Here is a 56,308-nt window from a genome sequence, read left to right as displayed (position 1 = left end):
TCGGTAAGAACTCATTCGAAGATCTTCAAACTATTAAACGTGTTGTTCAACATGCTAAAACAGCTATCGCCGGCGGAATTAAACTGGAAACATTGCCAGAAGTGATTAAGGCTCAACCGGATTTGGTTATTGTCGGCGGGGGAATCGCTGGGCAGGAAGATAAAAAAGCTGTTGCAGCCAAAATGCAAGATATGATTCAACAAGGTTGATCCGATGAAGACTACTGAATTTTTACAGGAAATCATGAAGGAGCTCAATCATTCAGTAGGTTTAATCGCTGATGAGGAAGCTGAAACATTAGTAGACAAAATTCTTGAATCCAAAAAGATCTTTGTGGCTGGAGCCGGCAGATCAGGATTTATGGCAAAATCCTTTGTGATGCGAATGATGCATATGGGGATCGACGCTTATGTTTTAGGTGAAACGGTGACGCCAAACTTTGAAGAACATGATATTTTAATGATCGGCTCAGGTTCAGGTGAAACGAAGGGGTTGATTACCATTGCTGAAAAGGCAAAAAGTATTGGCGGAACAATTGCCGCTGTTACATTAGTACCGGAATCAACGATTGGAAAGCTTGCTCATTTCACCATTCAATTACCCGGGGCAGTCAAAGACCGAACCAACAGCGATTATCAAACCATTCAACCGATGGGCTCACTATTTGAGCAAACCCTTTTGCTTTTTTATGATGCGGTTATCTTAAGGTTGATGGAGAAAAAGGGATTAGATACAAATAAAATGTATGGAAAACATGCCAATCTAGAATAATTGCAGGGGTCTGTCCTTTGTACACCATCGGCCATTTCGTTCACAACACGCGCCTTCCCGGAAGGAATGAGGTCGGATGAATCCATACTGCTTAGAAGCAGTATGGAAAACGTAGAAAAAAGCTGCCCAAAAGGTCAATTTCTTATGATCTTTTGGGACAGCTCTTTTTTTATTGAAAGGCCGAAAACGCGTTCCAGTTCTTTTTCGCCTTTAGGGGTGACGGTGACAGCTCTTGTTTTCAGACGGCGCCTGATCCAATCCATGCGGAAAAATAAGTCCAGCAATGCGGCCCCTAAAGCTCCCGCAATATGGTGCCGTCTTTCGCTCCAATCGAGGCACTTGTGGCAAAAGGAGCGGCGCTTTTTTCGGACTTGGGAAATGTCGATACCCAGTTCTTTGAAGCATGCGGCGCCTTTTTCAGTCACAGCAAAAGCGCTCTCCTCTTCTTGCAAAAATCCCATTTCCACAAGCCGTTCGGCAAGTATGACACCGAGTGTCCCGGCCAGATGATCATAGCATGTCCGCGCTTTTCGGAGCGCTTGATCTTCGGCTGACTGCCTGAGGGAGCGAATCCCGCCGGGCGGTGCAATGTTCAGAAGACTTTCCAGCGCTTGGGCAATGTTTGCGTTTTTCAGGCGGTAATAACGATGCCGGCCTTGTTTTTGGCAGAACAGCATATCGGCATCCGCCAGCTTGGAAAGGTGAAAGCTTGCAGTCTGCGGCTTAATACCAGCAAAGCCGGCAAGCTCACTGGCCGTATAGAAGCGGTCATCGAGCAGTGCGGTTAACATGGCTGCCCGCGAAGAATCGCTGACAAGCTTTGCGGTCTCGGCCATTTTCGTCGGATGAGCGTTCATCACGTTTCCTCCTCCTAAAATGTAATCGATACTTCGATGATAATCGAATGAATGATGAATTACAATGAAAGTATGATAGGAGGAGAGAGAGATGAACCAAACAATCAAAGAGATCGAGCCAAGTATTTTATATTACGGGACGCCTGTCATTTTGCTCAGCACGCTGAATGAAGACGGTTCAACAAATATCAGTCCGCTTTCATCTTCCTGGGCGCTCGGGGACTGCATTGTGCTCGGAGCCGGCACCTCAGGAAAGGCCTTTGAAAACATCCAGAGGGAAAGACAGTGTGTCATCAATGTACCTGATCCATCATTATGGAGAAACGTAGAGCAACTCGCTCCTTTAACCGGCAAGCATCCCGTCCCAAAAGACAAAGAACGGCTCGGCTTCACTTTTCACAAACGAAAATTTGCGGCAAGCGGCTTTATGCCGGCTCCTTCCCTGTCGGTCAAGCCTGATAGAATCGCTGAATGTCCGCTTCAAATCGAAGCCGAGGCCGCGAGCATCCGGATTCCTGAACATTCTCCATTCTTCGCAGTCATCGAAACAAAAGTGCTGAAAGTCCATGCACATGAGCGCATTATCAAAGAGGGAAATCACATTGATCCGCAGAAGTGGAGCCCTTTGATTTATAACTTCAGACATTACTTTAGACTCGGCGATGAGCTTGGTAAGACGTTTCGAGCCTGAGCTGCGTATCGCCAGACGGCTATCTCAATTCTTTCACAATGTTCTGCGGCCGTCTTCCTTCAAGGCCGTCAATCATGTTTTTTGCGGCACATTTCAGCATGTTGATATGAGTGATGCGGGTGGATGAGCCGATATGGGGAAGGAGTGTGACATTGGGAAGACTGATGAGCGGATTGTCCCCGGCAATCGGCTCTTTTTCAAATACATCAAGCCCCGCCCCTTTAATCCATCCTTCCTCCAACGCTTTGATTAACGCTTTTTCATCAACGGTTTGGCCGCGGGAGATGTTAATAAAGATGGCCGACTTTTTCATCCGCTTTAATTCGCGTTCTCCAATGAGGTGATATGTTTCCTCTGTAAGCGGTGTGATCAGAACGATGAAATCTGAACGCTCCAGAAGCTGATGAAAATCCGTATACACGGCGCCCGTTTTCTTTTCGGTCTCCGGTTTGCGGCTGCGATTGTAGTAAAGGACCTCCATGTCAAAGCCAAAGGCGGCCCGTTTGGCGACCTGCTCGCCAATGCGTCCCATCCCGATGATACCGAGTGTTTGATGATGAACATCGCTTCCAAACAATGTTTCATCATCCTCGGACTTGGTCCATTTGCCTTGACGGACATAGCGGTCAAGCTCAGCGATTCGGCGAGCTGAAGCCAGAATCAGCCCAAAGGCGAGATCGGCGACGGTATCGTCAAGAATGTATGGTGTATGCGTCCCAATGACAGAATTCTCTTTCATCGCTTCAATATCAAAATTGTCATAGCCGACGGAATTGTTGCTGACGATCTTTAATTTCGGTGCACAGGATAATAATTCACGATCAATTTTTGTTCCGGACGTCAAGAGACCTTCCGCTTCCCCGATTTTTTCAAGCAGCGTGCCCCTGGGAATACGCTCCCGCGACGGCCAAATTTCATATGTACAAGCTTTGCTGAGAAGCTCCTCAATCTCTTTCGGTATCGGTTTTGTCACGTATACAAACGGCTTCATCTGCATTCTCCCTTTCGAAAAATAAGATCTACTGCCATTATAGAGGAAAAACGGATTTTGCAAAAACACAGGACTATCAGATCATTTGTTTAAGAAACACATATTCATAAATTATTGTTTCAATTTTTTAATTTATTTTAATACATGAATATGACTATAAATCCAAAAGTTTACTTTCCTAATTTGTTTCCAGTTTTGTTTTTATAGGTGAAGAAAAGCGTAGATTTTATTATTTTAGAAAGATATAAAATTTGATTTTTAAAAATTTTCAGTACATTTTTAGTGAATTTTTGGAATCAAATCCAAAGGCAGGATCCATGTGCTATAATGCGTCTGTAACAATATCAAGGTCATATGACTATGAAAAGGAGTGAGAGAAGAATGGCTAATTTATCTTCCATTTTGAAACACAACCAGTCTTTTGTAGAGGAAGAGGGGTACAAGTTTTACGAAACGACAAAATTTCCTGAGAAAAAGCTTGTGATTTTGACATGCATGGATACACGTTTATTGGAGCTGCTCCATCATGCTATGGGGTTGAAAAATGGAGACGCAAAAATTATCAAGAATGCGGGAGCCGTTGTTTCTCATCCTTTTGGAAGCGTGATGCGCAGCATTCTTGTTGCCGTTTATGAACTGAAGGCCGAAGAAGTCTGCGTCATCGGCCATCATGAATGCGGCATGGCCAGTCTAAACGCTTCATCTATTCTCGAAAAGGCTAAACAGCGGGGAGTGGGAGAGGACTGCCTGGAACTATTAGAAAACGCCGGGGTCGATTTGCGGTCGTGGATGACGGGCTTTGCCAGTGTAGAAGACAGTGTCTCACATAGCGTCAACATGGTGCGGAATCATCCACTGATGCCGCCGGATGTTCCCGTTCATGGGTTGGTGATCGATCCAAGGACCGGCCGTTTGGAAGTTGTAGAAGATGGATATGTTCAGGAAGATGCACCACTCTCAGGTATAGGTAGAACGTGATGGGGAGGATTGGATGAATGCTACGTTTTTCAGGCAGATTTGAAGGATATAACCTGAAACGGTTTCAAAAAGATATTGTTGCAGGGACGGTTGTAGGCGTCGTTGCGATTCCGCTCGGCATGGCTTTTGCGATTGCCTCAGGCGTGAAGCCGGAGCACGGCCTTTACACCGTGATCGTCGCCGGGATTTTAATCTCTCTTCTTGGGGGATCGAAATACCAGATAGGCGGGCCAACAGGCGCGTTTGTGCCGATTTTGTTCGGAATCGTGCTGCAATATGGATTTGAGAATCTGTTAATCGCCGGTTTTATGGCTGGAGCGATATTGGTCATGTTGGGGCTGCTGAAGCTCGGAAAGGTGATCAAATTTATTCCCCGCCCCGTCATTATCGGGTTCACAGCCGGGATAGCGGTGATTATTTTTACCGGGGAAATCGCAAAGTTTTTAGGCTTAAAAGATGTCGAGAAGCATGAAAGCTTCTATATGAATATGAGGGAAATCGTCATTAATCTCGATACCATCGGTTTTTACAGCGTTTTGACAGCTGTTGTATCCCTCTTCTTTGTGCTTTTTACACCGAAGATTTTGCCGAAAGTGCCAGGTGCGCTGGCCGGCCTTTTCATATCGACGGTGATGGCGACCATGCTGTTTCCGGAACAAGTGGTCACCATCGGCTCCGCATACGGAGAGATCCCGCGCAGTTTACCGAGCTTTCAGTTTCCGGAACTGTCATTGGAAAAGATCATCTATTTGCTTCCGCCGGCGCTTGCGATTGCAATGCTTGGAGGAATTGAGTCACTGCTTTCCGCAATGGTGGCCGACAATATGAAAGGGACAAGACATGACAGCAACAAAGAGCTTGTCGGGCAGGGGGTTGCGAATATGGCGGCGCCGCTGTTTGGAGGCATTCCAGCGACAGGCGCGATTGCCCGCACGGCGACAAATATTAGGACCGGAGCTGCTTCACCGGTTTCGGGAGTCGTCCATGGCGTGTTTGTTCTCCTTGTTCTCCTCTTGTTTGCGCCATATGCTTCACTGATCCCGCTTGCAAGCATGGCGCCAATTTTAATGGTTGTCGCCTGGAACATGAGCGAGCGGAAAGAGTTCGTTAATATTTTGAAAATTAAAAATTCCGATTCCGTCGTTCTTGTCGTCACCTTTCTTTTAACGGTATGGCAGGACCTTGTATTTGGCGTGGCCGCCGGGATCCTTCTGGCGATTATCATGTTTATCGCGCGGATGAGCCAGTCGTTCCGCATTAAGAGGGATGCGTCAGAATCGATTATTCAAGCGGCTGCCACAGCGGAGGAAAAGAAGTTTCACCGCTCAGTCAGCATCTACACGGTCGAAGGCCCGCTCTTTTTTGGCTCATCAAACTCGTTGGTCGATTCGATTTTGGACAAGAATCCCCCGCCAAAACTGTTAATTTTGATGATGAATAAAGTAGATTATATGGATTCGTCAGCAGAAGGCTGCCTGATGACGATTGTCGATCGCGTTCATCAGCAAAACGGAAGGGTCATGATTGTCGGCCTTCAGCAGCAGCCGCGTGAGCTTCTGCATAAAACAGGCCTGTTTCATAAAATCGGTAAAAAGCATTTTGTCGACCGGCCTGAACAAATCTTTGATGTGACATAATCGTTGAAACCGCCTGTTTCGATAACAGGCGATTTTTTATTGATCGTTTGCTTTGACAAAAGCGCCTTTTTTCATTACAGCAACAGCCGTCTCTTTCATCGAACGCACATTCTCCGAAAGAGCGGAAGCGGGGACTTTACAGCCGTGAGCGACGACTTTTGGGTCGATCCAGCGTACTTTTAATGTTTGATGAACGGTGAAATCGTCCTTGCTGCCTTGTTTGACATGCGCTTGGGCCATACCGAGCTTTTCCATCCTGTCTCTGAAGCGGGCCTCCTGCCTAAGCGTCGCGAGCAGTTCCTTGTCGGTCTTAAAAAAATCGTCACGACTGATCAGTTTTGTCTCCAGCGCCTGCTGCAACAGCCGGCTGAGCGTGTGCAAGGCATATACATTGAGGGGATCCATGAAAAAGCCGGTCACTTCCCGATAATAAAGGCTTGTGAACCATTCGGCATGCTCGACTGAAGTACAGCAGATTTCATTTTCAAATACGGTCATCCCCGTTCGTATAAATTCGGCAATCTCCTCTTTGGCGGCAAAGCCGTAAGCATAAGAATCGCGAAGCGTGTAATCGATCCGGTCTGCACATAACACCGGAGCGGGCTGTTCGAGCAATGTCCATTTTTTGACGTCACCTAAAATCTCTTCCCAGCTGAATCCGTATGTATGGAGAATGTCCGGTATATCAGAATGCCTGACCCATTTGTCAAACACACGCTCATGATAATCTTCATTTTCCATCTGAAATACATCATCAACGACATGGGAAAATGCCGTATGGGAAACATCGTGAAGCAAGCCGGCGATTTGTTCCTCAAGGCTGCCTCCGAGCTTCCGAATCAATAGCATCACACCGGTGCTGTGTTCAAAGCGGCTGATGTTCCATGAAGGATTGACGAGAAAGCATGCTCCGCCCTGATGGATGCCTTTAAGCCGCCGAAGTGCGTTTGAATCGATTAAATCGATGAGCACAGGTTCCAGATCAGCTTTTCCGTAAAGGCGGTCATCAATCTTCATCCTGCCGGAATCTTTCCGTCAGTTTTTTTTGATGGGCTTCCATCATCTCTTCCAATGTGATGTCGTAAATGCCGGCGAGCATGATCAAGTTTCCCATGACATCGCCCATCTCTTCGACAAGCTCCTGTTTTAATTGAAGCGCCGGCTTTTTCGCCTCGTCCGGCCGGTCTCTGCCGATTTCATAGGTCCTGACAGCCCTTGCCAGCTCACCTGTTTCCTCCATCAGAAAACCCATGCGGATGAAAGGGCCGTATTCGCTCCATCCCCTTTTTTGATAAAATGCTTTCGTCCATTGTTCCGCATCTGTTAACACTAATAAACACTCCCATTCAAAAAATTCTATTATATTATCGCACATGAAATGAACAATATATAGTACAATGTTAATTGTTTTAATCAGTATATTGAGTTGGAGTGAATGGGATGAAAACGGTATGCGTATATTCAGGGTCAAATATGGGAGCGAATCCGGAATACAGAAGTAAAGCGGCCGAGCTCGGCGCTTACATAGCCCAAAAAGGGATCCGGCTTGTCTACGGAGGATCAAGAATGGGATTAATGGGTGTGATTGCGGATACCGTACTGGAAAATGGCGGGGAAGTGATCGGTGTCATGCCGAAGGGACTTTTTAAAGGGGAAGTTGTCCATCAGCAATTGACAGAGCTGATTGAAGTAGAGGGCATGCATCAGCGCAAAGCAAAAATGAGTGAATTGGCCGATGGCTTCATCGCGATGCCCGGCGGATTCGGTACATTTGAAGAGCTGTTTGAAGTGCTGTGCTGGGCGCAGATCGGCATCCACCAAAAACCGATTGGACTCTACAATGTGAACAATTACTATGAACCGCTGATGCAAATGCTGAAGTACAGCATCCAAGAAGGCTTTTCAAACGAATCACACCTTCAGCTGATCCATGCTTCCGAAAGTCCGGATGAATTGATCGGGAAGATGAATGATTATCATTATCCGGTGTTAGAGAAAAAGTGGAAGGATTTTTAAAGATTCATTACATAAGGAAATGAGGGGGAAGCCGGCAAAATGCTTATAAGAAAAGAGCTGCCATCGGCAGCTCTTTGACTTATTTTTGCGAGTCGACATTGCGTGTCAGCACTTTATCAATCAAGCCGTATTCTTTTGCTTCTTCGGCCGTTTTGAAGTTGTCGCGGTCTGTATCGCGCTCGATCACTTCAAGCGGCTGTCCTGTGCGCTCAGCAAGGATTTTGTTCAGCTTGTCGCGCAATGAAAGAATGCGCTTCGCGGCAATTTCAATTTCAGTCGCCTGACCTTGGGCGCCTCCAAGCGGCTGGTGAATCATCACTTCACTATTTGGAAGGGCATAGCGTTTCCCTTTCTCACCGGCAGCAAGAAGGAACGCACCCATGGATGCCGCCATTCCCGTACAAATCGTAGAAACCTGCGGCTTGATAAACTGCATGGTGTCATAAATCGCCATACCGGCTGTGATTGAGCCGCCAGGGCTGTTAATGTAGATGCTGATATCTTTTTCAGGATCTTCAGCTTCAAGGAATAAAAGCTGTGATACAATGGAGTTCGCAACATTGTCATCGATTGCCGATCCCAGCATAATGATGCGGTCTTTCAACAGGCGTGAGTAAATGTCATACGCTCTTTCCCCGCGATTCGTCTGTTCAATGACTGTAGGTATTAAATTCATAATGCTCCTCCTTCACCTTAAAAGGTAAGTATGTAGTTTTATCATACATTTTTGGTCAATAAAGGTCAAACAAAAAGCAGTCTTCATCAAAAGACATACTGGGCTTTATTTTTCCCACTTTCAATTAAATTCAAACAATACGGCAAAAATCCTTCATCAAATCGGGATAAAGGCAAACAAATTTAAAGATACTGGCATTGACTTATTTAAGATAAGCCCTTATAATATGTATTGCTGACATTAAAAAATATGCGCTCGTAGCTCAGCTGGATAGAGCGGTGGTTTCCGGTACCACGTCTGCCGGGGGTTCGAATCCCTCCGAGCGCGTCATATACGTTTTAGCCCCGTCAGATCAACATTTTCCGACGGTCCGTTAAAGCGAAAAGTGTACGAAAAGGGTCCGAATGGACACGAACCGGAGCGAAATGTGACCGGCCAAAATCGGTTGGTTCGTATCATCTAAAACTCTGATTCAGCAAACGCAACCTCGCGGATAAATAAATCCGGGAGGTTTTTTTGTTGTGGCCGTTTTAAAACGTAGGAAAGGTGTCAGGAATCGGCGTGAGACAGGACGGAATAGTGAAGAGCTTTCGATCGACAAAGACCGTACATGAAGCGTTAGGTATTGCCTACTCGCTGTACGAAACGGAGAACTATCGGGAGCGAACGATTAATGATTACCGGAATTATTTTGCCGAGTTTATGGAAGTGACCGGCATCATGCCGACGGATAACATAACGGATGTGACCGAAGATCATCTACGTTCTTACATCTCAACGATGTTAAAGAAACGCAATCTATCGCCAGTAACCGTAAATATCCGTTTAGGCGGAATTAAATCAATCTTCAGTCGCTTAACTGAACGTGGGCTAATAAACGAGAGTCCCGCGCAAAGAGTGACGAAGCTGCGCGTCGATTAAACATCGGTAAAAATGCTCACAGACAGCCAGGTTCGACGCTTTTTCAAAATGATCGATAAAACTACGTTCTCAGGCTTCCGTGATTTTGTGGCGTTTTTGCTTTCGCTAAAGTGCGGACTCCGGTCGAATGAGCTTGAAGGGCTTGAGCCGGAAGATCTCGATTTCGACAACCTTGTTATTATGTTGCCGGGCGCCATTAATAAGAACCGAAAAAATAGAATGGTGCCGATGACGGAGTAAGTCGCGGAAGAATTGAAGCAGTTACTTACGGAAATGACGGAGTATTTTGGGACTTTTACGCATGTATTCGTTAATCAGTACGGAGAAAAACTCGCTAAAAATTCTTTGAGGAAAAGGGCTGACAAATACGGGGAAATGGCGGATCTAAAGAAAGAATGCCGGCCAAGTATTCACAGCTTGCGACACACTTTCGCGATCAACTATCTAAGAAATGGCGGCGATATTCGTTCCTTACAAAAAATAATGGGGCATAAGGATCTCGCCTCTACAGAAATTTATCTCGACTGTGTTGACGAAATCGTGATCGAGCAGTATAGAAAAGCGAACAAAAACGATAAGTTGAAGGTTTAAAAATAAAAACACACAAAAAAAAGACGACTACCCGTCGGAAAAAATCCGATAGATAGCACGTCCTCACCTACGTCTATCTTATCGAAAAAAGCGTTCAAGTCAACGCTTATTTGAGTGCACCTAATTTCCAACATGGGTCGGTACGAAACCGAATGTACACGAAAGAATCCGCTAAAATGGCGTCATTCCGTTCTGTGGACGAGCTTAACGACGCCATCCGCACGCATATCTACCGCAATAAATCCGACCTAATGCCTGCCGTTATCGAAGTTCTCAAGGTGTTGTCGCGTCATGCCTGCAAAACGCCAGGCGTCGCGTATTTGAAGCTGCTCAAAATCGTTTCCCAACTCGAAGGTGACGACGATGACTACGTATTTGCCAGCCGCAAAGGCGGAAAAACGATCACCCGCGTTCAGGCTTATCGCATCCTAAACGACACCGCCAAACGAGCCGGCATTTACGACAAGATCGGCGGCATTGGTACGCATACGCTCCGCAAGACATTCGGATACCGCCTGTACGAGAACGGCGTTGATGTCTCGCGCATTATGTCGATACTTAACCACTCAAGCGAGCGCGATACGTTAAAATATATCGGGATTACTGCGGATGAAATAGAGGCGGCATATGAGTCGATCGAGGTATAGCGGCAGGGGCGGCCGCATCCATCAGCAAGACATGCCGGACGGAGGCGACCGTCCGAAACTCAGAGGGTGCGCCACTACACTGCGCAACATATAACATAGCCTGCGAATAGACGGAACGCTTTGTGTATCGGCGTTGCATGACGCATCTATGTCCGATCGACTCACCGTAAAATGAAACGATGTTGCATCGACTACGGCCGACATACACCGATACAGCACGTACAATATGCACGATCTTATACATACCTATCGGTACTAGACGCAATCCTGATCGTTGATTTAATACGGTTTAAAACGTGCATAAAGTAAGTTCGATTCATTGCGATAACGAACGTCCGGTGAATAATGTCATATCAACGTTTCATTCGTTTGATGAATGTAACAAAATTCGTTTCTGTTACATTCGATATACAAAACGATGAATGAAGTATTCAGTCGGATTTTTTTTGGAGACGGCCGATCCCCAGGCAACCCGGACAAAACCGCCTCATCTGCCGTTCGGAACTATGCGCAAAATTTTTAACTCGGAGGGGCGTGACGGTTTAGGACGTCAATATCAACGATTGAATATGAATATAGCGGCCCCTTCGATTCTGCATTTCAAAAGCCCGCTAAATCAGCGTTTCTTAGCGTCTAAATCGTCACGGAGAACGGTTGTGGTTCTGTGCCGCACTAAAAAGACGCCGGGTAGGCGCCCTTTAGATTCATTTTTTATAAACTACTTCACATTCCATAAAAGGATATTCTTCATTAAATTCTTTAAAAATGTTAACCAAGGTTTGTGAATCTGTTGGTAGTTTTTCTTCGATATTGCCCCAACCTTCAAATATTATGGTTTTAGGAAGTTCGACAAGTCCTGTAATAGCATCCCAGAACGCATCCCAATTCATTCCGTAAAAGTCCGGGAACTCAAGTTTTTCTTTTAATGCGTTATGGAGTTCGTTGGAATCTTGAATATTGCTTACATCCAAAGTGATCTTCTCTTTTCTTTCTTCGTGTAATGAATCCATTGACTATCATCCTTTACTTAAAAGTCCCAATATAATGAACTGTTTTATAGTGATCCGTGGTAATATACATTTTATCGTCATTGGAATATAGTAGTCTTGTTCCAGCCTGTTTACTTCTGGACATAGTGTTACTTAAACCAACATCAGCCTCATACCAAACTCTCCCCGGAGCTTTTGGCAACACATTTGCAGTATTTTTAAAGATATCCCCGCCGATTTGTCCGCCTGATACATAATTATTCAGTGCTTTTCCTGGCCGCCAACCGTTTTTCGCGGCTATATTCTTACCAACATAATTTGGAGGCAATTTTCCTGTCTTTTTCAAGCTATCTACTAGTGGATTAGCTAACTCGGTTGCTTTTAAGACCTCTAAAAATTTTGAATGGAGAGCAATGTTGGTTGCACCAGATTTAATCTGATGTTTAGAAATATCCTTGGCTGTATTCGCACTTTTCCCAACCTTAGATACTTCATCAACTTTCAAGGGGTTTTCGGTTAAAGCCTGCCTGATTTCACTCGCTTTTCCAAGTTTGCCTATCTTTCCTGGTCCCCACGGCATTTCAAATTTTTTAACTTCAACATCTGATTTTTTAATTATATATTTTTTGAACTTAATTTCTTTTAGTGCATCTGGATTATTTACCGATTTATTGTGTATTTTGTACTTTTTTATTAATTTTTTTAGTCGGTTAGGCGCGGCGGCAAGTGTATCGACATCTGAATCTTTCTGATTTCCCAATTTCTCTAGCATGATTTCCATTGGAGACGGCTCGGCTTTTTCTAGCTCTCCCTTCAGACCGTCGACCGGACCCTTGATGTTTGTATCCTCATCCGGCTTTAAAATCGAGCCTTTTTGATAGCCGGTGATTTCAATTTTAGGCCCTGTGTACATTTTTTCAAGCCATGTAATATATTTTTGCATCGTTTCAAGGTCATTTTCAGCGGTTTTGAGGGCGTTTGTCTGCTCCCTGTCAAAGGTGTGCAGCTTTTCAATCGTCTGATTGATGTCTTTCGTTGCTTTTCGGTTCTGTTCGTGAAAATCGTTATCGTTCAAATCCGGCAGATCGACAATATGGTTGACTTTCGCCATCGTGGCATTTGCTTTGGATACCAAGTGTTTAGTTGTTCGGTCAGCTGCATTTAATCCTTGTTCCAATTCGTGTTCGAGGAAAGCTTGCGAAATAAATCCGTTATGATTCGGTTCAAGCGATTCCAGGTCATTTTTCATTTTTTTCAAAGCTGACTGATATTCTTCAATAAAAGATTCATAGAACCGGAGGAAAGGGGTGTGGCATTCCTCATAAAAAGAACGAATCGCGTCTCCGCCTTTTCCTTTTAAAGCATCTTCAAGGGACGTGATTCCATCCACACCTTTTTTGACTTTGGCCATTTCTTCTGATTGCTTTTTTAATTGTTCCAGCGTTTGGTCAATTGCATGATGCAACGCCTGAACGTCAAGGGTCTTCATGACATTCTCCTCTAATACTAATGGTTACAATCAGTATAGAGTTTACCGCTTTACGGAAAGGGATTGGTTAATAAATCCTTTATACTCGTGAAAATGAATCATATTGATCAGGTCAAAAACCCTATTGAGAAACTTATAACCCTTACATTTCTTTTATTGGGATAAAATAGTTGTCGATATATCATTTTTTCTGTAAAATAAGTTTATATGCAGAAAAAGGAAATATAATATTTTGAATATTTAAAACTGATGGAAAGGATGACCGGGGGTTGGAGAAAATAGCCTATGAAAAAATCGGACAGGCAATTAATGAATGGTATAAGATAATCAAACAAAATAATGTACCGAAAGCTACTGAAATGCGGGAAGAGATACAGAAGAATTTACCTCAAATGGAGAAGAACCAGGATGTTTTGCTTTATTTTAATTTGATTGATTCTCGTTTTAAATTAATGACTGAGAGCTTCAATGAATCAGGCAGTCTGTTAAAAGATATAGAAAAACAGGCTTTGGAAGAAGAAACGGATAATATGATCCAATACTATTTTTATTTCTTTTCTGGGATGTATGAGTTTTACAAAAAGAATTTCACAAAGGCAATCAATTTTTACAGAATCGCGGAAAGTAAGCTAATTAAAATTGATGATGAAATAGAGAAAGCGGAGTTCCATTACCGATTGGCTGTTGCCTATTATGAAATAAGGCAAAACTTCTTCTCGTTAAACCATGCGGAAAAAGCGCTCGAATCTTTCACTGCACATGATACATATGAAGAAAAAAGAATCAATTGTCAAATGGTTATTGCGGCAAATTACGTTGATTTATACAGGTTTGAGGAAGCAGAAAAGCAATATAACCTGGCAATAAAGACGGCAGCTACTTTCGGTTATAAGTTTTCAGAAAGTTTAGGATGTTTCAATTTGGGAATTTGTCATGAACGCAGAGAAATGTTGTCGGAAGCTAAAATTTATTTTAGAAAAGCGATTGAAATACCTGAGCATCGAGAATCGGTCATCTGTATTCGTTCCATGTACATGCTAAGTAGGATTCTATATAAAATGGATTTTCTGGAAGATGCGCGTATGTGGTACAAAAAAAGCCTATCGCGAGCAATTGAGGAAAATGATAACGTATATCAAGCGAAACTCAAGATCATATACTGTTTGTATGATCAGCATGATTTGCAGGACTTAGAGAAAGCTATGGAGCAGCTTCAGGACAAAAATTTGTGGTCAGATGTTGCAGATTTGGCTATAAATGTGGCTTACTATTTCAAAAAGCAGGGAGACGCTGAAGTTTCGTCGAAATACTTTGAGAAAGCTTGTCATGCTAAAGATCAAATCCTTAAATTAACGGAGGCGTTGTCATGAAAAAAGCGAAATTTCTTTGTGGAACTTTAATTTTGGGTAGTCTGCTTGTCTTTAGTTTTGCAAATGAGCCAGCGGGGAAAGCAGAGTTTGGAACTTCAGGAACAATGAAAATCGCTGAAAATGCAGTATTTATATAAGATTTATCAGAGATCAGCCCTTCAAAAAAGAAGGGCGTTTTTATTTGAGATTAACTCCGATTTCTTGTTCGTTGTGGAACGATTACGGATCTGCGGACGTTAAAAAAGCGATGAACTATGCGAAGTCAGTCGGCTTTGAATGGGGCGGAGATTGGTCCGGATTCGTTGATAAGCCGCACTTACAATTCAACTATCGCGGGTATGGAAACGGATACTTTTGGCGGCAAGGCGACATCTTCTAAAGCAGCACTGGCTTCTAAGACGAAAAACTATCTTGAAAGATTTAACTGCGGTGCGGTCGAAGGTATTTTCGGAGCTAAAACAGGAAAAGCGGTTCGGTCGTTCCAGAAGGCGGTGGGGCTTGGCGTAGATAGTCTGAACTGTCCTAAAACGAAGGCTACGCTTGAGTCGTACAAGAAACCTTTGAAGGGAAAATATCCGTTTTCTGACGGAATCATCAAAGTAACGAGTCCGCTGACAAAAGGAAAGAAAGTAACGCAGGTTCAAACCGCATTGGCTGCGTGTTACTTCTATCCGGAAAAAGGCGCAAAGAACAACGGAATCGACGGCTATTACGGAAAGAAAACAGCGAACGCAGTCGCTCGGTTCGTGCTTCTTGGGCTTACACTCGTAAACCAGACGCTTACGATGACGGGGCCAAAACGATGTGCAGCAATTTATTTCGCTTGTGCGTTTACCGGAGTGGCTTCGCTGTGGGTGTATTGGAAAAATAACGACGTTACGAAGAAAGCGATGACTAAGGGCGAATAGAATAGATAGCGGAACAATTTCGGAGAGGACGTTTGAGACGTTTTCTCCGATCATTTTCGTTAAATTTTCCATGAGCAAAAACATGTCATACTTTTGCCACCTAAGGGTGATTAAAAAATTTACGATGGGAAAGCCTAAAAAAGGCAACGTATGGTGCAGAAAAACTTGTTTTCGTTGTGCCAATATTTTATAATCGTAATATACATTGACTATTCGCTGAATGTATATTACGATTACCATCTCAAAAAGGGTGATCGAACATGAGCGAAAGTGGGGATGATAAAATGGGCGTAGCAAAACCAATCAAGCCTATGCGTATTGAATTCGAAAATGAAAAGCAAGCTGAAGCGTTTGAAAAGTGGGCTTACTCTAAAGAAACGTCTATGAGCGAAAGTGCTATCCGTGTTCGGGAGGCGCTAGCAGCTTATAGAAAAATGAAAAAACGATCTAGGTGATTGAAGAGTGGCTCATCTGGTTGAACTGTTTGACGAGGTTCTTTCCCCGGAGCATCGATCAAAAGTAGATAATTTCAAATGCGAATCGGAGAAAGATGTAGAAATCTTTTTAAAAAAGGATTCTTGGGAGTTACAGGAATATAACATGACCCTTACCCGACTGTTCTTCAATAAAGATGGAGACCTCGTTGGGTATTTTACTTTGTTCAATGAATCTGTACCGAAAGTGGGTAGAGATAAATTAAAAAAAGAGAATTGGAGATTGCCTAATTCAGAAAAAAGTTATCCTGCTGTTAGATTACATTATCTCGGTGTAGATGAGAGGTACCAAAGGCAAGGAATAGGATATACGATATTAATATCGGCCATCGATGTTTGTACAAAAATTTCTAAACTATCTGGTTGCGCATTCGTCTCTGTACAGGCTTTGAACAGTGCAGTGGAGTTTTATGAAAAATACCATTTCAAACGGGTTGCAACGGAAAAGAATTATGTTAATATGTTACTTAAATTAGAAGACGCTGAAGAATAATTTACATAACTCAATCAGACGAAGACTGCCGAAACCGATCGACGGTCTTTTTATAATTTGCGAAACGTGAAGGAACGACTAAATAAAGGAAATTTTGGCGGGCGCCTGCGTTTAAGAGATATTCATAATGACTTTAAGCTAATGAAGGCTTGAAAAGGGGTCTAGATTAGTTCAAAAAGCCCTGTCCGAATCAGGTTAGGGCTTTTGTGTTCTTGATATCTCATTTAAATTCCGAGGATCTGTTTTTTCTTCGCAATAAATTCCTCCTCAGTGATTATTCCTTGATCACGAAGGTCAGCAAATTGTTTTAATTCTTCTGCGCTGGATGGTTTTGAGACGAAGTTATTGGTCGAAGGCTCTTCATTTAGATATTTTTCTATTAACTCTTTCGCTTCAACAAAGCCCTTATACTGTTGTTTATTTTTACACATAATTGTATTCTCATCTTTTACGGCGTCAAAAATACTTTTTCCCTTTTGTTCGGAACTTCCGGAGAATGAAAATTGTATGTAGCCGGCAGTAAGTACAGGCTTTTTAAGTTGAATTCCCGAGATACTATTCAGACGGATCTCTTTTTCTCCCTTACCACTTCCTAAAAACCTACTGTACTTGAGTATAACTTTCGTCGGTGTCACAACTACACTCCCATTACTCCCTTTGAATTCCCTCTGCTCCAACCTTTCTCCTCCTTATCCTTACTTTTCTTTTAGTGCAAATAACTCATTCATATCTGTAATATTAAACTCTTTGATAATTTTTTCAAGTCTTTTCATTAAAAAAACAGGTGCCCAAGGACACCCGTTTCCCTAATCGCGAACCGAACGAAAGTGTTTGATTTTCAGATTTTCAAAGACGGCTGTCCCGTTTTCGGCAAAGAGTGTGATGCCTGTATCATTGATGCCTGGGAATGCTAGATTTGAATGTGTCGTTTGGCCGTCATCAATAAATGTTTCGATCGTGTTTTTGTCTACGATAATCGTCAAATGAACTCTTTTTTTGTTCGGGTCAAAGGGGGCTCTGCTTTCAATAAACGTGCGGGTGCTGTCCGGCTGTCCAGTAGCTCCTCTGTTCACATAAGAGTATCCGCCTTCAACAAAAATGCCTGTGTCGATATGACGCTTTCGATCTGCTGATTCCCTGAGCCTCAATCCCACATTTGTGAGATCAGACCATGTGATATCCGTTTCAAGCTGATAAGTGTCGCCTTTGACATGGAGCGTTTTTGAACCGGTCACCTTCATTTTTTCGAACTCATCGGTTGAAACGGTCAGCTCATCCAATTGGTCGATCGGCTGAGAGGCGAGAGTATAAGAATCGCCGCCTTTTCGTTTTAGTTGAATTTGGCGAACGATCGAATCGGTGCCGTTAAAACCTTCCCGCCATGTCGGCGTGCGGTTTGAATAATCCCAGTTGTTCATCCATGCCAAAGCATAGCGTTTGCCGTACGGGTCGCTGGCCTTACCGTCCTCAAACGTTACCCCTGCATACCAGTCAAAGCCGTAGTCCAGCCACTGGGGCTCTTCATCGTCTGCAGAGAATTCCGTTCCATTGAAGCTGCCTGTCCAGTATGCATACGTATTCGGTTTTCCATCAGCTTTGCCATTGGCGCTGGCGCCAAGCACCCATTTGTATGTCCCGTCATCTGCACGCATCTTAAAGAGGTCAGGACATTCTATAATGCCGATATTCCGTGTCTGAAATCCTCCTGTATAGCGCCATTCTTTCAGGTTGGCAGATTCGTAAAAACCGATTTTCTCTCCTTCCGCAAGAACCATGACCCATTTATGATCCTGTTCATCCCAAATCACTTTCGGATCTCTGAAATCTACGGTGCCCGGATTTGGCAAAACCGGTTCATCACTGTAAGGCTTAAATGTTTTTCCTCCGTTTTTGCTGTACCATAAAAATTGCTCTTCTTTTCCGTTATCGGCCGAAGGCTGTGTCATGATGGCGATGACCGTGTCCTCGCCAAATCCCGCCGTGTTTTGTGAGTCGACAACAACCGAGCCGGACCATGGATCACCATTTTTGGTTGTATATTTCGGGATGGCGACACCTTCATCTTTCCAATGCACAAGGTCGTCTGACACCGCATGGCGCCACTCCGTCCCATTGCCGTCCGGATAATCGCGATTATAGAGATAATAGTAATGATATTCTCCATTGAAATAGACAGGCTTCTGTGGGTCGTTTTTCCATTTGTCAGGCGTTGTCAAATGGAATGCCGCCCGATATTCCGGAGTGCCCGAGTGTTCTCCTCTTTTTTCCGAGTCCCGGACTGAAGCCATCATCACCATGAAGATTCCAAGACAAACAGTTAAAATGCTGATCCGCTTATATACTGTTTTCTTCAAGCAAATTCCCCGCTTTATTTTCTTAGATGACATACGAAAAGAAAATGCCGATATTCACCGGCATTTTCCTCTGTTGATTTATTCGTTCACTGTTAATTGTCCCTGCGCAAGAATGCTGTTTTTGACAACGGATGTTTTCGATCCTTTGATCTTCAGCAAAAAGCTTGGTGCAAACGTGCTGTGGTGTTCGGTTGAAATACCTCTGTTTGTAATATAGCTCGTGATCACGACATTGTTGCCCTCGGCTTGCGGCACTGCAAAATGTGAGTAAGTAAATGTGATGTCATTGTAATCTTGATCCATGTGCAGCACAAGTCCGGTTTTGTTTAACGGTTTGAACGGTCCAGTTAAAGAATCGGATACATACCCGAGCATGTAGATGTCTTTTTCGCCGATGCCGTCGATGGTCATTTTTGAGCCCCTTGAGTCAGTGAACAGATACCATTTGCCATTCATTTTAAAGAGATTGGCGCGTTCGATTTCATCTGTCACTGTATTGGAAGCGATCAATGGCTTCATGACTTTTTTCAATGTATAATCATCGTTTAATTCAATGATTCCGAGCGCTCCATTTGCTAAAGAAGCATCCTTTTTCTTCGAACCGTTGAGCAGTTTGCTGCTTTCTTCCCTGAAGAAGTTCTTGCTTCCGCCGTAGTAGGTTCTGTTCAAGAGAGAATTTTCCCCTTGATAGCCGGTTTTTGTTCCTGTATTGGCTTCAAAAACGAGATATTTGTGGCCATGGTCTTCAACATAATGCGGATCTCTCATCGTATGGTTGTCGCCGGAACTGTAATTGCCTTCATCAATGAATTGCTGGATGTTTTGATAGACTGTGCCGTTACCGCCGTCAAAAACGGATTTGTAATCCTCGACACCTTCTATTTTCAGTGAATCGCGATCTGGCTGGGAGAAATTAACCTGTGCGGTCGCCAGTGTTTGTTTGCCGTATTGCTTGCCTGAAAAAGAAGTGTAAAACAATCTGACTTTTCCGTCTTTTGTCAGTGTTGCAGAGCCTGACCATTCCTGTGTTTGAAGTTTTAGGTATGGATCGTTGGGATCGAATTTATCGCTGTCCTTAAACACTTTGCCGGCGTTTTTCCAGCTGTTGATTGATTTTTCGCCTTCCTTTTTATAGAACATGTAGATGGATGTGTCATCGACATTATTCGGGTTGCCTGCTAAAGCAAAAACAAGCTGATAGCCATGGTATGTAGCGACTGTCCCGTCGGCGTTTTGCAACGGCCAGCTGTCCCACACGTCTAGATCAAACTGCTTTCCTGAACCGTCATAAGCTTTTGCCGAAGGAATGTTTTGAATCGTGTTTGCATCAAATTGAGGTACTTTAAATTGTTCACTCTTTTGCTGCTCAGGGATTTTCAGCATGTCTTTCCTTGTAATATGGGAAAATCCGTAGCTTTTTTTGTAATCTTTTGTTCCGCTTTCTTTTGCAAAAGCTTGCGGCGCTCCTCCAGCGAGCAATGCTGCTGCAAAGGTTAATGCTGTAGCTTTTTTTGCAATGTTTTTGATGTTCATCGAAATTCCTCCTTTTGATTTTTGATCGTGTGCATATGTCTTAAAAATAAGCTTCGCCCCATCATCACCCCTATTCGCAGGATTGCAACCCTTAAAAGAGCAGAAAAAAGACCTAAAATGTGTAAGGTTATGCACGGCGAAAGATAGACTTTGCCCTCTACACATTTTAGGTCTTGCCTGATGAACAGTAACAATCCCGACGTTATTGAATTACCATCATTCTAATATACTCATGTCTAGGACTCAACTGGTCTAAGTTCCTCTTTTATCATCCATTTTTTTGCAAATGACATCAATTATAAGTGAAAAGACACCTTTTTTATATGAATCTATAGTCCATATAAGGGGGGAAATCGTCAATCGCTGAAATCAATATACATCGGTATAGTTTCCCAAAAGGCGTCTGGAATCACGAGCTTTCGCTGATCATGTCTTGACAGGGTTGTTTGAATATCGGCCTCTTTTCCGGCTTGGACTTTTTGAAGCCATTCCGGATCCATCAGAAGTCCCCGCCCGATTCCGACGAGATCGGCTCCTGTTTCGAGCGCTTGAAGGGCGTCTTCCGGTGTGTGTACTTGCCCGGCTCCGATCAGGGGGATGCGGTCCCCGGCGGCTTCCTTGATCAGTTCCATCCTTGTGCGGGATCTGTCTGCACCACGGCGCGGGAAGGACCGGAAATCAATGAGAGAAACGTGCAGGTAATCCAATGCTTGTTCCCGCAGTACATTGACGAAAGACAACGTTTCATCCATCGTGATTCCAGGTGTTTCCGGCTCTTCGGGCGAAAATTTGTAGCCGATGATAAAGGATGGTTTATGGCAGCTTTCCGCTACGCGTCTGATTTCTTCTATGATCTGAAGCGGAAACCTCATCCGTTTTTCTAAAGTGCCGCTCCAGCTGTCATTGCGCCGGTTGTAATAAGGGGAGAAGAACTGATGGATGAGAAACCCGTTTGCACCGTGAATTTCGACTCCGTCAAACCCGGCTTCGATCGCTCTTCGCGCCGCCTGGCCGAAAGAATGGATAAGGTCTTGAATTTCTTGGTCAGACAGCGCTCTTGGTACAGGTGCATTCGGTTGATTCGGAGCGACAGCGCTGGCGCTGACTGTTCGTTCTATACCTTTGGCTCCGGAATGGAACAGCTGCAGGATTGCTTTTGCTCCGTGTTTCTTTAAAGTGGCTGCAAGCCGGGTTAATCCTGGGATTTGCTCATCGTTCTCAGCTCCGGGGATGCCGGGAAATCCGGTTCCGGGCTGTACGGTTGTCGCAGATGTGATGACCATCCCGACTTCTATTGCCCGCGCGGCATAATAGACCAGTTCGTCATCAGAAATGAATCCTCCCGGCAATGAGGATGAATGCCCCATTGGCGGCATGATGATCCTGTTTTTCAATTGGATTCCGTTTTTAAAAGTAAACGGGTTGAATAAGGAAGCGTATTGTTTTTTCATGTTTTTTTCTCCTTTTTGATATAACAATAGCAACCACCGGGAGGCTCCACAAGAACGCAATTTTTTTATATATGCTTTATAAAAATAAACCGTAAGATCGTTCTCTTGAATGCTCTGGCGTCCATATGGTAGGATCAAGTCAAAATTGGCGAATGAGGCAATGGAGGAATTGCTATGTATTCAGCTGTCGACCATAAAAAATGCTCTTCTTTAATTCAGGATGTATTGAAAATTTTCTCTGGCAAATGGTCATTTTTGGTTCTCGCCGAACTCATTCAGGGCAAGCGGCGATTCAACGAGCTCAGAAGGAACTTGGGAAACGTCAACACGAAAGGATTAACTGACACATTAAGACATCTTGAAGAAAGCGGTATGATTTCCCGGAAGGTGTTCCCAACGGTTCCTATTACTGTTGAATATGCATTAACAGAAAAAGGTAAAGCGTTCCACAGCATCTTTAAAGAGATGGCCGCGTGGGGGGAAAAGTGGATGGATGAACGTGAACGATAGCCGAAAAAATAACGAAACCCGACTTTTCAGAGTCGGGTTTTTTTCGATCTAAAATGATTTCAAAAGATGATCTCTGTATGTTTTCGCGCTTTCGGCGAGCTCGCTTTCACCGGTTGAACCGGCTCCGTAAAACACGTACGGCGGAAGATAGGTTGCGCTGATAAAATTGCTTGTCGCCTGAAAAGGGCGTAACAGTTCGCTGATGGAGTAGTGGTTCGAACCTCCTGCCTGATAGGCTTCTTCAGGAGCCCCCGCGGAAATTGCGACCATGAATTCCTTGCCGCGAAGCGCAGTCCCGTTTGTTCCATAAGCCCAGCCGTAAAGCAGGACATGATCCAGCCATTTTTTTAATAACGGTGGTGAACTGTACCAATAAAGAGGAAATTGAAATACGATCCGGTCGTGTTCTTCACAGAGACGTTGTTCTTTTTCCACGTCGATCATCTCGTCTGGATATTCCTTGTACATATCGCGGAAAGTAACAACCGGTTCGTCTTGCAGCCCTTTCGCCAAGGCTTTGTTCACAATCGACTGTTCCATATCCGGATGAAACGCCATCACTAATACTTTCATCTATTCATCACCTGCTTTCCATTTTCTTCATTCTAATAGATTCACCGCAGTCGGCACAACAAAAAAGCATCGCCCTCTGTCAAAGGAATCGTCAGGTGACAAAGGTCACTTTATATCCGGCATTTGGCGCATTGAGCCGAAAGGGAGGAGCCTCTTGATCCGAGTTTCTTCCTTTATATATGAACATGAGCAAAAAGTCTTTAAGCACTGAGTGGTTAAAGACCGCCATCTGAGTAAATAAGACAAACATGTGAAAACGGAGCTAAAGACGTATGTCATTCGGTTGATGGGAACATTATATAAATATGACAATTCGGAATTTTTAGCAGATTTGATTTGGATTGACTGATTGCTGCGCCAACTAAAGCATCTGTATGAAGGGTTTAAAGTCAAAAGCTCTTAAACATGAATGAGTGCTGTAAACTAATGGTTTCTTGTCCTCATGAGGAAATTCTCAATCTCCTGAACGGTCAGTCCCATTTCTTTCGCTTCAAGCATAAGGGCTCTCCATTCGTCAATGTTGGCCTGTGTCAGCTCCCTGTTTCGGTAAAGGTGCCGCTCTTTCTTTTTTTGTTTGAGGCGGTGTGTAAATTGAAACAGTTCCTCCTGATTCATACCAGCTTGTACGGCCTGCACCAAATGGGTTCTCCACTCATCTTCATGCTCAGCCCGCCGGTAAAGGATGACTTCGGTATCGAACAGCTCCTTTAAATCAACTTTCAGCGCCCGGGAGATTTTTTTAAGAAATTCAACGGACGGGTTTCTGTGAACTCCGCGTTCAATTTTGCTTAAATACGATTTTGATACACCTGCTATATCCGCAAGCTGGTTGATGGAGTAGCCTTTTCTCTTACGGTACATTCGGATGACTTTCCCGATCATGCTCTTTCCTCCCCTTCCCCTAGCCATTCAGTTTAAAACGCTTACTTGTTCATTATAAGAAATTATTTGTTCTTTATAAAATTCAAAAATTTAAGATATCGACAGGAAACAAAAGAAAACGAACGAATTTGTTCTCTAAAGAGAACTATATAGCTAAATTCAGCATTTTTCAATTCAAATTTTTTCTTTTATAATCCAATCATTAACAAACGGCATTCCTGAGGAGGCAGTCAAGCATGAAGGAAAACATTAATTTTAGAGAACTGATTGCGATTATACGAAAAAGAACCGTTCTCATTCTTTTTTTGACAATATGTTCAACATTGACTTGCGGCATCTTTCAGTACTTTGTGCTGACCCCTGTCTATCAGGCATCAACACAGATTTTAGTCAATGAGAAAAAGGGAAGTGCCACTTTCAGCGATATTCAAATCAACCTGCAATACACGAGAACGTTTCAGGCGCTGCTGAAAAACCCGGTGATTCTCGAACAAGTTAAAAAAGAGCTTGATTTGCCGTATTCAGCGGCCAGCTTAAGCGAGAAAATTACAACGAGCACTGAAAGCGAGTCGGAGATTATCAATATTAGCGTTCAAGATGAAAGCCAGAAAAGGGCGGCCGGAATCGCGAACACTTTAACGGCCGTTCTCAAAAAAGAGATCAAAAACATCATGAACACCGACCGTGTCACTGTGCTGTCAAAGGCTGAAGTCGTCGATTCTCCGAGTCCTGTCAGGCCGAATTACAAATTGAATATGCTGCTGGCGTTCGGTGCCGCTTTGATGACCGGAATCGCCTTGGCATTCTTCCTTGATTTTATCGACGACACGGTAGCGCGCCCGTCTCAAGTGGAAAAAGAGGCCGGGTTCATCTATTTGGGAAGCATTGAACAAATGAAACACAAAAAAAGCCGGTTCCGCGGAGATCACGATTCGAACATCCGCGTGAAAACGGGAAGGAGTGAGCCGCTTGGCTATTAGAAAAAAACGCTCTCGCAAATATCAGTCGGTACTTGTTGCCCTGCATCAGCCGAATGCCCCGATTGTCGAACAGTACCGGACGATCCGAACGAATATTGAGTTTTCTTCTTTTGAAAAGCCGTTCAAATCATTGCTCATCACTTCCGGCCTTCCAGGAGAAGGAAAGTCGTTTTCCGCCTCAAACTTGGCGGTTGTGTTTTCACAGCAGGAGAAAAAAGTTCTTTTGATTGATGCGGATTTAAGAAAGCCGACGATTCATAAGATCTTTGAGCTTAACAACCAGTCGGGGATGACGAATATTCTGATGAAAAAAACGTGTCTTGAACATGTCGTTCAAGAAAGCCAGGCGGAAAATCTCCATGTGCTGACAAGCGGTCCGATTCCGCCGAATCCGTCAGAGCTTCTCTCGTCCCAGGCTATGGAAGAGCTGCTTACAGAAGCGTACAGCCGATATGATCTGGTCATCTTTGACTCACCTCCGCTTTTGCCGGTGGCTGACGCGCAAATTTTGGCGAATCAAGTGGATGGCAGCGTTCTTGTCATCCTGAGCGGAAAAACAAAGCTCGATAACGCAATTAAGTCGCGGGATGCGCTTCATTCTTCAAAAAGCGAGCTGCTTGGCGCCGTCTTAAACGGACGGAAAGTGAAAAAAGCCCGTCAATATAATTACGCAACAATGTAATACATGGAAAGCGGCGCTGCCGCTTTCAGGCGATGTCTCCTTGCCTTTATCAATGGAGGCACTCGGCCCTGTTGTGGGCAGTTTTTTGAAGCTGCCTTAGATGCAAGTCGTCGCTGGCGGGGCGTGAGGACGGGTTAAATGCCCATTTTTATTGTATGTACTTTCTTATTTTAGATCCTAAAAATCGCCCGTATCTTTTTAGCTTATGGGATTTTACCTTAAAAAGATCCCATAAGCTAGAAAGATACATTAGGAGGTAGGAAATTGACATATCGGAGAAGGCTTTCCATTATTACCGCACTCGATTCGTACTTGGTTTTGCTGTCTATTTTCATCGGGTATCAGCTGATTTTGCCATCATATGATTTGTATCCTTCGGAAATGCTGCTGATGACCTCGTTGATTCTGCTTGCCGCCCAGCACTTATTCGCCCATTGTTTTCATCTTTATAAAAAAGTGTGGGAGTATGCGAGCATTGGAGAATTGTACATTCTTTTAAAATCGATCACCCTTTCACACCTGGTGACAATCGCAATTGAGCTGCTGATATTCCAAACCGTCCCCGTGCGCCTTTTATGCTTAAGCTGGCTTTTCCAGTTGCTGTTGATCGGCGGTTCACGGATGATGTGGCGGATCATCAGGGAACAGGTGAACAAGGAAAGTAAAGGCTCCGCAAGGGCGCTCATCATCGGAGCAGGTTCAGCCGGAAGCTTGATCGCAAAACAGCTCTTGCAGAAACCGGAATTGAATATTAAGCCTGTCGCATTCATTGATGACGACAAAACAAAATACCGGCTTGAAATCATGGGTCTGCCCGTTTTGGGCGGAAAAGAGCAAATTGTTGAAGCCGTCCGGCGATGGAATATCGACAGAATCATCATTGCCATCCCCTCGTTAAGCGTCACACAGATGCAGGAGATGTATAAAGCCTGTGCGCAGACAGGTGTAAAAACGCAAGTCATGCCGAAAATCGACGAGATTTTGCTTGGCAGGCATCCTGTCGGTCAGCTGCGCGATGTCAGAGTGGAGGATCTCCTCGGAAGGGAGCCTGTTCAGCTTGACACGAGCGAAATTTCCAATACCGTCAAGGACCGTGTCGTAATGGTGACGGGCGCCGGAGGTTCGATCGGATCGGAAATTTGCCGGCAAATCAGCAAATTCAAGCCGAAATCGATCGTTTTGGTCGGTCATGGAGAAAACAGCATTCATTCGATATTGCTTGAGCTAAAAGAGAAATTCGGCCGAAATGTCAGTTATCATCCGGAAATTGCCGACATTCAGGACAGGGAAAAAATGTTTTTGCTGATGGAGCGCTATAAACCGAATGTCATTTACCATGCAGCTGCACACAAACATGTTCCGCTCATGGAACATTGTCCGAAAGAAGCGATCAAAAACAATATTCTGGGGACGAGAAATGTCGCCGAAGCCGCAGATGAAACCGGTGTGGAAACGTTTGTCCTCATCTCGTCGGACAAAGCGGTCAACCCCGCCAATATAATGGGGGCGACAAAACGGTTTGCGGAAATGCTGATTATGAATCTCGGCAAAACAAGCAAAACCAAGTTTGTCGCCGTCCGGTTCGGCAATGTGCTCGGCAGCAGGGGAAGCGTCATCCCGATCTTTAAAAAGCAAATCGCAAAAGGCGGTCCTGTCACCGTCACACACAAGGATATGACGAGGTATTTCATGACGATTCCCGAGGCCTCCAGGCTGGTGATTCAAGCGGGAGCGCTTGCCAAGGGAAGACAGATTTTTGTGCTCGACATGGGCGAGCCCGTGAAAATCGTCGACCTCGCCAAAAACCTGATACAGCTGTCAGGCTACACGACTGATCAAATCAAAATCGAATTTACCGGCATCCGCCCCGGCGAAAAAATGTATGAAGAACTGCTCAATCAAAATGAAGTGCTGGCTGAACAGGTATTTCCAAAAATCCATATCGGCAAGGCGGTTGATGTCGAATGGACGGTGTTGAAGGCCTTTATGGAAGAGTTTATGTATTTGCCTGACAACGAGCTGAGGGAGCGTTTGTTCAGCGCTATCGGACAGCATGAGAAAAAGCTGGTGACAGCGCACTAGGGGGACATGATCATGCCAAGAACGGTTTTGTTTTGCGCGACGGTTGACTACCACTTTAAAGCCTTTCACCTGCCATATTTAAAATGGTTTAAGGAACAGGGCTGGAACGTTCATGTAGCGGCAAAAGGGGAGATGACCCTTCCCTATGTCGACAAAAAATACGATATCGATATCAAGCGCTCTCCGCTTCAAGCGAGCAATTTGGCGGCCTATCGCGATCTCTCGCGGATCATAGATGAGAATGGCTACACTATCGTCCACTGCCACACGCCGATGGGAGGGGTGCTGGCCAGGCTTGCCGCCCGAAAGCAGAGAAAAACAGGAACAAAAGTGATCTATACGGCACATGGTTTTCATTTTTGCCAAGGTGCGCCTTTCAAAAATTGGCTGCTGTATTATCCGATTGAAAAAACGCTGTCTCGTTTGACCGATTGCCTGATAACGATCAATGAAGAAGATTTCCGCCTTGCGAAAGGTTTGTGTAAAACGATGCGCACGGAAAAAATCCACGGCATCGGAGTCGATACGAACCGGTTTCATCCTGTCGATGAAAAAGAAAAAATGCTGCTCAGAAGGAAACATGGATTCAATGAAGATGACTTTATCCTCATTTATCCGGCGGAGCTGAACACGAATAAAAATCAGGCGCTGCTCATCGAAACGGCAGCATGTTTAAAAGACAGGGCACCGAACCTGAAGCTCGTTTTTGCAGGCAAAGGGCAGATGGAAGAAATGTACCGCAATCTGGCGGAACAAAAAGGCGTCGCTTCCACCGTCATATTTGCGGGCTTTCAAAAGGAGATTCACGAATGGATTCAGCTTGCAGATGTATCTGTCGCATCAAGCATCAGGGAGGGCCTCGGCATGAATCTGCTCGAAGGAATGGCCGCTGGAAAACCAGCCGTTGCAGCGGATAACCGCGGGCACCGGGAAGTCATTCAGGAGAGTGTCAACGGTTTTCTGATTCCGCAAGGAGATGCCGGAACCTTCAGCGACAGAATCTTGCAGCTTTATCGTTTGCCTGCACTGCGAAAACAGATGGGTGAGGCGGGAAGAAGGACGGCCGCCGCATATTCGGAGCAGCGTACGCTCAAAGAGATGGCCGGCATTTATTCTTCCTTCATGGAAAACGAAGCAGCTGAAAGGAGGCAGAAAGGATGACGGACGGACAAAAGCCGAAAGTTTCTGTCATTATGGGAGTCTATAATTGTGAAGACATGCTTTCCGAAAGCATTGAGTCCATTTTGGACCAAACCTATAAAAATTGGGAACTGATTATTTGCGATGATGCTTCAACAGACCGGACTTATGAGATCGCGAGGACATACGCCGAGCATTACAGCGGTAAAATCAAACTGATCAGAAATGAGAAAAACAAGCGGCTGGCGTCGTCGTTAAACCATTGCCTCAAGTATGCGGAAGGAACATATATCGCGCGCCAGGACGGCGATGACATTTCTTTGCCGAGGCGATTTGAAAAACAGGTTGCGTTTTTAGAATCCCAGTCCCATTATCAGGTCGTCGGAAGCGGGATGATCGCTTTTGATGAAGAGGGTGTGAGAGGCGTCAGAATGATGCCGCCCTCTCCGGGACCAAGAATCATGGCGAAGGGGACCCCGTTTTGCCACGCGACGATCATGATGCGCACGGAAGCTTACCAGGCTCTTGAAGGATACCGTGTAGGCCGGCGAACAAGGAGAATGGAAGATATCGATCTTTGGCTCCGCTTTTTTGAAGCGGGCTTTCAGGGCTACAATCTTCAGGAAGCTTTGTACAAAGTAAGGGAAGACGAATCGGCGTTTAAAAGGAGAAAGCTCAGCTATTCCATCGATAATGCCTGTATTGTCTTGACGGCGTGCAGACGGCTGAAACTGCCGCTTTCGGACTATGTATATGTATTGAAACCGATCATCAGGGGGCTCATGCCACCTTTTGTCATGAACAAATATCATAAAAAAAGATTGATGAATGAAGGCGGAGGGGTCGTAAAACATGAGTGACGGAAGCGCGAGACCAAAAAGGGTGCTTCACATCGTCAGCGGAATGAACCGAGGCGGTGCGGAGACGATGATTATGAACATGTACCGCCATACAGACCGGCGCCATGTTCAATTTGATTTTATTTCCCACCGGGAGGAAACGTGTGACTATGATCCTGAGATCATCCGCCGCGGCGGCCGCGTCTATTATGTGCCGAGCATCGGCCAATCCGGTCTGATGTCCTATATCAAAAACGTCAGGGACATTTTAATAGAAAAAGGCCCGTATTCGGCCGTGCACGCCCACACGGATTTTCAGACGGGCTTCGCCGCTTTGGCGGCAAAGCTTGCCGGTGTTCCCGTCCGGATCTGCCATTCCCATAATACGGCCTGGAAGCCGAATCCCCGGCTGTGGGATACGGTTCAGCTTCACATATTCCGCCGCCTGATCCTCTCTTATTCTACGGCTCTATGCGCCTGCGGCCGTGATGCCGGCCGGTTTTTGTTCGGCGGAAAAAAGATGAGGAACAAAGCGGTTCATCTTTTGCAAAACGGGATTGACCTTGACCGTTTCAGAGAAACGAACAGCCTTGCAAAAGCGGAGATCAAAAGAAGATTCGGCATTCGGGAAAACACAATGGTCATCGGACATGTCGGCCGGTTTTTCGAGCAGAAAAACCACGCGTTTCTGCTTGATCTCACAGCACATTTGAAGAACTCGGGCATCTCCTTTCAAGCGGTTTTCGCGGGAGACGGCCCGCTGCGCCCGCAAATAGAAGAAAAAGCGGCCCGTCTCGGTTTGGAAGGCGATATTCATTTTCTCGGGGTTGTCGAAGACATTCCGGCGCTCATGCAGACGTTTGACGTTTTCGTCATGCCTTCTTTATTTGAAGGGCTGCCGCTCGTTCTCGTAGAAGCGCAGGCTTCAGGTCTTCCTTGCGTTGTGTCCGACAACATTACGGAGGAGACGGATTTGGGCCTCGGTTTGTTGCAGAGGGTGAGCCTTGAAACGGGTTTTGAGCGGTGGACGGAAGAAATCGTTCGCGCGGTGCAGACGGAAAAGCCGCGCTGGCCGGATATTCAGCACAGCTTGACGGAAAGAGGCTATGACGCGAAGGCCAACTTAATGAGACTGATGAATATCTATTCGATCCCCGCTCAAGAAGGACAGTAAATCATGGCTGTTTATATGTTGAATTTGGGGGTCGTTTTTATCTGGTCATGGTTTGCGAAAATGTACGGCAGAGAAGATCACAGACTCGCGACAGGCTATCGGCCGAATGCGATTCTTGCCATCATCCCGCTTATGTCATTGATCATTGTTGCCGGATTAAGATACAAGGTCGGGACGGATTACCAAACGTATATGCTGCTTTATGAATTGGCAGGCAAATACAAGAGCATAGGGGAGATCTTCGGATTCGGCGCCGCCAAAGCGTCGACAGATCCCGGATTTACAGCGCTTTTATGGATCTTGAATAAGATCACGGACGACCCGCAGATCATGTTTGTCACTGTGGGCGCGATCACCTACATTTTGATCGTCCGGACGCTTTATGTATACGCACGGCCGTTTGAACTGGGCATGTTTTTATTCATCGGCATGTTTTACTACTATGCCTCATTTAATGGCATCCGCCAGTATATGGTCGCAGCCGTTCTGTTTTGGGCGGTCAAATATCTGATCAGGGGAAACTGGCTCCGCTATACCATGATCGTGCTGATCTGCTCGCTCTTTCATTCTTCGGCATTGATCATGATTCCGGTCTATTTCATTGTCAGAAGAAAAGCGTGGTCGCCTGTTCTCGGCTGTCTGACTCTTCTGTTTTTGGCGGGGACTTTTTTATATCAAAAATTTCTTTCCGTATTCCTCGTCGTTCTGGAAAACAGCTCCTACGGACACTATGAAGAGTGGCTGATGAGAAACACAAACGGGATGAACGCGATTAAAATCATCGTTCTTCTTCTCCCGCTCGTGCTCGCTTTCATCTGCAGGGAGCAGCTGCGAAAGCACTGGCCTGAGATCGATTATATCGTCAACCTTTGTCTGATCGGATTATTGTTCGGGATTTTGGCGACAAAGGATGTCATTTTTGCGAGGTTCAACATTTACTTTGGCCTTTATCAGCTGATTCTCGTTCCATATTTTGTGCGGATTTTTGAGCCGAAATCGAATGCGCTTCTTTATGTTTTGATTTTGATCTGTTATTTCTTATACAGTTTTATGCTCATGCCGTTCGATTCTTCGGTGCTCCCGTACAGAACGATCTTTGAACGGTGAGCGATAGTAGATCAGGCCGGGCGGATTGATTCCGTCTTGTGAAAAATGTCGACAAAGGAGTAATCATATTGGAAAATCCAGCAGTTAGTCTACTGGTCGCAGTATATAATACAGAAGCTTTTTTGCCGAATTGTTTACAATCGCTGGTCAGCCAGACCTTAAAAAACATTGAAATCATTATCGTCAATGACGGTTCGACGGATGGAAGCCAGAAGATTATCGACCACTTTGCCAAAAAAGACAGCCGCATCAAAACGATCGTTCAGGAAAATCAAGGCCTCGGCGCTGTCCGGAATAAAGGCATTGAAGCGGCAGCAGGGGAGTACTTGGCTTTCATCGATTCGGATGACTGGATTGAAGCGGACTATTGCCGGTCCATGTATGAAAAAGCACAAGCCGAAGACGCCGATCTCGTCATCTGCGATTACGCGGTAGACATTCAGGATACGGAGAAAACGGTCTATCCCGAAATCGCCAAAACATACGCAGGAAAGCCGAAGGATGCCTTCATCAAAGATCTCCTGAGGGGGAAAGTGAGCGGTTTTTCCTGGAATAAACTTTACAGACGGAGGCTGATTGAACAGCATCAGCTCGTTTTTCCGCTTCGGGACGAACTTGAAAATATCGAAGATCAATATTTCAGCTTTAGATGCCTGCTCTATGCGAATGCTGCGGTGTTTGTGGAACAGCCGCTTTATCATTACAGGGTTCACCTGTCTTCGATTGTCCAAAAGTATCAGGCGGGGCTGTTTGACGACGGGCTTGCCCTTTATGAAGCCAACATGGATTGCCTGACAAAGCGCGGGGAGCTCCCGGCTTTAAAGGAGGAACTGCAGGTCTTTCTCATCAACCACGGCTGCAACAGCATTTTGAATGAAGTCAAGAGCAGAAACAAAAGCCCTTCGGCTGAGAAATATAAAAACATCCGCCGTATTTGTACGTGTCCCGAATTCAGAGGGAAAATACCAGCCGTCGATTTGACGGCTTTTGATTCAAAGAAAAAGCTGCTTCTTTTGCTGGTTCGCTGGCGGCTGATTCCGGCCGTGTATGGATTCGCAGCAATCTATCAGAAAATGATCGAGTACAGAATGAAAAAATAGGCGGTGAGGACATGACCTTTCAGGAATGGAAAATCAATCTCGCGGAGTGGCTTCTGCTGAAGGTGAAATATCCTTCGGAATATATGATGGGAACGCCGGGGTTAAAGCGGTTTGAGCAATACAAAGGCAAGAAGAAAATCATTCTGACTTTAATTCCTTCCCATGATAATTTGGGCGATCATGCCATTGCCCTGGCAAGCAGGACATTCGTAGAAAACGAGTTTGCCGATTTTGAAGTCATTGAGATTGGCATCAATGAGATTTATAAACACGCCAAAGCGCTGAGGCGCATCCGTCATCCCGAGGATATGGTGTTCATCATCGGCGGCGGCAATATGGGCGATTTATACAGACATGAGGAATGGACAAGGCGCTTCATCATGAAGAAGTTTAAGCATTATAAAATCGTTCAGCTGCCGGCCACTGCCCATTTTTCTGAAACGCCTTACGGTCAAAGGGAATTGAAGAGGGCGAAAAAGATCTATAATGCCCATCCGCGCCTCCTGATGATGGCGCGCGATGAGACAACCTATCAATTTATGAAACGGCATTTTTCAAAGCAAACGATTTTGAAGCAGCCCGATATGGTGCTCTATTTAAAAAAAGAGCAGCAAACTGAACGGGACGGTGTATTCGTTTGTTTGCGGGAAGATAAGGAGAGCTTTCTCAAACCGGAAGAGCGGAAAACGCTCCTTTCGGCTGTTCGCGACGAGTATGGGGAGGCTAAAACGTTTACGACGACGATCGGCAAACGGGTCAGCCGCGTCTCGCGCGAAAAGGAGCTCAATCAGCTTTGGAATCGGCTGAGAGGCGCAGAGGTAGTCGTCACAGACCGGCTCCACGGCATGATCTTTTGCGCGATTACAGGAACTCCTTGTGTTGTGATCCGTTCGTTTGACCATAAGGTTGTTGAAGGGTTCCGCTGGCTGCAACATGTTCCGTTCATGAAGCTTGTGGAGAATCCGAACACAGGGGAGGTCCTCCGCGCGATTGAAGAATTGATCAAAAACGATTCATCGTATCAAGAACCACCGTCAAGGGACCATTATTTTATCAATCTAAGACAAAAAATCATAGGTGATATCAAATGAGGCCATATGTCAGTATCATTGTTCCAATGTACAATGTCGAAGATTATATCGAAGAATGTGTCAATTCATTGCTCAGACAGACGCTGAAGAATATTGAAATCATCCTCGTCGATGACGGATCTCCCGATAGATCGGGTGAGATCGCGAGACGATATTGCGGACAGGACGCCAGAGTCAAAGTGATCCACAAAAAGAACGGGGGGCTCAGTTCAGCAAGAAATGCGGGTCTCCAGGCGGCGACGGGTGACTATGTCGGGTTTGTCGACGGAGATGACTATGTCGCGGCGGAGATGTTTGAAAACATGTACGCGGCCGCCAAGGAAGATGATCTTGATATCGTGATGTGCGGTTATCATAAATGCTACGGCAAGGAGCAAGCCTATTTTCCGCCTTCATTGCCGGCAGGACGCCTGCTTTTAAGCTGGGATATTAAACGCGCGCTGAAAAAGGCGCACGAAACCCAGTTTATCTGGTATGTGTGGCGGAATCTGTACAAGCGCCGCATGCTGAAAGAAAACGAGCTGTATTTTTATGAAGATATTCGCTTTGCAGAAGATTCGCCGTTTAATCTTTATGCTTTTTATGCCGCCAAACGGGTGAAGGCGATCGATGAAGGCTATTACATGTACAGATCGAATCCGCAAAGCCTGACGGAGATCCCTTATAAACCGTATATGGATGAAAGCCTGAAAAGGCAATTTCGGGCGAAAAAGAGGTTTTACGAGACTTTTGAGCTGCTGGATGAATGTGCTGACGATCTGCAAACATACATGTGCAAGCACCAGATTCCGATGCTTCTGGCCAATGCCTGCGCCGAACCGAAGCCTTCAAAGCAGGTGAGGCGTCATATTAAAGACATCCTCTCTTATCGGATGGTGCAGTCATGTATCAAATCAACGTCCATTCGCAATGAAAAGCTCTTAATCGGTCAACGTCTCGTCTTGCTGTTGTGCAAGCTGAACGTTCCGTTCCTGCTCGAACTGTTTTTTAAACGAAATCTGCCCAGTAAGGGATGAGCCTTTTGAATAAGACCTTTTTCTTGAATCTCGGCGCCAATATGGCGTACTTTGTGTTATCCGTGCTGTTTTCAATGTGGCTGACTCCGTTTGTGATCAAAAACCTCGGGGTGGAGGCATTCGGTTTCGTTAATTTAACGCAAAATATGATCAATTATTTTTCGATTATCACGGTCGCCCTGAGCGCGGTCGTTGTCCGCTTTTTTTCGATTCATGCCCACAGGGGGGCGCTCGCTGAAGCGCGGGGCTATATGAATACTTACATTGTGTCATCGCTAGTCCTTGCCCTTGTCTTGCTTGTGCCGCTCTCCGGAACAGTGTTTTTTGTCGACAAGATCATCCGCGTGCCCGCCAGCCTCCTGGGAGATGTGCAAATCGCCCTGTTGATCGGCAGCATGCTATTTTTACTCACCTTTTTCATGTCGGGGTTTGCCGCCGGGCCGTTCTTCGCCAATAAAATCTATATCACGAGCTCGATCCAGGCCGTCCAAATGCTCATCCGCGTTGTGAGCGTACTGTGCATTTTCTCATGGTTTGCGCCGAAAATCTGGCACATTCAGCTTGCGACTCTGATCGCTGCAGTCTCGGCGTCCATTTTATCGATTCTGTTTTTTAAAAAATTAATTCCGTGGTATAGGTTTCGCGTCAAGGATATGTCGCTGAAAAAATGCAAGAAGCTGCTGCAGGCTGGGGGATGGAGCTCTGTCAGCCAGATCGGTGTGCTGCTTTTTCTGCAAATCGACTTGATGGTCGCCAATGTTATGCTGGGCGTTTCAGCGTCCGGGATGTATGCGGCGATCATACAGTTTCCGCTGTTAATACGGACGATGTCAGGCACGCTCGCCGCCGTTTTTTCACCGACGATTACGCTTTATTATTCAAAAGGCGACAAAAAAGGGCTTGTCCGCTACGCCAATCAGGCCGTCAGGTTTAACGGAATTCTGCTCGCTTTGCCGGCGGCGCTCTTGGGCGGGCTTGCCGGTCCGTTTCTTACGCTTTGGCTCGGCCCTTCATTCGAGCATTTAAAATGGCTGTTATTGATACATGCCGGATACTTGGTTGTTTCATTAAGCCCGGCGCCGCTTTTTTACATTTTCACAGCTTACAACAAACTGAAAACGCCGGCTTTGACAACGGTCGCCTTCGGAGGCTGCAACTTGCTCTTGGCTATTGTTTTGAGCGGTCCTGCAGGCCTTGGGCTTTACGGGATTGCAATTTCCGGAGCTGTTGCCTTAATGCTGAAAAACGTTGTCTTCACGCCGATTTACGCATCGATCATCACAGGCGAGAGAAAACGGGTTTTCTATAGAGGGATTTACGCGCCGCTTGCCGGAGCTTCCTTTACATTGGGCGTGCTGTTTGCCATGCAGTTCTTTTTTTCGATCGACAGCCTGCTTTCCCTGATCATGACGGCGCTTGCGGCATCCGGAGCGTATGTGTTGTTTGCCTATTTTGTCATGTGTACGAAAGAAGAACGCCATGCCTTGTCAGCCAAGCTGCAGGCATTTCGGGCTTCGGCATCGATCCCTTTTCAGAAGGGATTTTTTAAATAAACGAAAGGGGTGCGGTTTCATGAAAGCGAAACGTTTTTTCGATCTTGTATGCGCGGTCATTTTGCTGATTGCTCTCAGTCCGGCCATGCTTTTCACAGCTTGTCTCATCAGGTGGAAAATCGGCTCGCCTGTCTTATTTCGCCAAACCCGTCCGGGACTGAACGGCGAACCTTTTACATTATATAAGTTCAGGACGATGACTGATGAAAGGGATGAAGCGGGAAACCTGCTCAGCGACGAAATCCGGCTGACAAAAACGGGCAGGCTGATCAGAAAAACGAGCCTGGATGAACTGCCGCAGCTGATCAATGTCATCAAAGGCGATCTCAGTCTTGTCGGGCCCCGTCCGCTTTTGATGGAGTATATTCCCCTTTATACAAAAAGGCAGTGGAGACGGCACGAAGTCAGACCGGGCATCACAGGCTGGGCGCAAATCAACGGCAGAAACAAAGTGACATGGGAAGAAAAATTTGAGCTCGATGTCTGGTATGTGGATCACCGGTCTTTTTTGCTTGATCTGAAAATCCTTTTGCTGACCGTCGGCAAAGTGCTGAAATCTGAAGGCGTCAGCCAGGACCGCCATGTGACGGCGGAAAAATTCACAGGAAGAAGGAATGCCTGATGCAAGCAATCGTGATTATCGGAGCCGGCGGCCACGGAAAGGTCATCAAGGACATCGTTGAAGAGTGTCCGGATCTGTCGCTTGCCGGCATTCTCGATGACCGGTTCGAGTCGCTTGCTCGTAAAAACGGCTTGTATTATGGATCTGCACATGCGACAGGCGAGATGCTGCGCTTCTTTCCGGATGCGAAATTTATCATAGCTGTCGGCAGAAATGAAGTGAGAAAAAAGCTATTTGAAAGCCTCGGCCTTCCGCTGGAGCGGTATGCGGTGCTCGTTCACCCGTCTGCTGTCATCAGCAGCTCGGCCCGAATTGAAAACGGAACGGTTGTGATGGCGAAAAGCGTCATCCAAGCTGACGCCCATATCGGGATGCACAGCATTATCAATACCGGTGCGATCGTCGAACATGACAATCGAATTGGCGACTATGTCCACCTTTCACCGGGAACGATTTTGACCGGAGGCGTAACCGTTATGGATGAGGCGCATGTCGGAGCGGGAACGGTCGTCATTCCTGGAAAAAGGCTCGGGCGGAGAAGCGTGACGGGAGCCGGCGCTGCGGTGATTGACGATATTCCTGATGATTCAACAGCAGTCGGTGTTCCTGCAAGAGCAATCAAATCACAGTTGTAAAAAGGGTGAAAAATATGAGTCAGAACAAGCGAATTTATTTATCGCCGCCGCATATGGGCGGGGAAGAAGAGCGCTATGTCGCCGAAGCGTTTCGGACAAACTGGATCGCGCCGCTTGGCCCCCTCGTCGATCAATTTGAAGAAAAACTTGCCGCTTATGCGGGTACGGCCGGGGCTGCAGCGGTCAGCTCGGGTACGGCCGCGATTCACCTTGCGCTCAAGTTATTGGGAGTCGGAAAGGGCGATACCGTATTTTGTTCTTCTTTTACATTTGTCGCCAGCGCCAACCCGATTTTGTATGAGCAGGCCGAGCCGGTGTTTATCGATTCCGAAAGAGACACATGGAACATGTCGCCTATAGCGCTGGATCGCGCCCTTGATGAGGCGGAGCGTACGAGAAATCTTCCGAAAGCCGTCATCGTTGTCAATCTATACGGTCAGAGCGCCAAAATGGACGAAATCATCGCCATTTGCGACAAATATGCGGTGCCCGTCATTGAAGATGCGGCAGAATCCCTCGGATCAGAGTATCAAGGAAGAAAGAGCGGAACATTTGGCCGCTTTGGCATATACTCGTTCAACGGCAATAAGATCATCACGACCTCGGGCGGCGGGATGCTTGTCAGCGATGACGAAGACGCTTTGGCAAAAGCGCGCTTTTTAGCTACTCAGGCCCGGGAGAAGGCGATCCATTACCAGCATGAAAAAGCGGGCTACAATTACCGGATGAGCAATGTGCTTGCCGGAATCGGCATCGCCCAGCTCGCCGTATTGGATGACAGAGTGAACGCCAGACGCGCCGTTTTCAAGCGCTATCAGGAGGCGCTCTCTGAGATGGACGGTGTAGACTTCATGCCTGAGCTCGGCATGTCAAACCGCTGGCTGACGACATTGACATTTGATGAAAAGAAAATTCAAACATCACCAGCGGAGCTCATCGAACAGCTGGCCGCTGAAAATATTGAAGCGCGCCCGTTATGGAAACCGCTGCACCAACAGCCGCTTTTTCATGGCGCTTCCTATTATCCGCATGATGAAAGCGAATCTGTCAGCGACGATTTATTCCGCAGAGGGCTTTGTCTGCCGTCAGGCTCAAATCTGACACATGAGGAACAAGACCGGATCATTCAGCTTCTGATCGACCGGATCAAATACAAATGAGGTGCTAATCATGGCGATTACATATTCCATGGACAGCTTGAAAGATAAGCTGGCCGACATTTTGGATGTCATTCCGAGGCACTCGGAAGTCGTTTATTTGGACTACCCGCTTTACGGGAATGTTGGCGACTTATTGATCATGAAAGGAACGGAAGCTTTTTTTCAAGCGTACGGGATTCAGGTTCGCGAAAGATGGAACGCAGAAAACTTCGCCTGCGGCCGTAAAATTCCCAAGCATGCGATCATTGTCTGCCAAGGCGGCGGCAACTTCGGCGATTTGTACCCCCACTTTCAGCAATTCAGGGAGCGGGTTATCGAGCACTATCCGGACAACCGGATCGTGATTCTGCCGCAGTCTATTTATTACGAAAAGGAAGAAAACATCAAACGGACGCGGGACATTTTAACACCGCATCCCGACCTCCACTTATTCGCCAGGGAAACGGCGTCATTCCAATTTGCGGCTGAGCACTTCGGCATCAAGAATCTCAGAATGATGCCGGATATGGCCCATCAGCTCTGGCCGATCGCCCCTTCTGAAAAGCCGTCGGCATCTGTGCTGCGGTTGATCAGAACGGATAAAGAAGCAAACAGCAGCTTACAAACGGCGGGAGAGCCTGACACGTATGACTGGAACGTGATTTTATCAGACCGTGACAAGCGGGGGATCAAACGGCTGCAAACATTAAATATTCTCAACAAAAAAGCGGGCAATCCGCTGCCGATTGCTTCTTATTGGAGACGCTATTCCGACAGCCTCGTCAGCAAATCGGTCCGTTTTTTCAGCCGCTATGAATCAGTCATCACATCAAGGCTGCACGGCCATATTTTATCGTGCCTCCTGGACAAGCAAAACGTCGTCATCGACAACTCTTACGGGAAAAACGCGAACTATTACAATACATGGATGAAACACATCCCGAACACAGAGCTGATTCAGAAAAACGAATCGGAAATAGAAAAGCCGCCTGTTCATGTGTAACAGACGGCTTTCCCCATTATGCTTCTCCGCGCTTTACCTTGTTATAGGCTTCATCCAAATGCTGAATCCGTTTTAAGACAACGGCGTTTTTTGTCAGCTGATCCTGCACAAGTGTTGAAACGACCGAGCGGTAATAGCTGTTCATCGCATGGATCTTATCCTCATTCGGGTTCATTTCAATATGGGTTTTAAAGTTTTCGATAAAATACGGTACTGAAAAAAGTTCTGTCAATGAAAACACTCCTTTTTATGTCTATACGGTACGGAACCGATCGTGTAAACTATAAGTGGGAGGGGGAGAAGATGATGAAATTGCATGTACAGCAGCAGCAAACGGTAAAACTTCATTTGACACAGGGGCTTACACAAGCCATTCAATTGCTGCAGTATTCCTCGGCTGAACTAAACAGCCGGCTTGATGAGCTCTCACTGGAAAACCCTCTTATCGAACGGAAAGACACCGATATTCCCCGATCATTTTACCATAAAACCAATCACCAATTACAACGAGACTCCGGGACGGCGCATGAGGATTTGCAAGGCGCGTTAAAGCGGCAGGCGCTCGACTTGCAATTGTCAGACCGGGAAAAGCGCATTTTCGGCTACTTGGTTGAATCGCTTGATTCAAACGGGTATGTCAATGAACAGCTTACCTTTATCGCCTCCGCCCTGTCTGTGCCCGGAGAGGAAGTGGAAACCGTTCTGGCGAAGCTGCAGACACTTGAACCGGCCGGAGTCGGAGCGCGTTCTTTAAAGGAATGCATTCTCATTCAATTAAGGCGCCTCCCAAGGCAGACGGCGGATGCTGAGAACGTCATTTCCGGCTATTTCGAACTTTTTGCCAAAAAGGCATGGAAGGAGCTTTCCGCGAGAACGGGCCTTTCCCTTTCACAGCTTCAGGATATTCAGGATCTTGTCGCAGAACTGTCTCCGAGGCCCGGTTTGCTTTACGAAGCTGAGGAGCGGAACGTCTATATTGAGCCTGATGTGATCATTTACATTCAGGACGGAGCATTGAGTTTGGAGCTCAGCAGCCGCTCGTTTCCGGACATCCAGCTTAATTCATTTTACGAGCCAATGCTCAAAGCACGGACCAATGATGATACAGCCGCTTTTTTATCAGACAAATACAGTCAGTGGAAATGGCTTGATCATGCCCTCAGGCAAAGAAGGGAAACGATGAAAAGGGTGATGGGGGAGATCCTCGTTCGTCAAAAAGATTATTTTCTCAAAGGGAAAGAAAAGATACAGCCCTTGACATTAAAGGATGTCGCCGATGTCCTCGGCATTCATGAATCCACGGTGAGCCGGGCGGTGAAAGGGAAATTTGTGCAGACACCGTATGAGCTCTGTGAACTGAAACGGTTTTTTTCGGCAAAAGTGAAGGATGTCTCAGACGGCCATACGTCAAGCCATACGGTCAAAGTGCAGCTCCGTCGTCTGATCGAAGAGGAAAATAAAATGAAACCGCTTTCTGACCAAAAGCTGGCTGACCTGCTCAAAGAACAGCACGGCATCGTCATCTCCCGGCGAACGGTCGCCAAATACAGAGATCAGCTCAACATCTTGCCTTCATCCGTGAGAAAACGCTATGAATAGAGGCCGTCCGGCAATGCCGGCGGCCTTTTTTTACGGGATCATCCAGGAAAACAGATGATGCTGCAAAAATGTGATGATACAGACAAGGAACAAGAGAAATAAGCTGTGCTTCAATGTAAAGCGGAGCAGATCGGATTCTTTTCCCGCGAGTCCGACAGCCGCGCAGGCAACCGCAATCGATTGCGGGGATATCATTTTTCCGGTGACACCTCCTGAGGAATTGGCCGCCACCGCCAGGACGGGCTCCATTCCGACCGATGTTGCGGTGACTTTTTGCAGACTGCCAAACAACAGGTTCGCTGAAGTATCCGAGCCTGTGATGAAGACCCCGAGCCAGCCGAGCACGGGAGAGAAAAACGAAAACATCGCACCCGTCATCGCCAGTGACATGCCGAGCGTTGTGCTCATCCCGGAAGAATTGGTGACATAGGCGAAGCCCACGACGGAAGCGATCGTCAAAACGGGCTTGCCAAGCTCTGTCAGCGTTTCGGCAAACACCTGCCCCCAGTCTTTCCAGGTGATTGCAAGCACAAACTTTGCCAGCACGGCCGCAAGCAGAATCGCCGTACCCGCCGATCCGAGCAGTTCAAGTTTAAAAAGAGCCTCAATCGGCTCTCCGGATGAGCCGATGATTTGATTGTGCAGGAAAGGCACACCTGGTGCGAATGACAGCCGTCCGCCGATTTCATTTAAAAGCAGCAGCACTGGATTTGCCCCTTGATAATGCCCGACGAGCGCCTGCTTCACGGAAGGAATCCCCCAAAGGGAAACCATGGCGGTCAACAATAAAAACGGTGTCCATGCCTTGAAAATTTGCCCCGGTGAATAGGCAGCCGCCTGATCTCTTGACTGCGATTCTGCGGCAGCCGCCGCTTCCTTCTCGTGCGGAAATTTGAATGGCGTTTTCGGCTTCCAAAACTTTAAGAACACGGCAAGGGCGATAAGCGAAACGATCGCCGACAAAATATCCGGGAGCTCCGGTCCCAGGAAGTTTGAGCTGAGATATTGGGTTACCGCAAACGAAACGCCCGACACGAAAATCGCCGGCAGCACTTCAAAAGATCTGCGAAATCCGCTCATGATCACGATCAAATAAAACGGAATAAAAACAGATAAAAACGGAAGCTGGCGCCCGACCATTTTTGAAATGTCCATCGCCGGAATGCCGGTCGGACCCTCCACCGCAATAATCGGTATGCCAATCGCGCCGAAGGCCACAGGCGCCGTATTGGCGATTAAACAGAGGCCTGCCGCATATAAAGGATTGAAACCGAGACCTGCTAGCAGTGCCGCCGAAATGGCGACCGGCGCTCCAAAACCTGCCGCCCCTTCTAAAAACGCGCCGAATGAAAACGCTATCAAAAGTGCTTGCAAACGACGGTCATCTGTAATCGAGAGCACCGAGTGCCGAATGATTTCAAATTGCCCGCTTTTAACGGTCAGCTTGTACAAAAAAACAGATGTGATGATGATCCAGCCGATCGGCAAAAGTCCATAAACTGCGCCCTGTGACGCCGACATGACCGCTTTCTCCGCAGGCATGCCGTAAACGAAAACGGCCAGCGCCAATGCGATCAGCAAGGTCGTCAAGCCGGCCATATGCCCCTTCATTCGTTTGACGGCCAAAGCCCAGAAAAAATACAAAATCGGGATAAGCGCCGCAAGTGAAGACAGCAGCAAACTGTTTCCCAAGGGTGTATACTCTTGTGTCCATCCCATTTTTATTCCCCCTTTGTTTTAGTCATCTGATGACATGATGACAAGACCAATCATTTAGCATTATATTTCTGAATCTTCAAAATTACAATCTTTTTTTTTGCATGGCGCCCAAGCTATATGTTCCGGACGCAAAGAACGGTATAATAAGAAAAATGACGCATCATGCCCAGTCTGTCTACGAGGTGAAGAAATTGAAATACAAGCAAATCAAGACGAAAAAAATATACGAAGAAGTGGCGGAAGCCCTTCTTGAATCGATCAAAAACGGGGAGCTCCAGCCGGGTGATCAGCTAGATTCCGTTCAGTCGCTCGCCGACAGCTTTCAAGTCAGCCGTTCGGCCGTCAGGGAAGCGCTGTCAGCCTTAAAAGCGATGGGAATGGTAGAGATGAGACAGGGGGAAGGCACCTATGTGAAAAGGTTTGAACCTGAACAGATTTCGATCCCTCTTTCTGCCGCACTGCTGATGAAAAAGAAGGATGTCGCAGAGCTTCTTGAAGTCCGCAAAATTCTGGAAATCGGCGTTGTTTCCGGTGCGGCGCAAAAACGCACGGAAGAGGATCTGGAAAATATGCGCACGGCGCTCGAGGATATGAAGCTGGCCGACGGCAACGACGAACTCGGCGAAAAAGCGGATTTTGCCTTTCATTTGGCGCTTGCCGGTGCATCGCAAAACGATCTCCTGAAAGGCTTGATGAATCATGTATCATCCCTTTTGATCGAAACGATGAGAGAAACGCGCAAAATCTGGCTGTTTTCCAAAAAAACATCTGTAAAGCGCCTTTATGAAGAGCACGAGGCTATCTACGAAGCCGTAAAAGAAAAGGACGGCGAAAAAGCGGAACAGGCGATGCTCAACCATCTGACAAACGTCGAAAAGGTGCTCTCCGCCTACTTTGAAGAAACAAAACAGGCCGACGAATCAGGTATTTGAAAGCAGGCAGAAGCCTGCTTTTCATGGATAGGCCCTCTATGATAACGAATAAGAAACCCCTTTCAAAAAATGTTCACAAGTTGTAAGATGAAGAAAGAGGGTTTTTTACCCAAGTCATCAGATGACCTGATAAATGAGGTCTGGAGAGGGGATCAAGATGAAAGTTTCACTGTTTATCACGTGTTTGGTTGACATGTTTCAGACGAATGTCGGAAAAGCAACCGTTGAACTGCTGGAGCGGCTCGGGTGTGAAGTCGATTTTCCTGAAGGGCAGATCTGCTGCGGGCAGCCGGCTTACAACAGCGGCTATGTCAAAGACTCCAAAAAAGCGATGAGGCGGATGATTGAAACATTTGATGATGCTGAATATGTCGTCAGCCCTTCGGGATCATGCGCTTTCATGTTTAAGGAATATCCGCACCTGTTCCAGGATGAGCCTCTATGGGCGGAAAAGGCGCAGCGGCTTGCTGATAAAACGTATGAGCTGACAGATTTTATCGTCAATGTTTTGAAAATCAACGACGTGGGGGCGAGATTAGAGAAAAAGGCGACTTATCACACATCATGCCATATGACAAGGCTTTTGGGCGTTAAGGACGCGCCGATGAAGCTGTTACAGAATGTGAAAGGGCTTGAATTTACACCGCTGCCGCGCCAACATGACTGCTGCGGATTTGGCGGTACTTTTTCGGTGAAAATGTCGCAAATATCAGAGCAGATGGTTGATGAAAAAGTGGCTTGTGTCGAAGATGCGGGTGCGGAGGTGTTGATCGGGGCCGACTGCGGCTGTCTGATGAATATCGGAGGGCGGATCGGCAGAAAGAATAAGCCGATCGAAGTCATGCACATTGCAGAGGTTTTAAACAGCAGATAACAGATATCCGGTCATTTCACAGATAGAGGGGGACATTGGTCATGGCAATGAAGATCGGAACGGAAACATTTAAAGAACGCGTATCAGATGGGCTTGATAATACGTTTATGAGGGGGGCCGTCTCAAGCGCCCAGGAACGGTTAAGAGCACGGCGGCTTGAGGCGGCAGAAGAGCTCGGAAACTGGGAAGAATGGCGGTCGCTTGCCGAAGAAATCAGGCAGCACGTGCTGGAAAACCTAGACTATTATCTTGAGCAGCTCGCCGACAACGTCGCCAAAAAAGGCGGACACGTTTTCTTTGCCGAGACGGCCGAGGAAGCGACAGGCTACATCCGCGAAGTCGTGAAAAAGAAAAACGGCAAAAAAATCGTCAAGTCAAAATCGATGGTCACGGAAGAAATCAATATGAATGAAGCGCTTGAAAGCGAAGGCTGCGAAGTGGTGGAAACCGATTTGGGAGAGTACATCCTTCAGATTGACGACCATGATCCACCGTCCCATATCGTTGCACCTGCGCTCCATAAAAATAAAGAGCAGATCCGCGATGTCTTTAAAGAGCGGATCGACTACCGCAAAACGGAAAAGCCTGAGGAGCTTGTCATGCACGCGCGGGCCGTTCTCAGAAAAAAATTCCTGGAGGCGGACATCGGCATCACGGGCTGCAATTTTGCGATTGCCGATACAGGGTCTGTCAGCCTTGTCACAAACGAAGGGAACGGACGCCTCGTGACGACCATTCCGAAAACGCAGATTACCGTGATGGGGATGGAGCGAATCGTCCCGTCATTTGACGAGTTTGAAGTGCTTGTCGGAATGCTGACGAGAAGCGCGGTCGGTCAAAGGCTGACAAGCTATATCACAGCATTGACGGGGCCGAAGCTGCCGGACGAAGCGGACGGGCCGGAGGAATTCCACCTCGTGATCGTCGACAACGGGCGTTCGAAAATTCTCGGGACCGACTTTCAATCCGTTCTCCAATGCATCCGCTGTGCGGCCTGCATCAATGTCTGCCCGGTCTACCGCCATGTCGGCGGACATTCCTACGGCTCGATTTATTCCGGGCCGATCGGAGCGGTGCTCTCCCCGCTTCTCGGCGGATACGACGATTACAAAGAACTTCCTTATGCATCATCATTATGTGCGGCCTGCTCTGAAGCCTGTCCTGTCAAAATTCCGCTTCATGAGCTGCTGTTAAAGCACCGGCAGCGGATCGTCGAAAAAGAAGGGCGCGCACCGATTTCCGAAAAGCTGGCGATGAAAGCGTTCGGTCTCGGAACATCGACGCCATCGCTTTATAAAATGGGCTCAAAATGGGCGCCGGCGGCGATGAAGCCGTTTCAAGAAGGCGAAAACATTACGAAGGGTCCGGGACCGCTGAAGCAATGGACGCAAATCCGCGACTTTCCTGCGCCGAACCGATCCAGGTTCCGCGACTGGTTCCAGGACAGACAGAAGGGGGAAGACAGATGACAAACGGAACGATTCAAAACAAGGACAGCTTTTTAAACCGGATTGCGGAACGGCTAGGCCGCAGCAGGCGGACAGCCGGCGTCTCTGTCCCCGATTACGCACATCAGCCGCAGCACCGTGTGTATCAAGGCTTTACACAGGATCAGCTTCTCGGCGTCTTAAAGGAGCATTGCCGGAAGATTCATACGGAACTGCTTGAAACAGATACTCTCGGCCTGTATGAGGCCCTTTATGATCAAGCATCACGATTCGGAGGCGGCCCTGTGATTGTTCCGAAAGACGAGCGTTTTCAAGAATACGGACTGTCAAGCCTTTTAACAGACAGATGGCCGAATGAAGGCACACAAGTATGGGAGTGGAATGCGGCAGCCGGCAGAGAAAATATTCTGCGGGCGGAACAGGCGAACATCGGCATTACATTCAGCGAGGTCACGCTTGCGGAATCCGGAACAGTCGTCCTTTTCAGCTCGAAAGATAAAGGACGCTCGGTGAGCCTCCTGCCAACGACATACATTGCGATCGTTCCAAAGAGCTCGATCGTCCCGAGGATGACACAGGCAAGCCGGATGATCACAGACGGCAAAGTCACACCGTCATGCATCAACTATGTGACGGGACCGAGCAACTCAGCCGATATTGAAATGGACCTTGTTGTCGGTGTCCATGGTCCGGTGAAAGCCGCATATATCGTGGTAACCGACCGCTAGAAACATACCTTCAGAGCATATCAGCCTCTGAAGGTATTTACATCAGGTCAGTTTCTAGGGAATCACAGGGAGAATAATGGCAGACGGGTGCTGCTTGTCATGCAAAATGGTTTGCAATGCTGTTTGAGCATCATCTCTTTGCCCGGCGCCGATATCAAACCCGGTATTGGGATTTCGATCCCAACGTGGAAAATGGCTGCTTGTAACATCCAAGCGGAGTTAAATACATTGCTTGTGGACCACAGATCGATTTCGTCGAGATATGCTTTTCCCGGTTTGATCAGGCTGGGCTTTTCTCCTTCCGAGACATTCCGAAATCGGGCCCGAATGATTCCGTCTGTCAAATTGTATGCCGAGCATCTGGATGCACATCAATTAAGCGGACGACAAAATCAGTATCCGGTGTACTCGATGCAGCCCAGGGCCTGACTTTTACCGGACCCGTCACCTCCATGTTTTCTTCGAGAATAGGTGAGCTGTACACCAGTACATCTTGCCGCTCTTCAATGTCTCTTTGCTCAAAGGCTCCGCTTGTAAAAATCCGGCGGCATCTGATGGCTCCTCCTTTTGTAGGAACAGGTTGTAATGGATCGTAGAGAAAACGATCAGGTGTTTCCCGTTCAGGAGGAGTGATACTGCGTGTTCCATCTCCATGACAGGTGTTCGCATGACCGCCGCTGTGCAGATAATATGCCGTAACTTCGCGTTTCCAAGTAAATGTCCACAAAAAACCTCATTTCAATGCCCCTTCCCGCATCAAAAAGATCGCTCCAGGAAAATGCCGGAGCGGCTGCTTTAAACGGTTTTGAATTGTGCTCCATTCCCGCCATTGCGTAAATGCGTAATTAGACGAACCTTCCGATCCGCCCGCTTCTGTAAGGAACTTATATACACCTTCCAGCCTGGGGGAAAGTCAAGCTGTAACCGTTTTTCGAACGATTTAAGGTAATGTTAAGGATCAGATTATTTTCCGATAATGTTCGCTTACTATAATGGAGGGAGTGAAGGAGTGACCCGTCTTGTGGACAATTTGTCTGAATGAATGTAAAAGTCTTTTTAAAAGTGTAAAATCGCTCATTATGATCGTGCTGATTTTTTGGGTAAGCTATAAAGTTGCCGACCTTATAAAAAGCGCGCCGACCGAGGCTGTTCGGGAAATGGGCCTTGGTGAAAACCCCTACGAAGCCGGAATCTCGGTTATCGTCTTTTTGTTTGGTTTTCTGCTGGTTTCGGGATTGTCCCATGACATGATCAGCCGGGAAGTCCATTCGCGGACGATCAGATTTCTTGTGACCAAAACCTCACACAGCAAAATTATTTTGGGGAAATTTTTGGGTGTCTTATTGTTTTGGTTTCTTTGCATCACGGTATCTTTCATATTGGTGATGATGGTTTCCAAATCTTTTTTGGGGCTGGGGGCTGTTGAATGCATGGCGTTTCTTGCAGCTGCAATCGCTTTAAATCTGCTGTTTTCCGTCATCTTTTCCAAGCCTGGCATGACCATGTTTTTCGCGGTTGTCTTTTCCCTGCTTTTCCCGGCCGTCAGCTATTGGGCGATCAATTCTCAAAACGCGATGATCAGCTGGTTTCAATATGTGACACCCTATTATTATTCCGATCTTGGGGGCTGCTTCAGCCTGATCAACTTAGTTTACGCCGCCGTGGCTTTGTCCGGGGCCATCGTGATCTTGAAAAGGAGAGACCTATAATGAATGTGGTGATCGAGGCAAACGGACTGACGAAAAGCTACGGGGCGAAAACGGTCGTCAACAAGGTCGATCTGCAAGTGGAAAAAGGCGAGATTTACGGATTTCTAGGCCGCAATGGCGCGGGGAAATCGACATTTATGAATATGATCACCGGCATCACTCAGCCGTCTGCGGGAAGCTTTCGATTATTAAACGAATCTTCGCTTGAAAAAGTGAAGCACCGGATTGGCGTGCTGCCGGACTATTCCATGTTTTATGATTCGCTGACAGCGGTCGGCCACTTGAAATATTTCGCCAAGCTCAACGGATGCAGGGCATCAACAAAGCGGTGCGAAACCGTTTTGGAAAGGGTTGGTCTCTTGGAAGACGGGTATAAAAAAGCGGGCCGTTTTTCATTCGGCATGAAGAAAAAGCTAGGCATTGCCCAGGCTATAATTCATGATCCTGAGCTGATCTTTTTGGATGAACCGACCTCCGGTGTTGATGCCGAATCGGCTCTCTATATACATAAACTACTTATCGATCTGCAAAAAGAGGGAAAAACGATATTCATGACTTCTCATAATCTTTATGAGATCGAGAAAATGTGTACAAGAATCGCAATTATGAAGAACGGAAGCATTTTAAAAGAAGGTACGATTGATGAGTTACGGAAACACTTCATGTCGAACATTTCCGTTCAGATTCGCCATTCGGATATTCCTGATCAGCATTTCGGTCTGATCAACGGCTTCCTCGAATCAGCCGGGGAACAGCTTGAATACCGCGGTCGTGAAATCTCGATTATCGTAAATTCGGAGGAAAAAATTCCGGCTATCGTCAGAGTATTGACCAACTGCAAGGTGGGCATTTACAGAATTCATGTCGATGAACCGTCGCTTGAAGAGATTTTTTTGGATGACACTGAGAAGAGCAGTGTGTCGTCGATATGAATTTAAAAAGACCCTGAAGTGTTTTTCAGGGTCTTTTTGATGTCGTATCCGTTGATCTATGGCCTGAAAGGATGGCTCCAACCGGCAGATTAAATCTGTTCACGTTTCATAAAATCATCCAGCATGGCGTGAAATTGTCTGATATGTCCGCTGTTTCTTTTCCACATGATATAGGTTTTGGAAGCGGGCAATTTGATGTTTGGTATATCGACCGTGATCAGTCTTTTTTCATTTTGATCATGCTTAATCATATATGCCGGCAGGAATGATGCGCCGATTCCCGCCTTCACCATGTGAAGTGCCGCATCAATTTGTCCGGCGGACATCGTTTGTACGCCTGGGTAATGCACAAGAATGGTCCTTAACAGATCATCCCCTGTGGAAGAGTGATCATGCGTCAGCAGCCTGTAGCGGCTGAAAATGGCTCCGGCGTTAGCAAGGCCGGTTTCTTGATACGGGGCGGCAAGGCATAGTGTTCCTTCGCATATGTGCTGATAGTAAAGACTGTTAGTATTTGGGTCGTTTCGCGATATTCCGATATCAGCTTTATTGTCTTCAACTGCTTTTTTGATGTCATCTGCCTCGGCCACAATGGTTGAAATCTCCATATCCGGCTGTTTTTCGATAAAAGCCGGCAAAAACCGGGGCAATATATAGGAAGCGATGTAGGGATGTACTGCCAATCTAATCATGCGGCTGTAGCCCTGCTTCCATTGAGCCACCTTCTGCCTTCCCGAATTGTACACATTCATCATGTCTTTCGCATAAGGCAAAAACAGTCTGCCCTCGTCGGTGAGAACGACACTTCTTCCGGTATGTATAAATAATCTCATATCCAATTCGTTTTCCAATTTTCGAATATGCTGAGAAACGGCAGGCTGGGTCAGGTAAAGCCGTTCAGCCGTTTCTCTGAAATTTTCTGATTCTGCAGCGGCGATAAAAGTCTGCAGCCATTTTAAATCCATGAACATATCTCCTAACAGGTCCCAATCTATAACAAAACGTTATCTCAAAAAAGCCGTTTACTTATCAATGATTATACATCGATTCGTTTAATATAAATAGAGAATCAAAAATTGAAAGAAGGATAGACATGAACATTTACGTAGAAGCAAAGCCATATTTGCATGATAAGTATTCTAAATACGCGAAAGATGAATTCAGGAGAGAGGGGCATCCATTTGTTTCATTCCCTATTGGATTTGAACATCTTCCTAAAGGGGCAAAAACGATTGCACTGACATTAATCGATCATGATGCGATTCCTGTATGCGGGTTCAGCTGGATTCATTGGACAGCCGCCAACATTCCAGCGGACATAAGGGAGCTTCCTGAACATGCAAGCGAAGAAAGGCAAGATTTAATGATCCAGGGACAAAACAGCTTCGCCTCTGAGCTTGGGGGAAGCCGGGACCCTAAGATTATTCACCAGTACTGCGGACCGACACCTCCTGACAAGGATCACTTCTATACATTGACAGTGTATGCTCTAGACGCTGAACTGGAGCTAGAAAGAGGATTTTACTTAAATGACCTGTATAGAAAAATCAAAGGACACATTTTAGCCGTGGCAGAACTTGATTTGAAAGCAAGAGTGTAAGAAAAACACTGTTTTCTGAATGCATCAGAAAACAGTGTTTTCATTTTGATTAAGGTAATTTATTCAGCGGTTTCAGCTTGATGTTTTTCCTCGTGTTTTCTCCCAAATTAATCGTAAATTCATACGGGCTGTAGCCTTCCGCAAGCACTCTGATCGTGTAGGCTCCTTGATATGCGTTCAGGTTGTATTCGCCTTTTCCGTTTGTCACAGCAGGGGTGACGGAAGCGTCTTCGATCAGATAGAGGGTGGCGTTTTCAACAGGCTTCCCTGTGACCGCGTCTTTGATCGTCCCGCTGAGCACTCCTTCCTTTGCTTCTTCAAGCATCAAGTTTTCGAGGATCGTGTCTTTTCCCCATCCTAGTTCCACCTTTTTCGTGACGGTTTTATAACCGTATGCTTCGGCTTTAAGTGTATATTCCCCTCCTGTATGCTTCAGGGCGAACTTTCCAGTCTCAGGGTCGGAATAGGTCGATTTTTCGGTTTCAGCGATGCTGACTTTTGCTTGAACAGGGGGGAGCCCTGTCTGAGAATCATTCGGTTTTGGTTGATTCTGTTTTGCCATTTTGGAATTTAAACCTAAACCGCCAAATGGATGATAGAGTTCAACATCATCAAGGTAAAAACCGTCTTTTTGAACGGTGCCGTTTGATACGACTCTCCATTTGATTTCGATGCTTGATGTCCGATATTTATAGCCAGTGAGCGGTATCTCTTCATCAATCCATTTGGATGAAGAGCCGGTGTATGTTTTAACGATTTCCCATTTTGGATCAGGTTCATAAGGTCTAATCATGAGATAAGCGAAGTCTTTGTCATCTTCAAGTTCATACCATGCTTTAAACCTGAGATAGGTTCTTCCTCCCATCGGCAATTCGACGGTCGGCATGTATAAGTCCATTTCGGCATCAGCGTCATAAGGACCATTTAAGTTTGTAGCGAATACCTTTTCACCCGAAGCGGCTGCGTTCGGTCCTGAAGCCGGTGTCCCCCATTCCCAGCTGTTATGCTTTCCTTCGCTGAACCAGCCGTTTGTCCCTGATTCAAAATTTTCTTGATAACCGCCGGTAATCCGGTCGGAAATCGGCAACTCATAAATCTGCGATTCCGTCTTGTTTCCGCTGAAATCAGTTGCGATCCATTTGTAATTTAAGGTTTGGCCGCTTTTTCCAAAAGTGATTTTTGTTTGATATATGTCGATTTGCGCGTTCCCATTTGCCGCATTCACTTCCTCCGTCTTCCATTCAGACATCCCCGCAATTTTATATGCGAGCTCCGCTTTGCTGACGCTTGTGTTGTCTGATATTTGCGCGGTCAGCTGAACAGGACTGTTTTCAAACGCTGCGGTCGGCATTTGATGGGAGATGGACGGCGGCTCCTCGTCAACGCCTTTTTTTCTGACTTCTCCTTTAATGATGGATTTGCTGACATTGTAGGTTAGAAAGACGCTGACTAAGCCATAGCCGTAGCCGTTGTTTGGTGACTCGGAAAATTCATTGTCCGTTAATTTATCTGTATGTTTTGTTAAGATTTCTTTCATTTCATTCGGCGTAACTGTGGCATCGATCTGCTTCAATATGGCCGCCGTTCCCGCAACATGCGCTCCCGCCAGCGCTGTTCCTTTCAACCCTTCTTCGTATGATTGATTTAAAGCGGAGGTGCGGATCTCCTCTCCCGGGGCGGATAGCTCGGGTTTGATTGCTTTGTCAGGGGAAGGCCCCTGTAATGAAAAATCAGACAAGGTCAAATCTCTATTGACAGAGCCGACTGTAAACGCTTCTGGATAGTTGGCTGGACTTGATATTGTTCCGGGGCCGGCGGGATTCTTGTCATCCGCGTCTCCGGCCGCAAATACCGGAAAGATCTCGGCTTCTCTCCAGATTTTTAAGATGTCCTTGTACCACTCATCAAGGCCTGGGCCTCCGCCCCATGCATTATAGACGACATCAGGGGCAAGTTCAGGATGGGGATTTCCCTCCGCATCTTTCGGGGCTAATATCCATTCGCCCGCCGCTAATAGGTCGGTATCTTTTCCGCTCGCATCCGTAAACGCTTTAACCGCGATCCACTTCGCGCCGGGAGCGACGCCGATTTCGTTGTATCCGTCCGGTTCAGAACCGACCATCGTTCCCATTACTTCGGTTCCGGAACCGATGTCGTCATATGGCGCTTCCCTTCCGTTGACCGCGTCAAACCAGTTCAGCGTATGGCTCGGATCATCGGGATGCTCAGGATCGTATCCTCTGTACTTTTCTTTTAATGCAGGGTGATCCCATTCCACTCCCGAATTGATTGTGGCAACGACTGTACCTGTGCCGTCATAGCCGTGAAGCCACCAAGCTATTTGAGAACCGATTATCTCTATATTCCATTCGATCTCTTTTTTTCGGGGTTCTGATATTTTCGCAGAAGTTTTAATCGGTTTGTACAGCTTTCTCGTTTCATTTGGGAGGATTTTCTCCACTTCATCATAGGCGGCTGCTTTTTCCATGACTTCTTTCGTGCCGTGAACGGCGATCGCGTTAACAATGTAATAGGATCGGATGTGGTCGGCATGACCTTTCTTTTCTTGCGTCTTGAGGAATGTCTTGAGGTTTCTTTGGGTGTCGTCAGCTGTCATGCGAAGGGAAGAAACAATGGCTGAGCGTTTTCGATCTTCTGCTTGGCCGGTGGTTTGTTGATTTTTTTGACTGGTTTCCTTTCCTTTGCTGACGGCTTTTTTAGGATCAGCTTTTTCCTTCAGCTTAATCAGAAAAGTGACTTTTTCGCTTTGTTTAAATTGCGAATAGAGGGTGGCGGAAATCTTTGCTGATGGACGGTCTTTAACCGCAGCTGCAGGTTCTTGCTGAAACATTGCCGCTGTAAGCAACATCATGATGTATAAGATCATAACAGAACGCTTTTTCATGTTTTTGTCCTCCTTTGTCATTTTACAGTTCTAATGTAACCAATGAGATTTGCGAGATTTGTCGTTTTTTGAAAATAAATTCTAAAAATTTACATTATCAAAAGGAATCCTGGCCGCTTGTGAGAAATGATAGATACATTGGTCGAAAAATGATGTTGGAGGAGGGGGCAGATGTGCAAAACAAAAAAACAAGCCTTCTTAACAATAAGAACTACCGCTCTTTATGGATGGGGCAAGCCGGAAGTGTCATGGGGGACTGGTTCAACCAGGTGGCGCTGGCCCATGCTTTACTTCATGCGAGTCAGCTCAGGCGTTATCATCCCGCTGGACAGCTATATGCTGCAGACCAACACGAGGGAAGAAGTCCGCGGGCGCGTGTTTTCATTTCATCTTGCAACGTACGGGGGATTTATGCAGCTGTCATATCTCGCTTCAGGCTTTGCTTATGACCAATGGGGAATTCCATTGGTCGGGCTGGGTGATAGGGGCGGTTTCATTAATTTGCGGAACTGGCTGGCTGATTCAGTATATGCAAGGAAAGCTGGGACCTGCCGACAGGGCTTATTCCGGCGGGGCTTATCGCCGGGATGTCTCCAAATGAGAAAAACACCCTGTATGTAAAAGGGTGTTTTTTAAAGGGAGCATTCAGGCTTTAATATTTCCACAAAATCGACATGTCGCCGACTGTCTTTTCATCGATCACATTTCCGTCCTTGTCGACCTTGACAAAATATTTTCCTCCATTGGTTACATTTTTGTATTCGGTCTCAGATGTACCGTCATCGTTTTGTTTAAATGTAAATTGCACTTGTGCGATTAATGTGCCGCTGTTGAGGTCGACATAATACGAATCGAAGCTGACATGGCTCCAGTCCTCTTTTTCAGCGGGGATGTCGGAAATGATACCGATTTTTTCTGCGGGATCATTGACGATCACCCCGTAATCCTTTTCTAAGTTTTCGGTTTGAATACCCGCCTCATCGAGTATTTGTTCAATCTGGCTAAATTCTGTGTCAGTCGGTGAAGTATACCGATTTTCAGGGAGGTCTTTCGCAAAGCTGACAGGCGATGAACCGAAGACAAGCGTCATAACGGACAAGAACAACATTAACGAAAGCTTCTTCATGGATTCTCCTCCTTTAGCGAATCATTGATTCGGTTCACACTCTATCATCGTTAAAATATTTTGTAAAGTTTGAATAATATATCAATTTAACTATTTTTTTCGGAGGATATAGGACTGTTTTTCTTGAGAGTCTCTATGTGAATCACTCCATTCGAGAAAAAGTTGTGCTGTTTTTCTCTTGTATTTTCTGATAGAAAAGGCGATTTTCCTTGAAAATAAAGAAAAATTCAAATTTTAAAAAGAAGTTCTATCATTTTATATTGACAAAGTGAAAATAAGAACGTATATTATATGAATATATTTTCAGTGGATAATAAAACACAGAGAACGGGAGCAGTAAAAGATCCTTCATTAGCCAAGAGAGCTGCGGGGCGGTGTGACGCAGTCTAATGAATCTTTGAACTCGCCCGGGAGTGGACTTGCTCAAAAAGGAAAGACATCGATCCTGCAGGCTTTACGGCTGACCTTCGTTATCGGGTTTTTAAGCTGGGTTCTTATGAAAAGGAATCAAAAAGAGTGGTACCGCGGTAGGCGTTCAAAGGCTCATCGTCTCTTTATCTTCAAAGTAAAGAAGAAAAAGAGACGATGAGCCTTTTTAATTGATATAGAGGAAGTGAAAAAGTTGGAAAAAGAAATGCAGAAGCTTGAGCGAACGATGACAGCCCGCCATATTATGATGATGGCGCTGGGCGGAGCCATCGGAGCGGGATTATTTAAAGGAAGCAGCAATGCCATCGATTTGGCCGGGCCG

Annotated in this window: 57 protein-coding genes, 1 tRNA gene, 5 pseudogenes and 1 other annotated feature (2 of these 64 running past the window's edge); of the genes and pseudogenes, 44 read left to right on the top strand and 19 right to left on the bottom strand. The window is 46.2% G+C overall.

What is annotated here, in order from left to right; genetic code table 11:
* Both hxlA and hxlB read left to right on the top strand, forming a co-directional pair.
* Positions 1–209 carry the end of a 3-hexulose-6-phosphate synthase gene (gene hxlA / locus P3X63_RS19330; protein WP_026588873.1) on the top strand. The gene continues 424 nt to the left of window position 1, outside the view, so only the last 209 of its 633 coding nucleotides appear in the window; the start codon falls outside the window, past its left edge; it ends in the stop codon at positions 207–209.
* 4 nt (positions 210–213) lie between these two features.
* Positions 214–771: a 6-phospho-3-hexuloisomerase gene (gene hxlB / locus P3X63_RS19325; protein WP_277691698.1), complete on the top strand. Its 558-nt coding sequence runs from the start codon at positions 214–216 to the stop codon at positions 769–771.
* Positions 772–905: 134 nt separating this feature from the next.
* Here the strand turns inward: hxlB and P3X63_RS19320 are convergent, their stop codons facing one another.
* Entirely contained in the window at positions 906–1,628 is a 723-nt protein-coding gene (locus P3X63_RS19320) for an ArsR/SmtB family transcription factor (protein WP_277692944.1), read from the bottom strand.
* A gap of 91 nt (positions 1,629–1,719) precedes the next feature.
* Between P3X63_RS19320 and P3X63_RS19315 the strand changes: the two genes are divergently transcribed.
* Complete coding sequence (locus P3X63_RS19315) at positions 1,720–2,319, top strand: flavin reductase family protein (RefSeq protein ID WP_026588870.1); 600 nt, start codon at positions 1,720–1,722, stop codon at positions 2,317–2,319.
* Positions 2,320–2,338: 19 nt separating this feature from the next.
* Here P3X63_RS19315 and P3X63_RS19310 read toward each other — a convergent pair whose 3' ends face one another.
* Positions 2,339–3,310: a 2-hydroxyacid dehydrogenase gene (locus P3X63_RS19310; RefSeq protein ID WP_026588869.1), complete on the bottom strand. Its 972-nt coding sequence runs from the start codon at positions 3,308–3,310 to the stop codon at positions 2,339–2,341.
* 381 nt (positions 3,311–3,691) lie between these two features.
* On the opposite strand from P3X63_RS19310, the gene P3X63_RS19305 reads away from it, so the two are divergent.
* Both P3X63_RS19305 and P3X63_RS19300 read left to right on the top strand, forming a co-directional pair.
* Positions 3,692–4,288 (top strand): beta-class carbonic anhydrase, encoded by a 597-nt coding sequence (locus tag P3X63_RS19305; protein WP_026588868.1) that lies wholly within the window; start codon positions 3,692–3,694, stop codon positions 4,286–4,288.
* Between the two features lie 17 nt (positions 4,289–4,305).
* On the top strand, positions 4,306–5,925 hold the full coding sequence (locus tag P3X63_RS19300) for a SulP family inorganic anion transporter (RefSeq protein ID WP_077736102.1): 1,620 nt from the start codon (positions 4,306–4,308) through the stop codon (positions 5,923–5,925).
* A 36-nt stretch (positions 5,926–5,961) separates the two neighbouring features.
* Here P3X63_RS19300 and P3X63_RS19295 read toward each other — a convergent pair whose 3' ends face one another.
* Both P3X63_RS19295 and P3X63_RS19290 read right to left on the bottom strand, forming a co-directional pair.
* Positions 5,962–6,942: an HD domain-containing protein gene (locus tag P3X63_RS19295; RefSeq protein ID WP_277691697.1), complete on the bottom strand. Its 981-nt coding sequence runs from the start codon at positions 6,940–6,942 to the stop codon at positions 5,962–5,964.
* A complete protein-coding gene (locus P3X63_RS19290) occupies positions 6,932–7,300 on the bottom strand; it encodes a MazG nucleotide pyrophosphohydrolase domain-containing protein (protein WP_051290436.1) in 369 nt (122 codons plus the stop codon). Before P3X63_RS19290 ends, P3X63_RS19295 begins: the two co-directional genes overlap by 11 nt.
* Positions 7,301–7,365: 65 nt before the next feature.
* Here P3X63_RS19290 and P3X63_RS19285 point away from each other — a divergent pair, with 65 nt between their 5' ends.
* Positions 7,366–7,941, top strand: coding sequence for an LOG family protein (locus P3X63_RS19285; RefSeq protein WP_026588864.1), 576 nt, complete (start codon positions 7,366–7,368; stop codon positions 7,939–7,941).
* Between the two features lie 79 nt (positions 7,942–8,020).
* Here P3X63_RS19285 and clpP read toward each other — a convergent pair whose 3' ends face one another.
* A complete protein-coding gene (gene clpP / locus P3X63_RS19280) occupies positions 8,021–8,617 on the bottom strand; it encodes an ATP-dependent Clp endopeptidase proteolytic subunit ClpP (protein WP_026588863.1) in 597 nt (198 codons plus the stop codon).
* Between the two features lie 251 nt (positions 8,618–8,868).
* On the opposite strand from clpP, the gene P3X63_RS19275 reads away from it, so the two are divergent.
* The 5 genes and pseudogenes from P3X63_RS19275 to P3X63_RS22765 all read left to right on the top strand — a co-directional run bounded on the left by P3X63_RS19275 (position 8,869) and on the right by P3X63_RS22765 (position 10,776).
* Positions 8,869–8,944, top strand: a tRNA-Arg gene (locus tag P3X63_RS19275).
* Positions 8,945–9,196: 252 nt separating this feature from the next.
* Positions 9,197–9,538 carry a phage integrase N-terminal SAM-like domain-containing protein gene (locus P3X63_RS19270; RefSeq protein ID WP_277691696.1) on the top strand — a complete coding sequence of 114 codons (342 nt, stop codon included), beginning with the start codon at positions 9,197–9,199 and terminating at the stop codon, positions 9,536–9,538.
* Between the two features lie 12 nt (positions 9,539–9,550).
* Positions 9,551–10,129 (top strand): annotated as a pseudogene (locus P3X63_RS19265) (tyrosine-type recombinase/integrase).
* Between the two features lie 152 nt (positions 10,130–10,281).
* Positions 10,282–10,467 (top strand): annotated as a pseudogene (locus P3X63_RS22995) (helix-turn-helix domain-containing protein); the annotation flags it as partial.
* Positions 10,450–10,776, top strand: a complete 327-nt coding sequence (locus tag P3X63_RS22765) for a tyrosine-type recombinase/integrase (RefSeq protein WP_410207086.1) — start codon at positions 10,450–10,452, stop codon at positions 10,774–10,776. The pseudogene P3X63_RS22995 and the gene P3X63_RS22765, both read left to right, overlap by 18 nt.
* 704 nt (positions 10,777–11,480) lie before the next feature.
* Here P3X63_RS22765 and P3X63_RS19255 read toward each other — a convergent pair.
* Both P3X63_RS19255 and P3X63_RS19250 read right to left on the bottom strand, forming a co-directional pair.
* A complete protein-coding gene (locus P3X63_RS19255; RefSeq protein ID WP_277691695.1) occupies positions 11,481–11,786 on the bottom strand; it encodes a barstar family protein in 306 nt (101 codons plus the stop codon).
* Positions 11,787–11,799: 13 nt separating this feature from the next.
* Entirely contained in the window at positions 11,800–13,254 is a 1,455-nt protein-coding gene (locus P3X63_RS19250) for a T7SS effector LXG polymorphic toxin (protein ID WP_277691694.1), read from the bottom strand.
* A gap of 269 nt (positions 13,255–13,523) precedes the next feature.
* Between P3X63_RS19250 and P3X63_RS19245 the strand changes: the two genes are divergently transcribed.
* The 7 genes and pseudogenes from P3X63_RS19245 (at position 13,524) to P3X63_RS19215 (ending at position 16,519) form a co-directional block, all read left to right on the top strand.
* A complete protein-coding gene (locus tag P3X63_RS19245; RefSeq protein ID WP_277691693.1) occupies positions 13,524–14,624 on the top strand; it encodes a response regulator aspartate phosphatase in 1,101 nt (366 codons plus the stop codon).
* Entirely contained in the window at positions 14,621–14,761 is a 141-nt protein-coding gene (locus P3X63_RS19240; protein ID WP_277691692.1) for a hypothetical protein, read from the top strand. Before P3X63_RS19245 ends, P3X63_RS19240 begins: the two co-directional genes overlap by 4 nt.
* A 107-nt stretch (positions 14,762–14,868) precedes the next feature.
* Positions 14,869–14,983: pseudogene (locus tag P3X63_RS19235) on the top strand (M15 family metallopeptidase); the annotation flags it as partial.
* Between the two features lie 27 nt (positions 14,984–15,010).
* Positions 15,011–15,082: pseudogene (locus tag P3X63_RS22990) on the top strand (hypothetical protein); the annotation flags it as partial.
* A gap of 114 nt (positions 15,083–15,196) precedes the next feature.
* Positions 15,197–15,532, top strand: a pseudogene (locus P3X63_RS19225) (phage holin); the annotation flags it as partial.
* Between the two features lie 260 nt (positions 15,533–15,792).
* On the top strand, positions 15,793–15,987 hold the full coding sequence (locus P3X63_RS19220) for a hypothetical protein (protein WP_277691691.1): 195 nt from the start codon (positions 15,793–15,795) through the stop codon (positions 15,985–15,987).
* Between the two features lie 7 nt (positions 15,988–15,994).
* The gene (locus P3X63_RS19215; RefSeq protein ID WP_277691690.1) at positions 15,995–16,519 is read left to right on the top strand and encodes a GNAT family N-acetyltransferase; all 525 of its coding nucleotides are present in this window, start codon (positions 15,995–15,997) and stop codon (positions 16,517–16,519) included.
* 224 nt (positions 16,520–16,743) lie between these two features.
* Here P3X63_RS19215 and P3X63_RS19210 read toward each other — a convergent pair whose 3' ends face one another.
* The 4 genes from P3X63_RS19210 to P3X63_RS19195 all read right to left on the bottom strand — a co-directional run bounded on the left by P3X63_RS19210 (position 16,744) and on the right by P3X63_RS19195 (position 21,857).
* Complete coding sequence (locus tag P3X63_RS19210; RefSeq protein ID WP_277691689.1) at positions 16,744–17,196, bottom strand: SHOCT domain-containing protein; 453 nt, start codon at positions 17,194–17,196, stop codon at positions 16,744–16,746.
* A 129-nt stretch (positions 17,197–17,325) separates the two neighbouring features.
* The gene (locus P3X63_RS19205; protein WP_277691688.1) at positions 17,326–18,873 is read right to left on the bottom strand and encodes a glycoside hydrolase family 32 protein; all 1,548 of its coding nucleotides are present in this window, start codon (positions 18,871–18,873) and stop codon (positions 17,326–17,328) included.
* A 78-nt stretch (positions 18,874–18,951) separates the two neighbouring features.
* Positions 18,952–20,406, bottom strand: coding sequence for a glycoside hydrolase family 68 protein (locus tag P3X63_RS19200; protein ID WP_026588860.1), 1,455 nt, complete (start codon positions 20,404–20,406; stop codon positions 18,952–18,954).
* 356 nt (positions 20,407–20,762) lie between these two features.
* A complete protein-coding gene (locus P3X63_RS19195; RefSeq protein ID WP_277691687.1) occupies positions 20,763–21,857 on the bottom strand; it encodes an NADH-dependent flavin oxidoreductase in 1,095 nt (364 codons plus the stop codon).
* 174 nt (positions 21,858–22,031) lie between these two features.
* On the opposite strand from P3X63_RS19195, the gene P3X63_RS19190 reads away from it, so the two are divergent.
* Positions 22,032–22,367: a winged helix-turn-helix transcriptional regulator gene (locus P3X63_RS19190; protein ID WP_026588858.1), complete on the top strand. Its 336-nt coding sequence runs from the start codon at positions 22,032–22,034 to the stop codon at positions 22,365–22,367.
* 48 nt (positions 22,368–22,415) lie between these two features.
* Here the strand turns inward: P3X63_RS19190 and P3X63_RS19185 are convergent, their stop codons facing one another.
* Both P3X63_RS19185 and slrR read right to left on the bottom strand, forming a co-directional pair.
* The gene (locus tag P3X63_RS19185; RefSeq protein WP_026588857.1) at positions 22,416–22,940 is read right to left on the bottom strand and encodes an NAD(P)H-dependent oxidoreductase; all 525 of its coding nucleotides are present in this window, start codon (positions 22,938–22,940) and stop codon (positions 22,416–22,418) included.
* A 423-nt stretch (positions 22,941–23,363) separates the two neighbouring features.
* Positions 23,364–23,822, bottom strand: a complete 459-nt coding sequence (gene slrR, locus P3X63_RS19180) for an HTH-type transcriptional regulator SlrR (RefSeq protein ID WP_026588856.1) — start codon at positions 23,820–23,822, stop codon at positions 23,364–23,366.
* 236 nt (positions 23,823–24,058) lie between these two features.
* On the opposite strand from slrR, the gene P3X63_RS19175 reads away from it, so the two are divergent.
* From P3X63_RS19175 to P3X63_RS19105, 15 genes are all read left to right on the top strand, one after another.
* Positions 24,059–24,802, top strand: a complete 744-nt coding sequence (locus tag P3X63_RS19175) for a YveK family protein (protein WP_026588855.1) — start codon at positions 24,059–24,061, stop codon at positions 24,800–24,802.
* Positions 24,792–25,484 carry a CpsD/CapB family tyrosine-protein kinase gene (locus P3X63_RS19170; protein ID WP_277691686.1) on the top strand — a complete coding sequence of 231 codons (693 nt, stop codon included), beginning with the start codon at positions 24,792–24,794 and terminating at the stop codon, positions 25,482–25,484. The genes P3X63_RS19175 and P3X63_RS19170 overlap by 11 nt, the downstream gene beginning before the upstream one ends.
* 264 nt (positions 25,485–25,748) lie before the next feature.
* Positions 25,749–27,566, top strand: a complete 1,818-nt coding sequence (locus P3X63_RS19165) for a polysaccharide biosynthesis protein (RefSeq protein ID WP_035428503.1) — start codon at positions 25,749–25,751, stop codon at positions 27,564–27,566.
* A gap of 12 nt (positions 27,567–27,578) precedes the next feature.
* Entirely contained in the window at positions 27,579–28,727 is a 1,149-nt protein-coding gene (locus P3X63_RS19160; RefSeq protein WP_277691685.1) for a glycosyltransferase family 4 protein, read from the top strand.
* Positions 28,724–29,566 (top strand): glycosyltransferase EpsE, encoded by an 843-nt coding sequence (gene epsE / locus P3X63_RS19155; RefSeq protein ID WP_277691684.1) that lies wholly within the window; start codon positions 28,724–28,726, stop codon positions 29,564–29,566. Before P3X63_RS19160 ends, epsE begins: the two co-directional genes overlap by 4 nt.
* Complete coding sequence (locus P3X63_RS19150; RefSeq protein WP_277691683.1) at positions 29,559–30,719, top strand: glycosyltransferase family 1 protein; 1,161 nt, start codon at positions 29,559–29,561, stop codon at positions 30,717–30,719. The genes epsE and P3X63_RS19150 overlap by 8 nt, the downstream gene beginning before the upstream one ends.
* A 3-nt stretch (positions 30,720–30,722) precedes the next feature.
* Positions 30,723–31,826: a biofilm exopolysaccharide biosynthesis protein EpsG gene (locus tag P3X63_RS19145; protein WP_026588849.1), complete on the top strand. Its 1,104-nt coding sequence runs from the start codon at positions 30,723–30,725 to the stop codon at positions 31,824–31,826.
* A 68-nt stretch (positions 31,827–31,894) separates the two neighbouring features.
* Positions 31,895–32,926 carry a glycosyltransferase gene (locus P3X63_RS19140; RefSeq protein WP_026588848.1) on the top strand — a complete coding sequence of 344 codons (1,032 nt, stop codon included), beginning with the start codon at positions 31,895–31,897 and terminating at the stop codon, positions 32,924–32,926.
* Positions 32,927–32,937: 11 nt separating this feature from the next.
* Positions 32,938–34,017, top strand: a complete 1,080-nt coding sequence (locus P3X63_RS19135) for a polysaccharide pyruvyl transferase family protein (protein ID WP_026588847.1) — start codon at positions 32,938–32,940, stop codon at positions 34,015–34,017.
* Complete coding sequence (locus P3X63_RS19130) at positions 34,014–35,033, top strand: glycosyltransferase (RefSeq protein ID WP_026588846.1); 1,020 nt, start codon at positions 34,014–34,016, stop codon at positions 35,031–35,033. The genes P3X63_RS19135 and P3X63_RS19130 overlap by 4 nt, the downstream gene beginning before the upstream one ends.
* Complete coding sequence (locus P3X63_RS19125) at positions 35,030–36,586, top strand: MATE family efflux transporter (RefSeq protein ID WP_236251198.1); 1,557 nt, start codon at positions 35,030–35,032, stop codon at positions 36,584–36,586. Before P3X63_RS19130 ends, P3X63_RS19125 begins: the two co-directional genes overlap by 4 nt.
* A 19-nt stretch (positions 36,587–36,605) precedes the next feature.
* The gene (locus P3X63_RS19120; protein WP_026588844.1) at positions 36,606–37,208 is read left to right on the top strand and encodes a sugar transferase; all 603 of its coding nucleotides are present in this window, start codon (positions 36,606–36,608) and stop codon (positions 37,206–37,208) included.
* Positions 37,208–37,843 carry an acetyltransferase gene (locus P3X63_RS19115; RefSeq protein WP_026588843.1) on the top strand — a complete coding sequence of 212 codons (636 nt, stop codon included), beginning with the start codon at positions 37,208–37,210 and terminating at the stop codon, positions 37,841–37,843. Before P3X63_RS19120 ends, P3X63_RS19115 begins: the two co-directional genes overlap by 1 nt.
* Before the next feature lie 14 nt (positions 37,844–37,857).
* Entirely contained in the window at positions 37,858–39,003 is a 1,146-nt protein-coding gene (locus tag P3X63_RS19110; RefSeq protein WP_277691682.1) for a DegT/DnrJ/EryC1/StrS family aminotransferase, read from the top strand.
* A 10-nt stretch (positions 39,004–39,013) separates the two neighbouring features.
* Positions 39,014–39,985 carry a polysaccharide pyruvyl transferase family protein gene (locus tag P3X63_RS19105; protein ID WP_026588841.1) on the top strand — a complete coding sequence of 324 codons (972 nt, stop codon included), beginning with the start codon at positions 39,014–39,016 and terminating at the stop codon, positions 39,983–39,985.
* Positions 39,986–40,001: 16 nt separating this feature from the next.
* On the opposite strand, the gene yvfG is transcribed toward P3X63_RS19105, so the two are convergent.
* A complete protein-coding gene (gene yvfG / locus P3X63_RS19100; RefSeq protein ID WP_026588840.1) occupies positions 40,002–40,217 on the bottom strand; it encodes a protein YvfG in 216 nt (71 codons plus the stop codon).
* A 74-nt stretch (positions 40,218–40,291) separates the two neighbouring features.
* Between yvfG and rpoN the strand changes: the two genes are divergently transcribed.
* Positions 40,292–41,584 (top strand): RNA polymerase factor sigma-54, encoded by a 1,293-nt coding sequence (rpoN, locus tag P3X63_RS19095; protein ID WP_256860325.1) that lies wholly within the window; start codon positions 40,292–40,294, stop codon positions 41,582–41,584.
* Between the two features lie 30 nt (positions 41,585–41,614).
* On the opposite strand, the gene lutP is transcribed toward rpoN, so the two are convergent.
* On the bottom strand, positions 41,615–43,303 hold the full coding sequence (gene lutP, locus P3X63_RS19090) for an L-lactate permease LutP (RefSeq protein WP_277691681.1): 1,689 nt from the start codon (positions 43,301–43,303) through the stop codon (positions 41,615–41,617).
* Positions 43,304–43,494: 191 nt separating this feature from the next.
* Here lutP and lutR point away from each other — a divergent pair, with 191 nt between their 5' ends.
* From lutR to P3X63_RS19070, 4 genes are all read left to right on the top strand, one after another.
* Positions 43,495–44,235, top strand: coding sequence for an L-lactate utilization/bacilysin biosynthesis transcriptional regulator LutR (lutR, locus tag P3X63_RS19085; RefSeq protein WP_026588837.1), 741 nt, complete (start codon positions 43,495–43,497; stop codon positions 44,233–44,235).
* Positions 44,236–44,392: 157 nt separating this feature from the next.
* Positions 44,393–45,109, top strand: a complete 717-nt coding sequence (locus tag P3X63_RS19080) for a (Fe-S)-binding protein (RefSeq protein ID WP_026588836.1) — start codon at positions 44,393–44,395, stop codon at positions 45,107–45,109.
* A 41-nt stretch (positions 45,110–45,150) separates the two neighbouring features.
* Entirely contained in the window at positions 45,151–46,578 is a 1,428-nt protein-coding gene (locus P3X63_RS19075) for a LutB/LldF family L-lactate oxidation iron-sulfur protein (protein ID WP_026588835.1), read from the top strand.
* Positions 46,575–47,285, top strand: coding sequence for a LutC/YkgG family protein (locus P3X63_RS19070; protein ID WP_026588834.1), 711 nt, complete (start codon positions 46,575–46,577; stop codon positions 47,283–47,285). The genes P3X63_RS19075 and P3X63_RS19070 overlap by 4 nt, the downstream gene beginning before the upstream one ends.
* A 340-nt stretch (positions 47,286–47,625) precedes the next feature.
* Here P3X63_RS19070 and P3X63_RS19065 read toward each other — a convergent pair whose 3' ends face one another.
* Positions 47,626–48,012 carry a CocE/NonD family hydrolase gene (locus tag P3X63_RS19065; protein ID WP_277691680.1) on the bottom strand — a complete coding sequence of 129 codons (387 nt, stop codon included), beginning with the start codon at positions 48,010–48,012 and terminating at the stop codon, positions 47,626–47,628.
* Between the two features lie 292 nt (positions 48,013–48,304).
* Here P3X63_RS19065 and P3X63_RS19060 point away from each other — a divergent pair, with 292 nt between their 5' ends.
* Both P3X63_RS19060 and P3X63_RS19055 read left to right on the top strand, forming a co-directional pair.
* Positions 48,305–48,994, top strand: a complete 690-nt coding sequence (locus P3X63_RS19060; protein ID WP_142246080.1) for an ABC transporter permease — start codon at positions 48,305–48,307, stop codon at positions 48,992–48,994.
* Positions 48,994–49,926, top strand: a complete 933-nt coding sequence (locus P3X63_RS19055; RefSeq protein ID WP_026588831.1) for an ABC transporter ATP-binding protein — start codon at positions 48,994–48,996, stop codon at positions 49,924–49,926. The genes P3X63_RS19060 and P3X63_RS19055 overlap by 1 nt, the downstream gene beginning before the upstream one ends.
* Before the next feature lie 89 nt (positions 49,927–50,015).
* On the opposite strand, the gene P3X63_RS19050 is transcribed toward P3X63_RS19055, so the two are convergent.
* Complete coding sequence (locus tag P3X63_RS19050; RefSeq protein WP_277691679.1) at positions 50,016–50,891, bottom strand: LysR family transcriptional regulator; 876 nt, start codon at positions 50,889–50,891, stop codon at positions 50,016–50,018.
* Positions 50,892–51,019: 128 nt separating this feature from the next.
* Here P3X63_RS19050 and P3X63_RS19045 point away from each other — a divergent pair, with 128 nt between their 5' ends.
* Positions 51,020–51,526, top strand: a complete 507-nt coding sequence (locus P3X63_RS19045) for a YbhB/YbcL family Raf kinase inhibitor-like protein (protein WP_077736120.1) — start codon at positions 51,020–51,022, stop codon at positions 51,524–51,526.
* Between the two features lie 49 nt (positions 51,527–51,575).
* Here P3X63_RS19045 and P3X63_RS19040 read toward each other — a convergent pair whose 3' ends face one another.
* Entirely contained in the window at positions 51,576–54,431 is a 2,856-nt protein-coding gene (locus P3X63_RS19040; RefSeq protein ID WP_277691678.1) for a S8 family serine peptidase, read from the bottom strand.
* Between the two features lie 171 nt (positions 54,432–54,602).
* Between P3X63_RS19040 and P3X63_RS19035 the strand changes: the two genes are divergently transcribed.
* Entirely contained in the window at positions 54,603–55,052 is a 450-nt protein-coding gene (locus P3X63_RS19035) for a hypothetical protein (RefSeq protein WP_277691677.1), read from the top strand.
* A 31-nt stretch (positions 55,053–55,083) separates the two neighbouring features.
* On the opposite strand, the gene P3X63_RS19030 is transcribed toward P3X63_RS19035, so the two are convergent.
* A complete protein-coding gene (locus tag P3X63_RS19030) occupies positions 55,084–55,557 on the bottom strand; it encodes a hypothetical protein (RefSeq protein WP_026588827.1) in 474 nt (157 codons plus the stop codon).
* Positions 55,558–55,871: 314 nt separating this feature from the next.
* Positions 55,872–56,114, top strand: a binding site (T-box leader).
* Positions 56,115–56,191: 77 nt separating this feature from the next.
* On the opposite strand from P3X63_RS19030, the gene P3X63_RS19025 reads away from it, so the two are divergent.
* Positions 56,192–56,308: the start of an amino acid permease gene (locus P3X63_RS19025; protein ID WP_372708939.1), read on the top strand. Its footprint extends 1,227 nt past the window's final position; the window shows 117 of its 1,344 coding nt (coding positions 1–117); the start codon lies at positions 56,192–56,194; its stop codon lies beyond the right edge, outside the window.

It is taken from the genome of Bacillus sp. HSf4 (assembly GCF_029537375.1).
Taxonomy (GTDB): Bacteria; Bacillota; Bacilli; order Bacillales; family Bacillaceae; genus Bacillus; species Bacillus sonorensis_A.
This window is presented reverse-complemented; position numbering and strand designations above follow the sequence as displayed.

Excerpts from the sequence above, each read along its gene's own strand:
- P3X63_RS19320 (WP_277692944.1), bottom strand. The coding sequence starts at position 1,628 with ATGAACGCTCATCCGACGAAAATGGCCGAGACCGCAAAGCTTGTCAGC.
- P3X63_RS19160 (WP_277691685.1), top strand. The coding sequence starts at position 27,579 with ATGCCAAGAACGGTTTTGTTTTGCGCGACGGTTGACTACCACTTTAAA.
- P3X63_RS19300 (WP_077736102.1), top strand. The coding sequence starts at position 4,306 with ATGCTACGTTTTTCAGGCAGATTTGAAGGATATAACCTGAAACGGTTT.
- P3X63_RS19045 (WP_077736120.1), top strand. The coding sequence starts at position 51,020 with ATGAACATTTACGTAGAAGCAAAGCCATATTTGCATGATAAGTATTCT.
- P3X63_RS19285 (WP_026588864.1), top strand. The coding sequence starts at position 7,366 with ATGAAAACGGTATGCGTATATTCAGGGTCAAATATGGGAGCGAATCCG.
- P3X63_RS19200 (WP_026588860.1), bottom strand. The coding sequence starts at position 20,406 with ATGAACATCAAAAACATTGCAAAAAAAGCTACAGCATTAACCTTTGCA.
- hxlB (WP_277691698.1), top strand. The coding sequence starts at position 214 with ATGAAGACTACTGAATTTTTACAGGAAATCATGAAGGAGCTCAATCAT.
- P3X63_RS19290 (WP_051290436.1), bottom strand. The coding sequence starts at position 7,300 with ATGTGCGATAATATAATAGAATTTTTTGAATGGGAGTGTTTATTAGTG.
- P3X63_RS19150 (WP_277691683.1), top strand. The coding sequence starts at position 29,559 with ATGAGTGACGGAAGCGCGAGACCAAAAAGGGTGCTTCACATCGTCAGC.
- P3X63_RS19105 (WP_026588841.1), top strand. The coding sequence starts at position 39,014 with ATGGCGATTACATATTCCATGGACAGCTTGAAAGATAAGCTGGCCGAC.
- P3X63_RS19315 (WP_026588870.1), top strand. The coding sequence starts at position 1,720 with ATGAACCAAACAATCAAAGAGATCGAGCCAAGTATTTTATATTACGGG.
- P3X63_RS19220 (WP_277691691.1), top strand. The coding sequence starts at position 15,793 with ATGAGCGAAAGTGGGGATGATAAAATGGGCGTAGCAAAACCAATCAAG.
- P3X63_RS19040 (WP_277691678.1), bottom strand. The coding sequence starts at position 54,431 with ATGAAAAAGCGTTCTGTTATGATCTTATACATCATGATGTTGCTTACA.
- P3X63_RS19135 (WP_026588847.1), top strand. The coding sequence starts at position 32,938 with ATGACCTTTCAGGAATGGAAAATCAATCTCGCGGAGTGGCTTCTGCTG.
- P3X63_RS19130 (WP_026588846.1), top strand. The coding sequence starts at position 34,014 with ATGAGGCCATATGTCAGTATCATTGTTCCAATGTACAATGTCGAAGAT.
- P3X63_RS19240 (WP_277691692.1), top strand. The coding sequence starts at position 14,621 with ATGAAAAAAGCGAAATTTCTTTGTGGAACTTTAATTTTGGGTAGTCTG.
- epsE (WP_277691684.1), top strand. The coding sequence starts at position 28,724 with ATGACGGACGGACAAAAGCCGAAAGTTTCTGTCATTATGGGAGTCTAT.
- P3X63_RS19050 (WP_277691679.1), bottom strand. The coding sequence starts at position 50,891 with ATGGATTTAAAATGGCTGCAGACTTTTATCGCCGCTGCAGAATCAGAA.
- P3X63_RS19120 (WP_026588844.1), top strand. The coding sequence starts at position 36,606 with ATGAAAGCGAAACGTTTTTTCGATCTTGTATGCGCGGTCATTTTGCTG.
- P3X63_RS19075 (WP_026588835.1), top strand. The coding sequence starts at position 45,151 with ATGGCAATGAAGATCGGAACGGAAACATTTAAAGAACGCGTATCAGAT.
- P3X63_RS19055 (WP_026588831.1), top strand. The coding sequence starts at position 48,994 with ATGAATGTGGTGATCGAGGCAAACGGACTGACGAAAAGCTACGGGGCG.
- P3X63_RS19125 (WP_236251198.1), top strand. The coding sequence starts at position 35,030 with ATGAGCCTTTTGAATAAGACCTTTTTCTTGAATCTCGGCGCCAATATG.
- lutP (WP_277691681.1), bottom strand. The coding sequence starts at position 43,303 with ATGGGATGGACACAAGAGTATACACCCTTGGGAAACAGTTTGCTGCTG.
- P3X63_RS19190 (WP_026588858.1), top strand. The coding sequence starts at position 22,032 with ATGTATTCAGCTGTCGACCATAAAAAATGCTCTTCTTTAATTCAGGAT.
- P3X63_RS19255 (WP_277691695.1), bottom strand. The coding sequence starts at position 11,786 with ATGGATTCATTACACGAAGAAAGAAAAGAGAAGATCACTTTGGATGTA.
- P3X63_RS19035 (WP_277691677.1), top strand. The coding sequence starts at position 54,603 with ATGTGCAAAACAAAAAAACAAGCCTTCTTAACAATAAGAACTACCGCT.
- P3X63_RS19080 (WP_026588836.1), top strand. The coding sequence starts at position 44,393 with ATGAAAGTTTCACTGTTTATCACGTGTTTGGTTGACATGTTTCAGACG.
- clpP (WP_026588863.1), bottom strand. The coding sequence starts at position 8,617 with ATGAATTTAATACCTACAGTCATTGAACAGACGAATCGCGGGGAAAGA.
- P3X63_RS19030 (WP_026588827.1), bottom strand. The coding sequence starts at position 55,557 with ATGAAGAAGCTTTCGTTAATGTTGTTCTTGTCCGTTATGACGCTTGTC.
- slrR (WP_026588856.1), bottom strand. The coding sequence starts at position 23,822 with ATGATCGGGAAAGTCATCCGAATGTACCGTAAGAGAAAAGGCTACTCC.
- P3X63_RS19250 (WP_277691694.1), bottom strand. The coding sequence starts at position 13,254 with ATGAAGACCCTTGACGTTCAGGCGTTGCATCATGCAATTGACCAAACG.
- P3X63_RS19295 (WP_277691697.1), bottom strand. The coding sequence starts at position 6,942 with ATGAAGATTGATGACCGCCTTTACGGAAAAGCTGATCTGGAACCTGTG.
- P3X63_RS19175 (WP_026588855.1), top strand. The coding sequence starts at position 24,059 with ATGAAGGAAAACATTAATTTTAGAGAACTGATTGCGATTATACGAAAA.
- P3X63_RS19185 (WP_026588857.1), bottom strand. The coding sequence starts at position 22,940 with ATGAAAGTATTAGTGATGGCGTTTCATCCGGATATGGAACAGTCGATT.
- P3X63_RS19110 (WP_277691682.1), top strand. The coding sequence starts at position 37,858 with ATGAGTCAGAACAAGCGAATTTATTTATCGCCGCCGCATATGGGCGGG.
- rpoN (WP_256860325.1), top strand. The coding sequence starts at position 40,292 with ATGAAATTGCATGTACAGCAGCAGCAAACGGTAAAACTTCATTTGACA.
- P3X63_RS19145 (WP_026588849.1), top strand. The coding sequence starts at position 30,723 with ATGGCTGTTTATATGTTGAATTTGGGGGTCGTTTTTATCTGGTCATGG.
- P3X63_RS19195 (WP_277691687.1), bottom strand. The coding sequence starts at position 21,857 with ATGAAAAAACAATACGCTTCCTTATTCAACCCGTTTACTTTTAAAAAC.
- P3X63_RS19115 (WP_026588843.1), top strand. The coding sequence starts at position 37,208 with ATGCAAGCAATCGTGATTATCGGAGCCGGCGGCCACGGAAAGGTCATC.
- P3X63_RS19310 (WP_026588869.1), bottom strand. The coding sequence starts at position 3,310 with ATGAAGCCGTTTGTATACGTGACAAAACCGATACCGAAAGAGATTGAG.
- P3X63_RS19070 (WP_026588834.1), top strand. The coding sequence starts at position 46,575 with ATGACAAACGGAACGATTCAAAACAAGGACAGCTTTTTAAACCGGATT.
- P3X63_RS19305 (WP_026588868.1), top strand. The coding sequence starts at position 3,692 with ATGGCTAATTTATCTTCCATTTTGAAACACAACCAGTCTTTTGTAGAG.